At 62.9% G+C, this 57,671-nt stretch carries 53 protein-coding genes (1 of these 53 running past the window's edge); 27 read left to right on the top strand and 26 right to left on the bottom strand.

Annotated elements, in window-relative coordinates:
• Positions 1 to 721: the 3' portion of a TIGR04222 domain-containing membrane protein gene (locus ASU23_RS06555; RefSeq protein ID WP_058037577.1), read on the top strand. 185 nt of this gene lie to the left of the window's left edge; 721 of the gene's 906 nt are visible here — the last part of the coding sequence; its start codon lies off the left edge, out of view; it ends in the stop codon at positions 719 to 721.
• Here ASU23_RS06555 and ASU23_RS06550 read toward each other — a convergent pair.
• Genes ASU23_RS06550 through pdhA form a run of 5 tightly spaced genes read right to left on the bottom strand, consistent with a single transcriptional unit; the run spans position 653 to position 6,529 of the window.
• Positions 653 to 1,756, bottom strand: a complete 1,104-nt coding sequence (locus tag ASU23_RS06550; RefSeq protein ID WP_058037576.1) for a Glu/Leu/Phe/Val dehydrogenase dimerization domain-containing protein — start codon at positions 1,754 to 1,756, stop codon at positions 653 to 655. The two genes, ASU23_RS06555 and ASU23_RS06550, sit on opposite strands and share 69 nt — an antisense overlap.
• 24 nt (positions 1,757 to 1,780) lie before the next feature.
• Positions 1,781 to 3,175 carry a dihydrolipoyl dehydrogenase gene (gene lpdA / locus ASU23_RS06545; RefSeq protein WP_230793349.1) on the bottom strand — a complete coding sequence of 465 codons (1,395 nt, stop codon included), beginning with the start codon at positions 3,173 to 3,175 and terminating at the stop codon, positions 1,781 to 1,783.
• Positions 3,175 to 4,398 (bottom strand): dihydrolipoamide acetyltransferase family protein, encoded by a 1,224-nt coding sequence (locus tag ASU23_RS06540; RefSeq protein WP_058037575.1) that lies wholly within the window; start codon positions 4,396 to 4,398, stop codon positions 3,175 to 3,177. Before ASU23_RS06540 ends, lpdA begins: the two co-directional genes overlap by 1 nt.
• Positions 4,395 to 5,399, bottom strand: coding sequence for an alpha-ketoacid dehydrogenase subunit beta (locus tag ASU23_RS06535; protein ID WP_058037574.1), 1,005 nt, complete (start codon positions 5,397 to 5,399; stop codon positions 4,395 to 4,397). The genes ASU23_RS06540 and ASU23_RS06535 overlap by 4 nt, the downstream gene beginning before the upstream one ends.
• A gap of 2 nt (positions 5,400 to 5,401) precedes the next feature.
• A complete protein-coding gene (pdhA, locus tag ASU23_RS06530) occupies positions 5,402 to 6,529 on the bottom strand; it encodes a pyruvate dehydrogenase (acetyl-transferring) E1 component subunit alpha (RefSeq protein ID WP_058037573.1) in 1,128 nt (375 codons plus the stop codon).
• A gap of 154 nt (positions 6,530 to 6,683) precedes the next feature.
• On the opposite strand from pdhA, the gene ASU23_RS06525 reads away from it, so the two are divergent.
• The 3 genes from ASU23_RS06525 to ASU23_RS06515 are packed head-to-tail and all read left to right on the top strand — an operon-like array spanning position 6,684 to position 8,348.
• Positions 6,684 to 7,154: an Lrp/AsnC family transcriptional regulator gene (locus ASU23_RS06525; protein WP_058037572.1), complete on the top strand. Its 471-nt coding sequence runs from the start codon at positions 6,684 to 6,686 to the stop codon at positions 7,152 to 7,154.
• Between the two features lie 46 nt (positions 7,155 to 7,200).
• A complete protein-coding gene (locus tag ASU23_RS06520) occupies positions 7,201 to 8,025 on the top strand; it encodes a DUF692 domain-containing protein (RefSeq protein WP_058037571.1) in 825 nt (274 codons plus the stop codon).
• Positions 8,022 to 8,348, top strand: a complete 327-nt coding sequence (locus ASU23_RS06515) for a hypothetical protein (RefSeq protein WP_030537467.1) — start codon at positions 8,022 to 8,024, stop codon at positions 8,346 to 8,348. Before ASU23_RS06520 ends, ASU23_RS06515 begins: the two co-directional genes overlap by 4 nt.
• Here ASU23_RS06515 and ASU23_RS06510 read toward each other — a convergent pair.
• The 8 genes from ASU23_RS06510 to ASU23_RS06475 all read right to left on the bottom strand — a co-directional run bounded on the left by ASU23_RS06510 (position 8,337) and on the right by ASU23_RS06475 (position 15,629).
• Positions 8,337 to 9,131, bottom strand: coding sequence for a family 1 encapsulin nanocompartment shell protein (locus tag ASU23_RS06510; protein WP_003942478.1), 795 nt, complete (start codon positions 9,129 to 9,131; stop codon positions 8,337 to 8,339). The two genes, ASU23_RS06515 and ASU23_RS06510, sit on opposite strands and share 12 nt — an antisense overlap.
• Positions 9,128 to 10,186 (bottom strand): Dyp-type peroxidase, encoded by a 1,059-nt coding sequence (locus ASU23_RS06505; RefSeq protein ID WP_042447536.1) that lies wholly within the window; start codon positions 10,184 to 10,186, stop codon positions 9,128 to 9,130. The genes ASU23_RS06510 and ASU23_RS06505 overlap by 4 nt, the downstream gene beginning before the upstream one ends.
• A gap of 68 nt (positions 10,187 to 10,254) precedes the next feature.
• Positions 10,255 to 11,211, bottom strand: a complete 957-nt coding sequence (locus ASU23_RS06500; RefSeq protein ID WP_054827735.1) for an SMP-30/gluconolactonase/LRE family protein — start codon at positions 11,209 to 11,211, stop codon at positions 10,255 to 10,257.
• Positions 11,212 to 11,244: 33 nt separating this feature from the next.
• Complete coding sequence (locus ASU23_RS06495) at positions 11,245 to 12,201, bottom strand: alpha/beta fold hydrolase (RefSeq protein WP_058037570.1); 957 nt, start codon at positions 12,199 to 12,201, stop codon at positions 11,245 to 11,247.
• A gap of 1 nt (position 12,202) precedes the next feature.
• Positions 12,203 to 12,577 carry a nuclear transport factor 2 family protein gene (locus ASU23_RS06490; RefSeq protein WP_058037569.1) on the bottom strand — a complete coding sequence of 125 codons (375 nt, stop codon included), beginning with the start codon at positions 12,575 to 12,577 and terminating at the stop codon, positions 12,203 to 12,205.
• A gap of 65 nt (positions 12,578 to 12,642) precedes the next feature.
• Complete coding sequence (locus tag ASU23_RS06485) at positions 12,643 to 13,323, bottom strand: hypothetical protein (protein ID WP_058037568.1); 681 nt, start codon at positions 13,321 to 13,323, stop codon at positions 12,643 to 12,645.
• 54 nt (positions 13,324 to 13,377) lie between these two features.
• Positions 13,378 to 14,808: an APC family permease gene (locus tag ASU23_RS06480; protein WP_051720950.1), complete on the bottom strand. Its 1,431-nt coding sequence runs from the start codon at positions 14,806 to 14,808 to the stop codon at positions 13,378 to 13,380.
• A 98-nt stretch (positions 14,809 to 14,906) separates the two neighbouring features.
• Positions 14,907 to 15,629, bottom strand: coding sequence for a FadR/GntR family transcriptional regulator (locus ASU23_RS06475; protein WP_021332595.1), 723 nt, complete (start codon positions 15,627 to 15,629; stop codon positions 14,907 to 14,909).
• Between the two features lie 186 nt (positions 15,630 to 15,815).
• Between ASU23_RS06475 and ASU23_RS06470 the strand changes: the two genes are divergently transcribed.
• Genes ASU23_RS06470 through ASU23_RS06450 form a run of 5 tightly spaced genes read left to right on the top strand, consistent with a single transcriptional unit; the run spans position 15,816 to position 20,784 of the window.
• On the top strand, positions 15,816 to 16,622 hold the full coding sequence (locus ASU23_RS06470; RefSeq protein ID WP_253741229.1) for a gamma-glutamyl-gamma-aminobutyrate hydrolase family protein: 807 nt from the start codon (positions 15,816 to 15,818) through the stop codon (positions 16,620 to 16,622).
• Positions 16,606 to 17,379: an SDR family NAD(P)-dependent oxidoreductase gene (locus tag ASU23_RS06465; protein WP_021332597.1), complete on the top strand. Its 774-nt coding sequence runs from the start codon at positions 16,606 to 16,608 to the stop codon at positions 17,377 to 17,379. The genes ASU23_RS06470 and ASU23_RS06465 overlap by 17 nt, the downstream gene beginning before the upstream one ends.
• Entirely contained in the window at positions 17,376 to 18,752 is a 1,377-nt protein-coding gene (locus ASU23_RS06460; protein ID WP_058037566.1) for a glutamine synthetase family protein, read from the top strand. Before ASU23_RS06465 ends, ASU23_RS06460 begins: the two co-directional genes overlap by 4 nt.
• 31 nt (positions 18,753 to 18,783) lie before the next feature.
• The gene (locus tag ASU23_RS06455; RefSeq protein ID WP_172827028.1) at positions 18,784 to 20,247 is read left to right on the top strand and encodes an aldehyde dehydrogenase; all 1,464 of its coding nucleotides are present in this window, start codon (positions 18,784 to 18,786) and stop codon (positions 20,245 to 20,247) included.
• 18 nt (positions 20,248 to 20,265) lie between these two features.
• Complete coding sequence (locus ASU23_RS06450) at positions 20,266 to 20,784, top strand: hypothetical protein (RefSeq protein ID WP_058037564.1); 519 nt, start codon at positions 20,266 to 20,268, stop codon at positions 20,782 to 20,784.
• 66 nt (positions 20,785 to 20,850) lie between these two features.
• Here the strand turns inward: ASU23_RS06450 and ASU23_RS06445 are convergent, their stop codons facing one another.
• The 3 genes from ASU23_RS06445 to leuS all read right to left on the bottom strand — a co-directional run bounded on the left by ASU23_RS06445 (position 20,851) and on the right by leuS (position 27,170).
• Positions 20,851 to 22,356 carry an MFS transporter gene (locus ASU23_RS06445; protein ID WP_058037563.1) on the bottom strand — a complete coding sequence of 502 codons (1,506 nt, stop codon included), beginning with the start codon at positions 22,354 to 22,356 and terminating at the stop codon, positions 20,851 to 20,853.
• A 151-nt stretch (positions 22,357 to 22,507) separates the two neighbouring features.
• Positions 22,508 to 23,215: a DedA family protein gene (locus ASU23_RS35285; RefSeq protein WP_367646117.1), complete on the bottom strand. Its 708-nt coding sequence runs from the start codon at positions 23,213 to 23,215 to the stop codon at positions 22,508 to 22,510.
• Positions 23,216 to 24,323: 1,108 nt separating this feature from the next.
• Positions 24,324 to 27,170 carry a leucine--tRNA ligase gene (gene leuS, locus ASU23_RS06435; protein WP_021332602.1) on the bottom strand — a complete coding sequence of 949 codons (2,847 nt, stop codon included), beginning with the start codon at positions 27,168 to 27,170 and terminating at the stop codon, positions 24,324 to 24,326.
• 101 nt (positions 27,171 to 27,271) lie between these two features.
• Here leuS and ASU23_RS06430 point away from each other — a divergent pair, with 101 nt between their 5' ends.
• Both ASU23_RS06430 and ASU23_RS06425 read left to right on the top strand, forming a co-directional pair.
• Positions 27,272 to 27,766 carry an SdpI family protein gene (locus tag ASU23_RS06430; protein WP_030537477.1) on the top strand — a complete coding sequence of 165 codons (495 nt, stop codon included), beginning with the start codon at positions 27,272 to 27,274 and terminating at the stop codon, positions 27,764 to 27,766.
• A 5-nt stretch (positions 27,767 to 27,771) separates the two neighbouring features.
• Complete coding sequence (locus tag ASU23_RS06425; RefSeq protein WP_223304392.1) at positions 27,772 to 28,731, top strand: DUF1648 domain-containing protein; 960 nt, start codon at positions 27,772 to 27,774, stop codon at positions 28,729 to 28,731.
• Here ASU23_RS06425 and ASU23_RS06420 read toward each other — a convergent pair.
• Positions 28,700 to 29,395 (bottom strand): FadR/GntR family transcriptional regulator, encoded by a 696-nt coding sequence (locus ASU23_RS06420; protein WP_058037561.1) that lies wholly within the window; start codon positions 29,393 to 29,395, stop codon positions 28,700 to 28,702. The genes ASU23_RS06425 and ASU23_RS06420 overlap by 32 nt on opposite strands.
• A 162-nt stretch (positions 29,396 to 29,557) precedes the next feature.
• On the opposite strand from ASU23_RS06420, the gene ASU23_RS06415 reads away from it, so the two are divergent.
• Entirely contained in the window at positions 29,558 to 30,727 is a 1,170-nt protein-coding gene (locus ASU23_RS06415) for an MFS transporter (RefSeq protein WP_058037560.1), read from the top strand.
• A 4-nt stretch (positions 30,728 to 30,731) separates the two neighbouring features.
• On the top strand, positions 30,732 to 31,712 hold the full coding sequence (locus ASU23_RS06410) for a bile acid:sodium symporter family protein (RefSeq protein WP_003942582.1): 981 nt from the start codon (positions 30,732 to 30,734) through the stop codon (positions 31,710 to 31,712).
• Here the strand turns inward: ASU23_RS06410 and ASU23_RS06405 are convergent.
• Genes ASU23_RS06405 through ASU23_RS06395 form a run of 3 tightly spaced genes read right to left on the bottom strand, consistent with a single transcriptional unit; the run spans position 31,705 to position 33,333 of the window.
• Positions 31,705 to 31,923, bottom strand: coding sequence for a hypothetical protein (locus ASU23_RS06405; RefSeq protein WP_007729106.1), 219 nt, complete (start codon positions 31,921 to 31,923; stop codon positions 31,705 to 31,707). The two genes, ASU23_RS06410 and ASU23_RS06405, sit on opposite strands and share 8 nt — an antisense overlap.
• Positions 31,924 to 31,978: 55 nt before the next feature.
• Positions 31,979 to 32,584, bottom strand: a complete 606-nt coding sequence (locus ASU23_RS06400) for a YqgE/AlgH family protein (RefSeq protein ID WP_003942572.1) — start codon at positions 32,582 to 32,584, stop codon at positions 31,979 to 31,981.
• A gap of 53 nt (positions 32,585 to 32,637) precedes the next feature.
• Positions 32,638 to 33,333 carry a TetR/AcrR family transcriptional regulator gene (locus ASU23_RS06395; RefSeq protein WP_003942494.1) on the bottom strand — a complete coding sequence of 232 codons (696 nt, stop codon included), beginning with the start codon at positions 33,331 to 33,333 and terminating at the stop codon, positions 32,638 to 32,640.
• Positions 33,334 to 33,466: 133 nt separating this feature from the next.
• Here ASU23_RS06395 and ASU23_RS06390 point away from each other — a divergent pair, with 133 nt between their 5' ends.
• The 4 genes from ASU23_RS06390 to ASU23_RS06375 are packed head-to-tail and all read left to right on the top strand — an operon-like array spanning position 33,467 to position 38,038.
• A complete protein-coding gene (locus ASU23_RS06390) occupies positions 33,467 to 34,408 on the top strand; it encodes an NAD-dependent epimerase/dehydratase family protein (RefSeq protein ID WP_058037559.1) in 942 nt (313 codons plus the stop codon).
• Between the two features lie 54 nt (positions 34,409 to 34,462).
• Complete coding sequence (locus tag ASU23_RS06385; RefSeq protein ID WP_007729115.1) at positions 34,463 to 35,086, top strand: TetR/AcrR family transcriptional regulator; 624 nt, start codon at positions 34,463 to 34,465, stop codon at positions 35,084 to 35,086.
• On the top strand, positions 35,070 to 36,707 hold the full coding sequence (locus ASU23_RS06380; RefSeq protein WP_058037558.1) for an acyl-CoA dehydrogenase family protein: 1,638 nt from the start codon (positions 35,070 to 35,072) through the stop codon (positions 36,705 to 36,707). The genes ASU23_RS06385 and ASU23_RS06380 overlap by 17 nt, the downstream gene beginning before the upstream one ends.
• Before the next feature lie 23 nt (positions 36,708 to 36,730).
• Positions 36,731 to 38,038: an MFS transporter gene (locus ASU23_RS06375; protein ID WP_058037557.1), complete on the top strand. Its 1,308-nt coding sequence runs from the start codon at positions 36,731 to 36,733 to the stop codon at positions 38,036 to 38,038.
• Here ASU23_RS06375 and ASU23_RS06370 read toward each other — a convergent pair.
• Complete coding sequence (locus ASU23_RS06370; protein ID WP_003942535.1) at positions 38,022 to 39,473, bottom strand: CCA tRNA nucleotidyltransferase; 1,452 nt, start codon at positions 39,471 to 39,473, stop codon at positions 38,022 to 38,024. The two genes, ASU23_RS06375 and ASU23_RS06370, sit on opposite strands and share 17 nt — an antisense overlap.
• Before the next feature lie 192 nt (positions 39,474 to 39,665).
• Here ASU23_RS06370 and ASU23_RS06365 point away from each other — a divergent pair, with 192 nt between their 5' ends.
• From ASU23_RS06365 to ASU23_RS06345, 5 genes are read left to right on the top strand one after another with little or no spacing between them, the layout of a single operon-like run.
• Entirely contained in the window at positions 39,666 to 40,157 is a 492-nt protein-coding gene (locus tag ASU23_RS06365; RefSeq protein WP_007729122.1) for an NUDIX hydrolase, read from the top strand.
• On the top strand, positions 40,154 to 42,508 hold the full coding sequence (locus ASU23_RS06360; protein ID WP_058037556.1) for a DUF6049 family protein: 2,355 nt from the start codon (positions 40,154 to 40,156) through the stop codon (positions 42,506 to 42,508). Before ASU23_RS06365 ends, ASU23_RS06360 begins: the two co-directional genes overlap by 4 nt.
• A complete protein-coding gene (locus ASU23_RS06355; protein ID WP_058037555.1) occupies positions 42,505 to 46,527 on the top strand; it encodes a lipid II flippase MurJ in 4,023 nt (1,340 codons plus the stop codon). Before ASU23_RS06360 ends, ASU23_RS06355 begins: the two co-directional genes overlap by 4 nt.
• A 47-nt stretch (positions 46,528 to 46,574) precedes the next feature.
• Positions 46,575 to 47,201, top strand: a complete 627-nt coding sequence (sigM, locus tag ASU23_RS06350) for an RNA polymerase sigma factor SigM (protein ID WP_007729129.1) — start codon at positions 46,575 to 46,577, stop codon at positions 47,199 to 47,201.
• A gap of 53 nt (positions 47,202 to 47,254) precedes the next feature.
• The gene (locus ASU23_RS06345) at positions 47,255 to 47,971 is read left to right on the top strand and encodes a hypothetical protein (RefSeq protein WP_042451788.1); all 717 of its coding nucleotides are present in this window, start codon (positions 47,255 to 47,257) and stop codon (positions 47,969 to 47,971) included.
• A gap of 9 nt (positions 47,972 to 47,980) precedes the next feature.
• Here ASU23_RS06345 and ASU23_RS06340 read toward each other — a convergent pair whose 3' ends face one another.
• Complete coding sequence (locus ASU23_RS06340) at positions 47,981 to 48,547, bottom strand: helix-turn-helix domain-containing protein (protein WP_003942539.1); 567 nt, start codon at positions 48,545 to 48,547, stop codon at positions 47,981 to 47,983.
• Between the two features lie 98 nt (positions 48,548 to 48,645).
• Here ASU23_RS06340 and nox point away from each other — a divergent pair, with 98 nt between their 5' ends.
• The 4 genes from nox to ASU23_RS06320 all read left to right on the top strand — a co-directional run bounded on the left by nox (position 48,646) and on the right by ASU23_RS06320 (position 52,677).
• Positions 48,646 to 49,857, top strand: coding sequence for a 4,4'-dithiodibutanoate disulfide reductase (gene nox / locus ASU23_RS06335; RefSeq protein WP_007729131.1), 1,212 nt, complete (start codon positions 48,646 to 48,648; stop codon positions 49,855 to 49,857).
• Between the two features lie 131 nt (positions 49,858 to 49,988).
• Positions 49,989 to 50,996 carry a thioredoxin-disulfide reductase gene (gene trxB, locus ASU23_RS06330; RefSeq protein ID WP_003942521.1) on the top strand — a complete coding sequence of 336 codons (1,008 nt, stop codon included), beginning with the start codon at positions 49,989 to 49,991 and terminating at the stop codon, positions 50,994 to 50,996.
• 38 nt (positions 50,997 to 51,034) lie between these two features.
• Entirely contained in the window at positions 51,035 to 51,358 is a 324-nt protein-coding gene (gene trxA, locus ASU23_RS06325) for a thioredoxin (protein ID WP_003942530.1), read from the top strand.
• Between the two features lie 128 nt (positions 51,359 to 51,486).
• Positions 51,487 to 52,677 (top strand): N-acetylmuramoyl-L-alanine amidase, encoded by a 1,191-nt coding sequence (locus ASU23_RS06320; protein WP_003942558.1) that lies wholly within the window; start codon positions 51,487 to 51,489, stop codon positions 52,675 to 52,677.
• Positions 52,678 to 52,697: 20 nt separating this feature from the next.
• Here the strand turns inward: ASU23_RS06320 and ASU23_RS06315 are convergent, their stop codons facing one another.
• From ASU23_RS06315 to rsmG, 4 genes are all read right to left on the bottom strand, one after another.
• Positions 52,698 to 53,381, bottom strand: coding sequence for a hypothetical protein (locus tag ASU23_RS06315; RefSeq protein ID WP_058037554.1), 684 nt, complete (start codon positions 53,379 to 53,381; stop codon positions 52,698 to 52,700).
• A gap of 255 nt (positions 53,382 to 53,636) precedes the next feature.
• Positions 53,637 to 54,677 carry a ParB/RepB/Spo0J family partition protein gene (locus tag ASU23_RS06310; protein WP_054188731.1) on the bottom strand — a complete coding sequence of 347 codons (1,041 nt, stop codon included), beginning with the start codon at positions 54,675 to 54,677 and terminating at the stop codon, positions 53,637 to 53,639.
• A 1-nt stretch (position 54,678) separates the two neighbouring features.
• Positions 54,679 to 55,680: a ParA family protein gene (locus ASU23_RS06305; protein ID WP_003942510.1), complete on the bottom strand. Its 1,002-nt coding sequence runs from the start codon at positions 55,678 to 55,680 to the stop codon at positions 54,679 to 54,681.
• Between the two features lie 81 nt (positions 55,681 to 55,761).
• Complete coding sequence (gene rsmG / locus ASU23_RS06300; RefSeq protein ID WP_019746204.1) at positions 55,762 to 56,442, bottom strand: 16S rRNA (guanine(527)-N(7))-methyltransferase RsmG; 681 nt, start codon at positions 56,440 to 56,442, stop codon at positions 55,762 to 55,764.
• A gap of 717 nt (positions 56,443 to 57,159) precedes the next feature.
• Between rsmG and ASU23_RS06295 the strand changes: the two genes are divergently transcribed.
• Positions 57,160 to 57,528 (top strand): hypothetical protein, encoded by a 369-nt coding sequence (locus tag ASU23_RS06295; RefSeq protein WP_156423108.1) that lies wholly within the window; start codon positions 57,160 to 57,162, stop codon positions 57,526 to 57,528.
• Positions 57,529 to 57,671: the final 143 nt, after the last annotated feature.

Here is a 57,671-nt window from a genome sequence, read left to right as displayed (position 1 = left end):
AATGCTCACCGGCGAGTCACGCGCCATCGCAGCATCATTGGCAATCCTGCGTAGCGCTGACCTGATCACCACCGACGGCGCTGTCCTGCGCCCGTTGGGCCCTGGCGACGAGACCCTGGACTGGTACACCCTCACCGTGTACCAGCGCCTGGCCCAGCAGGCTCTACCCCATCGTCGGCGCCAACTCGCCGAGCGTATGACGGTGGAAACAGCTCGCCTACGAAACTCTTTGGCGGACCGGGGATACCTGACCTCCGACAGCACCAGGCGTTCAATCTTTCTCTCCACAGTTCCGCTGAAGATCCTGGTGGCCGTGGGTATCGTCCGCATTGCTTTCGGACTGCACAACGACAAGCCCGTCGAGTTTCTGATTCTCGCCGTACTCGTCACCGGGTTCAGCATCCCGCTGCTCGGGCTCAACTTCGATCGAACCACCTCTGGCAAGGCGGCACGTTCGGAACTGACCACGGCACACGCCTACCTGTCCCCGCGCAACAAGCCTGCCTTCTCCGCCTACGGACCGCGTTTGGCGGGAATGTCCGCCGCTCTCTTCGCCGGTTCGGCGATGCTGATGATCAATCCCGCCTTGGCCTCCGCCGCCGGAATCGGTGCCGACGGCAGCGGAAGTAGCGGGGGTTCGGACGGTGGCGGTTCAGACGGGGGAGGCGGCAGCTGCAGCGGGGGTGGCGGATGTGGCGGCGGCGGTGGATGCGGGGGATAGCCGCGCCCGGGCGAGCATAAGCGCTGCGGCCTCGGTAGTGATGCCACGTTCCTCGCTCAACGAGTACACCTCGTCCAAGGTTCGACCGATCCCGCGGGTTCGTTCGACGACGTCGTCTTCGTTCCACCCCAAGACTTCTTGCCCCACGAGGTGAAAGGCTCCGCCTGCGTTCGCGACGAAATCAGGGGCACAGAGAACCCCGCGGTCTCGCAGAACCTCACCGGCAGCGGCATCGGTCAAGATGTTGTTTGCTGCGCCCGCCACGGCCATAGTCGGAATCGACGCAGCCGCAGCGGAATCAATGATGCCTCCCATCGCGCAGGGGGCAAAGAGGTCACACGGTGTTCGGAGGACCTCGCCGGCAGGAACGACCGTGTGCCCCGCGAGAGAAGCCGCCTCGAGGCGCTGCGGGTCCGTATCGGCAACCAGCAGACGTGCGCCAGCCTGCGCTGCGAGACGGACGACGTCGCCGCCGACGGCGCCGAGCCCCTGTACCAGTACCGTTCGGCCGTCGAGTGTTCCGAGTCCTCGGCGACGCGCCGTGGCCTTCATCGCTTCGAACACACCCAGAGCGGTGGCGTGCGCGCTGGAACCGGCGCCACCGTTGCCGACCGAACGCCCGAAGACGTATTTGGTGGTGCGGCTGAGCTGATCCATGTCGGAAGAGTTGGTGTTGACGTCAGGACCAGTCCAGTAGTTTCCTTCGAGCTTGTCGATGTTCTCGGCGTGGATGTCGAGGATACGGGTCCAGGTTGCGGCGTCGATCTGATTGCGCGGTGCAGGTAGCGCTATTACCGACTTCCCGCCACCCATCGGCAGATCGGAGACCGCCATCTTCAAAGTCATTGCGCCGGACAGCTTCCCGGCGTCCGCCAATGCGTGACCGATGGAGGGATAGTGAGCGGCCCGCGTGCCACCCGACGCCGGTCCCAGACGGGTGGAGTCGATTCGAATCACGAAAGTCGTGCCGGTCTCCCGATCATGGCGTGTGACGGTCAGTTCACCGTCCCAGCGCAGTTCGTCGTCGATACTCATTGAATCTCCTTTTCTGTCTCCGGGTCAGTTGTGGGCGTGCAGTGGTGTTCCCGCGAGTGCGAGCATGGCCTCGCCCAACGCTTCGTTCTGACTGGGGTGTGCGTGGATGAAACGCCCCACTTCATCGGGAAGTGCTTCCCAGGCAACGGCCAACTGCGCCTCACCGATCAGTTCGCCGACGCGGTCTCCCACCAGGTGAACTCCGACAACAGGGCCTTTCGTTCCGCTTCGAATCACTTTGATTCCGCCGGTAGTTCGCAGGATCTGACTCTTGCCGTTACCTGCCAGGTCGTAGATGACGGTGGAGACGTCGGCGTACTGCGTGCGCGCCGCCTCTTCGTCGAGTCCGATCGATGCAACTTCGGGATGTGAGTACGTCACGCGAGGAATCAGGTGTTCGGCGACCGGTATCGGATCCTTGCCGGCAATCTGTTCGGCCACAAAGATTCCTTGTTGGAAACCTCGGTGCGCCAACGCAAGACCGGGCACGATGTCGCCGACCGCGTACACACCGTCCACGGACGTACGGAGGCGTTCGTCGGTGACGACAAATCCCTTGTCGAGGCTGATTCCGTTTTCTTCGAAACCGTCACCGTCCGTGCGAGGTCCGCGGCCGACGGCGACCAACAGTAGGTCGGTGTCGAGTTTCGTTCCGTCGCTTAGTTCGATGCGGACGGAATCGGCTGCTTCTTTCGCGGAATCGACCTTTGTGTCTGTCTTACAGACGATTCCACGTTTCCGGTATGCCCGCTCCAGCTGCTTCGACGACCACGGATCCTCGGCGGCGATCAGTCGGGGGAGTGCCTCGACGATCGTTACTTCGGCGCCGAACGAGCGCCAGAGGCTTGCGAACTCGACGCCGATGACACCGCCACCGAGTACCGTTGCGCTGGTGGGCACCCGGTCGAGTTCGAGTGCCTGGTCGCTGGTGACGATCCGTCGGCCGAGTTCGATGCCGGGGAGTTCCCGCGGATACGAGCCGGTGGCCAGAACGAGTGATGTTCCGGTGTAGCGGGTTCCGTCGACGTCGATGCTTCGCCCACCGACATACGTCCCGTATCCGTTGACGATGGTGATCTTGTGTTGCGCCAACAAGCCTTGCAGACCGCTGTACAGCCGCTCGACTGTCCCGTTCTTGTAGTCGTGCACCTGCGCGACGTCGATGCCGGCAAAAGATGCCCGGACACCGAATTGCTCACTGGTGCGTGCCGAATCGGCCACCTCGGCGGAATGCAGCAGTGCCTTGGTCGGGATGCATCCGCGGTGCAGGCACGTTCCGCCGACCTTGTCCGCTTCGATCAGCGTGACCGACAATCCGAGTTGGGCGGCGCGGATGGCGCAGGCATAGCCGCCCGATCCTCCACCGAGAATCACGACGTCGCTGTGGGGTTCTGCAGTTGTCATCGGAGCCTTGGTCATCAGAGCCTTCCCAGGACGCGGATCGGGTTCTCGATGTAGTCACCGAACAGCCTGAGGAATCCGCCGGCTTCGCCTCCGTCACAGACGCGGTGGTCGAAGCTCAACGAGATCTGAGTGACCTTACGAACGGTCAACTCACCGTTCACGACCCACGGCTTGTCGATGATGCGTCCGATCCCCAGAATTGCCGCCTCGGGGTGATTGATGATCGGAGTCGATCCGTCGACCCCGAATACCCCATAGTTGTTGAGCGTGAACGTGCCGCCGGTCAGGCGGGCGGGTTCGAGCTTGCCGTCGCGGGCAAGGCCGGTGGTCACCCGAAGTGCCTGTGCGAGTTCGACTGTGCTCAGTGAATCGGCATTACGAATGACCGGCACCGTCAATCCTTTCGGTGTCTGCGCGGCGATCCCCAGGTGGGTGCGGGCGTGTCGGACGATCTCGCCTCGAGCCGTGTCGACCGACGAGTTCAGTTCGGGGTACTGCGCCAACGCCGCGATCGTCAGCCGAGCCAGGAGCGCCATCAGGCTGATCTTGTCGGAATCGGGCAGTGACTTGTTGATCTCGGCTCGCGCCGCCAACAGTTCGGTGGCGTCGACGTCGACCCAGGTTGTCGCGTCAGGGATCTCGCGGCGGCTGGTGGACAGCTTGTCGGCAACTACCTTGCGTAGCCCCTTGATCGGAATTCTTTGGTCGGTCGCGTGTGACGTTTCCGTTTCCGGTCCGAAGTTTGCCCCGGCCTCGACGTCGGCGCGCGTGATGACTCCGCCAGCGCCCGATCCGGAAATCGTGGCTAGGTCGATACTGTTGTCAGAGGCCAATTTACGAACGATCGGCGAGATCACGCGTACCGACGGAGCCGCTCTGCGTCGGCGTCTCGGTGCATCCTCGCTGGTGCCGTAGCCGATCAGGACGTTGCCCGAACCGGCGCGTTCCTCTTCGCGGTAGCGCTCGTGGTTGGCCGAAACGACCGCGTCGACACTCTCGCCACCACTCACAGTGATCAGCGGTGTGCCCACCTTCAGGGTGTCCCCGTCTTTGCCGTGTAGTTCGATCACGGTCCCGGCGAACGGGATGGGCACATCCACAGCAGCTTTCGCGGTCTCGACCTCGACGACGATCTGATCGATGGTGACCACGTCGCCGACCTTGACGTGCCACTCCGCGATGTCGGCCTCGGCCAGACCTTCACCCAGATCGGGGAGCATGAAAACCTGATTGCTCATGCCGTCACCGCCCAACGGGTGTCCGGAGTGTCGTTCCACTGCAGACGGTCGAGGGCGTCCAGGACACGGTCGACGCTGGGCAGGTGGTGACGCTCGAGCTTGGGAGCGGGGTAGGGGATGTCGAAGCCGCTGACCCGGAGCACCGGGGCATGGAGATGGTGGAAACACCGTTCCTGCACTCGGGCAGCAATTTCTGCACCCACACCGGCAAAACCTTGCGCTTCCTGGATGACGATGCAGCGTCCGGTCTTTCGCACCGATGCGGTGACCGTCTCGTCGTCGAACGGCACTATCGAGCGGATGTCGATCACCTCGATATCCCGGCCCTCGGCTGCAGCGGCCTCGGCGGACCTCAGTGCAACATCCACGGACGGACCGTAGGCAATGAGCGTCGCGTCACGACCGCGGCGCCGGACGACGGCGCGACCGATCGGCTCACGTGCGGTCAGGTCGACATCTGCTCGCGCGAAGTACAGCTTCTTGGGCTCGAGGAAGATCACCGGGTCGGGGTCCTCGATCGCCGAACGTAGCAGCGAGTACGCGTCTTCCACCGTGGACGGCGCCACAACCTTCAGTCCGGGTGTGTGCGCGTAGTAGCCCTCACTGGAATCACAGTGATGCTCCACCCCGCCGATACCGCCGGCAAAAGGAACACGAATGACTATCGGAATCGACAGCGCGCCCTTGGTGCGGTTGCGGATCTTCGCGACATGGGAGGCGATCTGCTCGAATGCCGGATAGGCAAACGCGTCGAACTGCATTTCCACGACCGGACGAAAACCGGTCATGGCCATGCCGATTGCGAATCCGATGATGCCGGACTCGGCGAGGGGAGTGTCGAAGCATCGGTCGTCGCCGAAGTCGCGGGTGAGGCCGTCGGTGACGCGGAAAACGCCGCCCAGGGTGCCGACGTCCTCACCGAAGACGACAACGTTGTCGTCCGCAGCCAGAGAGTCGCGTAGCGCGGTGTTGAGGGCCTGAGCCATCGTGAGCATGGGCATGGTCAGTGTCCCCCTGTGTCAGCGGCTTCGGCGGCAAGTTCGGTTTCGAGTTGGGCTTGTTGCTCACGCAATTGCGGTGTCTGCTCGGCGAAGACATACCGGAACAGATCGAGCGGATCGTGCGGGCGGTCGACGTTCATGCCGGCGCGTAGTGTGGCGGCCTCTGCTTCTGCCTCTGCGGTCAGTGATTCCACGAACGCGTCGTCGATCAGATCGTGTGCGCGCAGATACTTTTCGAGACGCGGCAACGGATCTCGCCCGAGCCAGGCTTCCACCTCGGCGCTGTCGCGGTAGCGGGTGGCGTCGTCGGCATTGGTGTGTGCGTCGATGCGATAAGTGTGTGCCTCGACGATCACCGGTCCGTTTCCGCTGCTGACGAAGCGTGCCGCCTCGTCCATGACGGCCAGCATCGCAACGGGATCGTTGCCGTCGACCTGCTCGCTGCCGATCCCGTAGCCGACGCCCTTGTGCGCCAACGTCGGTGCTGCGCTTTGGCGCGACAGTGGCACGCTGATCGCAAATCCGTTGTTCTGCACCAGAAAGATCACCGGCGCCTTGAAGACGGCGGCGAAGTTCAGCGCCTCGTGGAAATCGCCCTCACTGGTGGCGCCGTCACCACAGAGCGCCAAGGCGACGGTGTTCAAGCCCCGTCGAGACTCCCCGTAGGCCACCCCCGCTGCATGCAGCAATTGCGTTGCCAGCGGGGTGCACTGCGGCGCACTGCGCAGTGCGACCGGGTCGTATCCGCAGTGCCAGTCGCCGGCGAGCATGCTCAGAATCTGCACCGGATCGACACCCCTGGCGGCCAACGCCATCGAATCCCGGTAGGTGGGGAAGAGCCAGTCACTCGGCTCCAGACTCATCGCTGCCGCGATCTGACATGCCTCCTGCCCTCGCGAGGACGGATACACGGCCAGGCGCCCCTGTTTGGTCAGTGCCGTCGCCTGCTGGTCGAAACGCCTGCCCAGGAACATCTTTCGATACATCGCGATCAGGCGATCGTCGCTCGGTTTCGCGTAGCGGGCCTCGCTGCGCGTCAGTTCTCCGGCAGGGTCGAGGTACTGCACCGCGGAATCGGCCGGCAGGAACTTCCGATACCGCAGTTCCCCCAAGGGTTCGACAAGTGTCACTTCTACCTCCAGAAGACGTTGTGTCCATCAGTATTCGCACTTCGGCGACGTAATGGCAGCAAGCGTCGAGGATTCAAGACAAACGGCCTATCATGAGGATTCGGGCAGCAATATGTCCATCAACCGACTCGACTACCGAAGCAGGAATGGACAGATGGCCACCGAACCGCACACTCTCGATGCGATCGACCGCCGCATCATCGCCGAACTGGTCGCAGACAGTCGCATCTCCATGCGTGCACTGGCTGAAAAGGCGCACATATCCCGCGCTCACGCCTACGTCCGCATCGAAAGGCTCGAGGACGCCGGAATCATCACCGGATTCACGACGCGGATCGCCCATGAGAAGGCCGGACTCGGCTCCTCGGCATACGTGGCACTCTCGATCAGGCAGCACTCGTGGCGAGGTCTGGCGGCGTCCTTGAAGGCCCTGCCGTTTGTCGAGCACTTCTCCCTCCTCGGCGGCGACTTCGACGTTCTGGTGCTGGTTCGAGCCCCGGACAACCAGGAACTACGCCACACCGTTCTCGAAGAACTCCAGGGACTCGACGGGGTTCTCTCGACCAAAACGTGGCTGATCTTCGAAGAAGGCAACGGTCCGGGACCCAACTGGTTGCCCGGCTGATCCGTCTATAGTCGCCGTTAGCAGTTGCACACGGGAGGTGACTCGAATGACCCTGCACGGCCTGGGAATCGGTTGGCGCCCCGAGGTCTCCGGAATCATCGCGCAACTCGACGGCCTGGCATTCTGCGAAGTCATTGCCGAATCCGTCGGAAACGAGATACCGCCGCACCTCGGCTCGCTGGGAGTTCCGGTGATCCCGCACGGAATCTCGCTCTCACTTGGCGGGGCCGAGGCGGTAGATCAGGCACGGATCGATCACCTTGCGCGTGCATCCCAGCTACTGGGCGCTCCCTTGGCGAGCGAGCACATCGCATTCGTGCGTGCAGGCGGCATCGAGGCCGGGCACCTGCTCCCACTTCCGCGCACCTACGAAGCCGTCGACGCCCTGGTACGCAACATCACCCGGACTCAGGACGGTCTACCGGTGCCGTTCGCCGTCGAAAACGTTGCCGCCCTGTTCGACTGGCCGGACGACGAGTTGACCGAAGGGGAGTTTCTCGCGGAGATCGTCGAGCGCACCGGAGCCCTGCTGGTTCTCGACATCGCGAACGTCTACGCCAACGCTCTCAATCGCGGGCGTGATCCCTGGACCGAGCTGAGCCGGCTGCCACTCGAACGAATCGCCTACTGCCACATCGCCGGTGGCAGTCTCAGCGACGGAAAATACCACGACACGCACACCGACCCGGTGCCCGAAGCCGTGCTGGAACTCCTTGCGCAGTTCACCGCCGCCGGTCACCATCCCGCGATCATGCTCGAGCGCGACGGAAACTATCCGCCGGCACTGGAATTGCTCGACGAGCTCGATGCCATCGCCGACGCAGCTGGTCTGGATCGCATCACCGCGGGCACCGACTGGTCACGCACATGAGCACGCTCGGTGAGCGTCAAGAGGCGCTGATTCGCGCACTGGTGGCGGGTGGCGAACTGCCCGAAGGCTTCGACAAAGACGAAGCCGCCGTTGTCTCGGCGGCACTGCTCCGAAAGCGCGCAGGAGAAGTGGCGCACCACCTTCCGGTCGTGCGCCACACCCTCGGCGATCGTTATCTTCAGTTGTTCACAGCGTGGGCGGGCGGACGGCCGAAGACGTCTTCGCGTTCGGATGCCCAGGCCTTTGTCGCCCATCTCCAGGACATCGGCGAACTGCCTCGCCCGCCCTGGTATCAGAGGTTTCGAAAGCTCTCACGCAAGTGAGACAACAGCTTCGCTGGTGTACATGAGGAACGTCATCGATTCCTGGAAGTACAGCTCGACGGAGTTCGCATCGTGCGAGAGATAGCCGATGGACAGGTCCTGGCCCAGATGCAGTTCGTAGTCACCGCCACGCGTCGACAGCAGGAAAGCGCCGTCGATGGCCGGGGCCCAGATGATCTCGCCGTCGAGGACGCGTCGCAGGTGCTCGCGGATGGGGTAGCCGTGATCGGAGGTCTCGTTGATCGCGGTGAACGCATCTGCATTCAAGAGCAGTGAGTACGGTCCGTTGACACCGGCCAAGCGCAGCGACGTGATCGCCTGGCTGATGGCTTCCGGGTAGTCCTTGGCGTCGATGGGTAGCTTCAGTTCCGGGTTGGAACCGCTGGCCCGCACGCCGGTGATGCTGGCTGCGGGGTATCCCTCGAAGATGGCGCGGTCCTCGGCGAACGCGATCTGCTTGGCCGCGTCCTTGACGGGCTGCCAGTCGGAGTCCTTGGCGCCGCGTTCGACGTCGTCGATGGCCTGGCGGCTGACGGTGAACGGGACCCGCAGTTCGATGATCGGCTGGGACTGACGAGCATGTGCGATGACGCCGTCGGCCAAGGGATTGATCGGCACCTGATGCCCGAGTGGGATGGCCGCGAGATCGTCACCCGACGGTCCCTCCACATCCACGACACGACGACCGGCGACGTGACGCTTGAAGGTACGGCTCGCCTCTTCCTCGATCTCGGCCCAGGCTGCTGCCGAAATGGGTGCTAGGTCGCGGTGCAGGTTTGTCATTGCTGGGCACTCCTTTTGAGGCTGCCGATTCCGAGAGAACCGTCAGAGATGGGCGCTGTGAACGTCGCTTCGGGAACGAGCCTGGTCGGCAAGTCCGGGGGATCGTCGAGAAAGTCCGCCGTCGGAACGAAGAAATTGATTCCGGTGACGGCGGTGGAGAAATCGAGAATGCGGTCGTAATTGCCGACGGGATTCCCGATGAACATGTTGGTGAGCATCTGCTCGGTGACCGTCGGCGACGCCGAGTAACCGATGAAATAGGTACCCATCTCAGCGGAGCCGACGTGGCCGAACGGCATGTTGTCCCGCAGAATCTGGATCTGCTCACCGGATTCGTCCTCGATGACGGTGAGTGCGGTGTGGGAGTTGGCCGGCTTGGTGTCGTCGTCCATCTCGAGATCTTCGAGCTTGGAGCGTCCGATGACGTTCTCCTGCTCCTCGACGGGCAGGGAGTTCCACTCCGACATGTCGTGGAGGTACTTCTGGACGATGACGTAACTGCTGCCTGCGAAATCCGGATCCTCGTCACCGACGGTGACCGCGACGTAAGCGGCCTGCCCGGACGGGTTCTCGGTACCGTCGACAAAACCCATGAGGTCGCGTTGCTCGAAATACTTGAACCCGTGGACCTCGTCGATCACCGACGCGGCCCCGGCCAACCTGTTGGTCACGACCGTGGCGAACTCGAAGCACAGGTCCATCTGACGGGCCCGGATGTGAAACAACAGATCGCCCGGCGTGCGCGGGGCGTGGTGTTTGTCACCGGTCAACTCGACGAACGGATGCAATTCCGCCGGCCGTGGACCGTCGAAAAGTCGATCCCACGCATCCGAACCGATGCCGACGACGGCAGCCAAGCCACCGGCGGGAACCCGGAATCCGATCGAGCGCTGCAGCCCGGAAATATCCGCCAGAACGTCGTGAACTGCCTGCTCACCACCCTCGTCGATGGTGAAAACCAGGAAGATCGCAGCTTCCGTGAGCGGGGTCAGCAACGGCTGCGGTATCGCGGGAAGGGCCACTTCGGCCTCGTCGATCTCACTCGTTTCCGCCATGCAGACCAGTATGGACGATTCCGGCAGTCCCGGCATCAGTAGTGGGTAAGTCGCGTCAGGGTGTCGCGTCAGGGTGTTGCGGCCTGGGCGCCCGCGTCGAAGCCGGCCGGAATCTCGAAGATCTTTCCGTCGAAGCCGGCGCGGTAGAGATGCCCGGCCGCGAAACCGGAATTGCCACGCCCGTAGGTCAACACACTCGACGCCTGCAGTCCGCTGGTGAGCGAGCAGTACTGGCCGGGTCCGTCGATCCGCCACACCTCACCACTGATGTCCGTGGGAATAATTGCGCGATCTCGCGAGTCCAAGGTCAAACCATCTGGGGCAGAAAAGGTTTCGAAACCACCGAGATCGACCAACGACTCCGAATATCCCGGATTGTCCACGGAGATGCGGCTGACACCCGGGTTTGCGAACGTGCGCGAAACGTAGAGCCAGCGATTATCGGCGCTCAGGGCAGCGCCGTTTGCACTCGGGAAGGTTGCCCACGCCGGGTCGACGGAACCATTCGGGCTGACCTTTCCGATCAGCGAACCGAAATCGTTGGTGGCGTAGATCGTCCCGTCGTGCGCGACAGCAAGGCCGTTTGCAGCGCTCAGACCACCGGCTATCGGCGTCACGGCGCCCGAGTTCACGTCCACCCGCGCGACCGACGCAGCACGCGTCAGATCGCCGATCAGCACGCCGGCGTTTGCTCCGGTACCCACCAGCAGTGAACCGTCCGGGCTCCACGCGAGTGCGCCCGCACCGCCGGGAACCGTCGCGATCGGAACTGCGGCCTGACCAGGCCCGTCGACGCGGAAGATCCGCCCACTCACCAGGTCGGTCGTATACAGGCGCCCTTGCCCGTCCACCGTGACACCCTCGAGGGCAGCACCCGGAATCTGGGCGCTGAGTATGGCGGGTGACGATCCAGGGCAAGGCGGAGCGGCGGCGGCACCGGACACGCCCAGAGCCAGAAGCGAACCGGCAACAAGAGCACCGGTGATACCAACACGAATACCGCGATCGAAGATCCTGGTGCGCATCTGCGCAACGCTAGACCCTCTGTCCGATTTCGCCTAGAGACTCCGAAGGAAAGAGATCAAAAGTTCATTGACCTCGACAGCGCGTTCTTGTTGTACGAAGTGCCCCGCACCGCCGAGGAGATGTACACCCCGCAGGTCGGGGACAGTGTCCTTCATTCGGTCCAGTGCCTTGGGACCGCTCATCGCGATGACCGGGTCTTCCGCGCCCGCAACGAAGAGCGTCGGGACCTCGACGTGCGCGCCGTCCAGATCCGCGCTGCGTTCCCAATTGGCGTCATACGCTCGGTACCAGTTCAAGCCACCGGTGAAACCTGTTGCAGTAAAGGCCTTTACATAGACATCCAAATCATCCTCGGTGAGCCACGACCACGGCAACGCCGGCGCCTCGGGAAGTACGTCGAGATAGCCGTTTCCTTCGGAGGGGTTCTTCCACACATCGAGGTACCGGTAAGCCCCGGACAAGGCATGGAAGAGCCGCTGAAGGAATTCACGTGGACGGGCGTCGAGTTCGCGCTCCGCGACACCCGGTTCCTGAAAATAGTGAATGTGCAGAAAGTGCTTGCGCGCCAAGGCGGCGTAGATGGCCGAGGGCTTGGCCGGGAATCTGTCCGGCGCATAGGGAACCGCCAAGGAGACCAGTCCCGCAACGCGATCGGGGTGACGAAGCGCTGTCGTCCACGCAACCGGAGCGCCGAAATCGTGTCCGACGAACACCGCTTTGTCGATTCCGAGAGCGTCGAGTAGGTCGATCAGCCGGTTCGCGACGGCGTCGTTGGTGTAGTCCTCGATCGCGTCGGGGCGGGTAGTGCCGCCGTAACCGGGCATGTCGAGTGCAATCGACCGAAAACCCGCTTCCGCCAACGCTGCCGACTGATGGCGATAGCTGTATCCGAGGCCGGGAAAGCCGTGGCACATGACCACAGCTGTCCCGGAACCGGAATCGTCGATCTGCCAACAGAATCCGTCGACGTCGATCGTCTTGACCGTCATGTCAGGCGGTGATCATGTCTTCCTGGTTCCAGAATGCACGCATCGACAGGATCTTTCCGTCGTCGTCGAAGGTCATGACGTCGATGGGTGCGATGGTCAGAGTCTGCTCGCCGAGCTTGGTGATCAGCGAGAAGTGGAATGCCGCTTCGTTTCCGGCGATGCGGAGGGTCTGAAGGTGAGCTTCCTGGTCGAAATTCTCGATCACGGAGTAGAACTCGAGAATGGACTCGCGGGTGGTGCGCGCGTCGGTACCAACCGGGTCTTCGACCGTTGCACCCTCTGCGTACAGGGCCACAACCTGGGCAGCAGTGCCCGTCGCAACGGTCTCGATGTAGGCGTCGACGGTCTTGCGGATTACCTCTGCGGACGGTGCCATGGTCTACCCCTCGTAGTTAGAACAGGTTCTAATTCTGAGGATAACCTACGACTCTGTTCCACGGGTCAGCTTTCGAGCACCTTGCGCAGGCGAGCCTTCTTCCGGTTCTCCCGCACGATCCAGACGACATCGGTGTCGTCCGACGCCCCCAGGGAGACGAATGCCGGCAGGGCATTCTCCGGATCCGCCGCAACCGCGACACTCCAGCAGTATCCGAGCGCCTGCCGGAGAGTCCGTGTGTCGGCGTCACGACGGGAATCAGCCGGTTGCGAGACGATCCACTCGGTAGCGTCTCGGCACACCTGGACGGCCAGCGCAGCGTTGGTCCTGTCCTTCAGCAACCGTGGCTCGCAGATCCCGGCAGCCGCTGCGCGCAGCGTCAATGGATGGGTGGAGCGCGCCCACTGCTCGATGATCGCCCGGAACAATTCCGGATCCGTGTCGCCTATCGCTTGAACGGCCATCGCGGCAGCTTCACGTGCACGCCACGAAGCACTGGTGGTTGCCTCCGTGAGACTGTTCAGAACAGCCTTGTCGCGTGAACGAACAAGGATGAATCCGAGCCCGACGATCCCACAGCAGCGGATGTATTCGTCCTCGGACTCCGCCGCCAGCAGGATGTCGTCGTCATCGGCGCCGCGCGCGAACTCGAGCATGAGCCCAAGGTTCGCGCGCGGGCCGGGCAATCCTGAACGCTCCGTCAGGTAACTCCACAGTTCGTCACCGTCCAGATCCGCGAACGTCATGGGAGTCCTGCTTTCTCGAGTGCGGGTGCACCCATCATTTCACCGAAAGCCCTCTCACGACGGGAGTTCGAAGCTCACTTGCTTCCGTCGTCGCGCATAGAGGAATCCACCGACAAACGCGAGCACCAGCACCCCGGTCATCACCACGGCCAGAATGTTGCCGCCTAGTAGGAGCGGAAGGTTTCCGGCAATGGCGATCGCGAATCCGATCAGCCCGACAAGGCCCAAGCTCGGGGCAAGTTTGGTGTGCCAGAATCGCTGATCGACCTTCGTACGATGAAAGAAGACGAGCACCGCAAGGCAGGTGAGCAACATGAGAGCCACGATCCCCACCGTTGCAACGCCGGCGAACCACGCGAAGATCTGTGTCACCGGATCCAGACCGATGACGATGCAAGCTCCGAGAAGTACCAAAGCACAGCAGGATTGCACCACTGACGCGATGTGCGGCGAACCATGCACGCGGTGCGTCCGCCCACCTGCGCCCGGCAGAACGCCGGTGTTCGACAGAACGAAGATGTATCTGGCCAAGACATTGTGGAGAGACAGAACTGCGGCAAAGAGACTGGACACCAACAGAATTTGAATCAGGTGGGCTGTCACCGTTCCGGCAAAGTCGGTGGCAGTGGTGATCAGCATGCCGTCGGGGTCAGTACCCGCAATGTCCACTGCACCCTTGTCGCCCCAGGCTGTCACAACCGCCCAACTGGAGAGAGCGTAGAAGCCGCCGATGAGGATCAAGGCGGCGTATGTCGCTCGCGGGATAGTCCGCGCGGGATCCTTCGCTTCGTCACGGAAGATCGCCGTCGACTCGAACCCGATGTAACCGGCAAGCGCGAATACCAATGCGACGCCGGGGGATCCGGAGAATATTTCCGACGGAGAGAACATTGCTGTCGACGGGCCTTCCGGACCACCGTCGGCGACGATGAAAGCGTCGAGTACGACTACGATCCCGACCTCTGCGATCAACAGGATGCCGAGCACCTTGCCCGACAATTCGATATGACGAAATCCGAGGACGGCTACCAGAGCCAACGAGGCGAGCGAGAAGATCCACCACGGCACCTCCGGACCACCGTAGGAGGTGATCAACGAACTCATTGCCGGGCCGAGGTAGCCGTATACGGCCAATTGCACTGTGCTGTAACTGACGAGGGCCAACATCGCACTGCCGACGCCGGCACCACGGCCGAGACCATGTCCGATGTAGAGATAGAACGCTCCGGTTCCCGGGATGTAACGCGACATCGCGGTGAACCCGACGGCGAAGAGCAGAAGTACACCGGTTGTCACGGCGAAGGTCATGGGGAAGCCCGCACCGTTGCCACCGGAAATACCCAGCGGCACAAGACCACTGATCACAGTCAGGGGAGCAGCTGCGGCAACGACCATGAGGACTATCGAGCCGGTACCCAGCGAGCCACGAAGAGTTCGGTCATCGCCGGATGCATCACGTGAAGCATTGACGGAAGTATGGGTCATACGGGCGATGTTAGAACCATTGAAGTCGATTCGGGACCCAATTCACAAAACTTTTACTTGCGAAAAACGGGACGAACCGTCCGTTCGTCGCGCTCCCGTCAGCCTTCTTCCTGCAGCGCCAAGCGTTTGAGCTCGTCTTTTGCGTGCAGAATGTGACGTTCCATTGCCTCCGCCGCGCGAGCGCTGTCGCCCCGCTTGATCGCCTCGAAGATTTCCTTGTGCTCCACCCTCGAAGCCTCGACCTGGTCTTCGAACACGAGATGATCGACGGGGACGAACATTTCGCCGCGAGCCTCGACCACAGCGGCCTCCAACCTGCTGTTTCCCGCCGCTCTGGCGATACCGCCGTGGAACCTGGCGTCACAAGCCCGGAACGATCCCCGACTTCCGGAAACCCCCAATTGCTCAATGGATTCGAGCAACTCGAGAAGATGACGATCGGTTCGCCGGACCGCCGCGAGGCTTGCCGTGCGCATTTCCAATCCGATACGGAGGTCGACGATCTCGTCGATGTCTGCTTCTCGCGCTTTCAACTGGCCAACCCAGTCTTCATAAGGCCTGGTCAACTCCGAAACGAACGATCCGCCCGTGGCTCCTCGCCGCACCTCGATGTATCCCATCGCCTGAAGGATTCGGACCGCTTCTCGCACACTGACTCGACCGACTTCGAGTTGCTGAGACAGTTCACGCTCGGATGGCAGGCGATCACCGGGGCTGAGCGCGCCGCTGTGAATGAGCAGTCGCAAGCGTCGAGCGATATCCTCCCCCAACGTCGGTGCACTGACCATGAATTCGATGGCCGGCAGCTTGTCGATCTGCACGTCTCGTACCCCCTACTCGGTGCCTGGACCGACACTTACGCTTCGTCTTGACCTACGAAATCGAACGCTCCCATTCGCAACTGTCCTTGAATAGATACAGCAGCGCGCGGCACTTCGAACCCGTTACCCCGACTTTACAAGCCAAACTCTAGCGAAAAGCCATTCAATGGTTCTATGCTCGCTCCTATGACCCAATTCACGATGACGGCGGAGGCACTCCCCGCCATGCCCCTGATCGGAGTCACCGGCCGCGTCGACCGCGGCGGGCCGTCACTACCCAACGTCGTCGGCGACGCGTTGATGGAAATGTTCTTCACCGATTTTCCCTCGAAAATCCGCGCTGCCGGTGGTCAACCGATCCTGCTGAGCATCCACAGTGATCCGCGCCGAATCGTCGAGCATCTCGATGCCCTCGTCCTCAGCGGTGGTTCCGACGTGGACCCCAGGCGATACGGCCGCACCCCCGGACCCAACTCGTCACCCATCGACCCCGCTCGGGACGAATTCGAGTTCGCCCTGGTCGATGCGGCCTGGGAGATCGGACTGCCAATCCTGGGAGTGTGCCGAGGACACCAAGTCGTCAATGTCGCCCGCGGCGGCACACTGGTTGCCGACCTTCCGACCGACGCCGGTGAGGCGCACAGCTTCTTCGGCTATCCGCGTTCCTACCGACCACAACAGGTCGCCCTTGAATCCGGCTCCATCCCATACAGTCTGTACGGCAACAGCATTCACGTGAACAGCCTTCACCACCAAGCCGTGGACACCCCGGGGAGCGGGCTTCGGATCGTCGGACGCGCGCTCGACGGCGTCGCCGAAGCCATCCAGGCCGACGATCGCCCCGTGGTGGGCGTGCAGTGGCACCCCGAATTCTTCGCCGACATCGATCCGCTCTTCGCGTGGCTCGTCGACGCTGCAACCTCCCGTCGGACCAATTCTTCTCACCAGATCGATCATCACAGAATGGAAGACAACAATGTCACGTACGCATGAGAACAAGGTTGCCCTGATCACCGGTGCAGGCTCCGGAATCGGCCGCGGCATCGCGCTGCGCCTCGCCTCCGACGGTGCCCGCGTCGCGGTCGTGGACCTTCACATCGAAAGTGCAAAGGAGACCGTCGCACTTATCGAATCGCAGTACGGCACACCCGCGCTCGCCCTTGAGGCCGATGTGCGCGACCGCGCCGCCGTGAGCGCCGCTTTCGAAGCCACCGTCGCCGAATGGGGACGCTTCGACTACCTCGTCAACAACGCCGGCCTGATCACGATGAGTTCTCTCGAGAACCTCACCGACGAAGAGTGGGACCTCGTCCTCGACGTCAATCTCAAGGGCATGTTCATCGTCACGCAGATCGCCACCCCGTACTTCCGCGACGGCAACAGCGGCGCTGTGGTGAACTTGTCGACGGTGGAAGCGGACGTGGTCGTGTCCTCCCAGGGCTTCGCACAGGTCCACTACAACGCGTCGAAGGGTGGAGTGAAGATGCTGACGAAGGCTCTGGCCGTCGAACTCTCGCGGTACAACGTACGAGTCAACGCGATCGCCCCCGGGCCGGTCCCCACCGCCTTCCTGCCTGGCATCGACGTCTCCTCCGGCGAAGTTCTCGACTTCATGAAGTCCAGGCTCCTGGTGCCGCGCGTCGGCCGCCCCGAGGACATGGGTGCTGCAGTCTCCTTCCTGCTCTCCGACGACGCCTCCTACATCAGTGGAGTCCAGCTGCCCGTCGACGGCGGATGGCTTGCCCGATGAAAGGCCGGCTCACCACGGCCGAGCTCGCCGAGTCCGATATCGACACCGTCCTCATCGCCGGTATCGACCTCTACGGACGGTTGATCGGCAAACGAGTCCCGACGCGAATTTTCCTCGCGAACATCGACGAGGGTCTGCATGTGTGCACCTGTGTGTATGCCTGGGATGCCAGCCAACGCATGGACAAACTCGTTGTCGACTACGCCGGCGGACACACCGGCTGGCATGACTTCCGCCTGCGACCCGATCTGGGGACACTTCGACGTGCGTCGTGGCTCGAGTCCACTGCCATCGTCATCGCTGACTCGGTCGACGAACATACCGGCGAGATGGTCCCGATCGCACCGCGCACGATCCTGCGCAAGCAGATCGACAAGCTCGAAGCTGACGGCCACACCGTCTACGCGGCAACGGAACTCGAGTTCCACCTCTACCGGGGTACCCCCGACGCGTTGAGGCGCAGCGGCTATCGGGATCTCGAACCCACCACCCTGGTGCCCTCGGATTACACCATCACCGCCGGCAACGCGATGGAACCTTTCTTCCGCAAGGTACGAACCGCGTTGGAGGAGAGCGCGATTCCCGTGGAGGTCTCTCAGGTCGAATACGGCCTGGGCCAGTGGGAGATCAACCTCGAATACGGAACCGCCCTCGAGATGGCCGACCGCCATGTGCTATTCAAGCAGGTCGTCCACGACGTCGCTGCGGCAGAAGGGCTCACTGCTACCTTCATGGCACGTCCGAGCACCGACGGCATGGGCTCGTCGTGTCATATTCACGCGTCCATGCGGAGCGACGACACCTTCCCGTTCCACGACGAAAGCGCAGAAAACACCGCGAGCGCCGAGCTGCTGCACGCCGTCGGCGGAGTTCTCGCGCACTGCCCGGAACTCATGCTGTTCTACACGCCGACCATCAACTCGATGCGCCGCACCAGAGCCAGCCACGATTTCTCGGGGAACGACTTGACCTGGGGTTTCGACAACAGGACTACCACCTGCCGACTCATCACCGGTGCACCGTCCGCCAACCGTCTCGAAATGAGACTGCCAGGGGCGGACGCAAATCCGTATCTCGCACTCGCCGCCGTTCTGGCGTCGATGAACGACGGTCTGACACGAAAGCTCGATCCCGGCGCACCGGTACGACGCGACGGGTACAGCGACACAGACACACTCGAGAAGGTGAAGCAACAACCGCTGCCCGGCACACTGGACGAAGCGGCGCGTGCGCTCGAGGCCAGTGAGTTCGCACTCGCGGCGTTCGGCGCCGAGGTCGTATCGCACTATGCGGCGGTCGCCAAGGACGAATGGGATTCCTTCATGTCCGCGGTCACCGACTGGGAACGCGAACGCTACCTCGACAACATCTGACCTACAAACGATTTCGCCACGAAGGACAGTCATGACCACTTCATGCTCACTCGTGCCCCAGAACAACACGATCGACGGAAACGCCGAAACACCGGCTATCGAACTCGGCGAATTTCTCACCGATCCCGACACCGGAGAGAAACTGCAAGCCCAACTCTCGTCCTCCACCGAACAGGTGGAGAGGGCGATCACCGCCGCGACAGAACTTCACCGATCGGGTGTCTGGACCCGTCGACCGGTCGCCGACCGGGTGCGCCTACTCGAGAGAACGGCTGAACTTGTCGAAGAACGGACTGCGGCGATCGCCCGTGAGGACTCCAAGAACAACGGCCTTCCGCTTTCGATCAGCACACTTTTCGCCGGCGGACTTCCCGATCTGTTCCGCAGTGCTGCAACGCATCTGAAGAACTCCTCCGGGTTCGAGCAGCTGGCGTCAGGTGCACAATTACATCGGCTGGCGTGGGGCCCGACCGCTGCGATCGCACCGTGGAACGCACCGAGCTTCATCACCGCCAAGAAGACCGCATTCGCTTTGGCCGCAGGTGCTCCGGTCATCGCCAAGCCCTCCAACTGGGCACCGTCGGGTCCCAACGTGCTTGCCGAGGCGATCTCACGTGCCATCGCCGAAGTCGACGCGCCGAAAGCTCTGTTTCAACTCGTTCACGGAGGCGGGGACGTCGGGCATCTACTGGCCTCCGATCGACGAATCCGAGCACTGGCGTTCACCGGCGGCCGAGCAGCCGGTAGTTCCATCGCCGCTGCAGCTTCTACCGATTTCAAGGCTCTTCAACTCGAGCTCGGCAGCAACAACCCCGTGATCATCCGCGCCGACGCCGACATCGATCTGACTGCCACCGCACTCGTCGACGGGTTCACCAAACTCAACGGGCAATGGTGTGAGAGTCCGGGAAGCGTCTTCGTGCCGCCGCACCTTCACGACCGGCTTGTCGACGCAATACTCGACCGCACGGCCGAAATCGCACTCGGCCGAACCGATGACGCCAACACCACGATGGGTCCGCAGGCGAACGAGCCTCAACTCCAACGGATGCGGGATACCGTCGAGTTCCTCCGTGGCGTGGGCGGCACGGCCGTCTCGAGCACCCCCGTGCCTGACGATGCCGGATGGTTCTTCCCACCGACAGTGGTGCACGGAATCTCGTCGAAGCAGACCAAATCGGAGACCTTCGGGCCGATCCTGACGGTGCACCGAGCATCAACCGACGAGGAAGCTCTGCTCGAGGCCAACGCTCTCGATACCGGCCTGGCCGGATACGTGTTCGGCGCCGACGTCGACGCCGCTCGTGAACTTGCGACCCGAATCGATTGCGGTGAGAACAAGATCAACAGCACCAGCCTCCTGGACCTAGACGACCACTCGACCCAGAGTTTCTGGGGCGGAAGCGGTATCGGCGCACACGGCGACGCAGAGCTTCTCGACTTCTTCCGGGGATCGAGAATCATCGGGGTCGATGCGCCCGGACTTCCTCTCTAGGCGGAGGAGGTCGAGGAAATGGGTGAAGCGGCTCGGGTGGGCACCGATACGAGTCGGGTGGGCACCATGGTGGTCGAATGCCACGATACCGCGGCGGTTCTCGCACGTATTTCGTCGCTGGGGTGGAAGCTCGGCGTCGAGGTCGTCAGCCTGTCTACATGGGTATCCGTGACATCGCCGGGAGTCACCGGAATGTCGATCGCGTACCGTTGCCCGGCAACGATCTCCGACGCCATGTTGATCAAGCGTCTCAACAAGATCGTCGGGATAGTTCGCATCAAGACGGACCACGGCCCGTTCGTTCCGGTGACACCACAGGTCGGCCTACACGTCACCGCGACTTTCCAACGCGTCGATCCCGTGGCGCTGGTGGCGTACCGGCACGGCGCAACTGTGTGCAGTCAAGCGAACAATGTTCTGTCGGTACAACTCACCACCACCCGATCGATCGCGGACACATTCGTATCTGATCTGGCACAGGTCGCAGAGCGTCCGCTGCGGGGTGAGATCTCGCTGCAGGAGATTCATCTTGCATGACGTCGAAGTGCACCACGGCGATGTGCGGCTACGGACGTTGGCCAGTAGCCGCACATCATCGTGTGATCAGTGAGCAGGGAGGAGGGACGTCTCCTGCTGCACACCGTCTTCTGCGCCGATCTGGACGATGTTTCGCGGCAGGAACACGGCTGCGATCGCGCCGAGAACTGCTGCAGCAGCACCGATCAGGAACGCGATACGCATGCCCTCGTCGGTGTAGAAGACAGCGCCCTCCATCGCCATCGCGATGTGCGAGTTCAAGACCGTGAAGGCGATGACGGGAAGCACTGCGGGGAAGATGCTCTGGAAGACCGCAACCATGCTCGCCGTGGTTGCCTGCAACTGCGGCGGCACTGCCTCGATGAGCAGGTTCGGGATGGAGGCGTAGCCCATACCCATACCGACACCGAAGATTCCGGCAAAGATGATGAGCAGAGGCTTGTTGTCGTGAATGGTTGCCGTCAACGTGAATCCGACTGCCATGAGGATCATTCCGATGATCATCAGCAGACGGGGCCGGATGTTGCGCCCCACGAGGAAGCCCACGATCAAACCACCGACCACCACCATGCCGCCAAGGGGCGCCTGGAAGATCGCGAATCCCTCTGCCGTCACGCCGAATCCGTATCCCAGGCCGAGAACTGCTGGGGTCATCACCATCATCGGCAGCAAGATCGTGAAGACTCCCGACGCGCCGTAGCAGAACCCGGCACCGACGGCGGTGAGCATCACCGAACGCTTGCCGAAGTAGCGCAGGTCGATCAAGGGCTCGCGGATGGCTCGGGCAGAGGCAACCCAAGCCACCAACAGTGCGACGCCGCCGATCAGGTAGGCCAGTGTCGAACCGTTCTTCCAGCCCCAGGTCGGTCCGAAGCTGACGCCGATCAGAATTCCGGCGATGCCCGACCCGAGCAGTACCGCACCGATCAGGTCCAGCGAAGAGCGAAGTCGGACAGTCGATTCCGCCGTCGAAGCGAAGATCATGCCGCCGAGGAGAACCAGCCCGACGACAAAGAACCAGAAGATGCTCCGGAACCCGTGGTTGTCGATCAACCAACCGGTGAGGAACGGCGCCGGGATCGCAATCAAACCCATACCGGAAGTCGCGATACTGACGGCCAAGGCAACAGTTTTCGGCGGAAAAACATCTCGAATGAGGGAGTAACTCAGGAACAGGCAGGGAACCAGCAGACCCGTCAGCGACCGGCCCAGAATCAGGATCGCGTAGCTCGGCGCTATCGCCGAAATGAAGGATCCGACCGCCGCGCCGGCGACAGCCAAGAGCAGGACTTTTCGTTTGCCGTACATGTCGGCGAGCTTGCCGAGCAGAGGAGACGCGACCGCCCCCAGCAGCAAGAACGACGTGAGCAGCCAAGCTCCCTGCGTCGTTTGATAGTGCACCGAGATCGCAGGGAGAGCAGTGGAGATCATCATGTAGCTCACTGCGAGCATCTCGAGAAGTAGAACAATCGACGCCAGGGAGAACACCAGTCGCGGAGTCCACCGCTCCGGTATCGATGTCGGTTCGGGCAAACTGGGAGACGAACCGTCGCTGTGGACATGAGACGCCATGGCTGGAAGATCCTTTCGGGAACACCTACGAATTCGATTGACCCTCTGTCGAATACCGTCGACGGGGGCCTAGCCGGGAAGTGCAATGGAACGACAGCTACCGATCTCGGTAACGTGTTACCTGCATCACAGCCCTCGCGTCGACCGCGCGCTACAGAATGTTCCGCGGAGCGGGACAATCAGGACAACGACTGATTGGCGACGGTGCACCAAAAGGACTGCGGCGGTTCGATTGTGAGCAAAGGCAACTACTCTGCGGAGGCGACGCGCGATTAACCCGGGCTGAAAAGCAGTGACTCACGCTTGCCCACACCACCACAGACAGAAATGTCAACGCCAGCGCCAGCAGTCCGACTACCCCCACTCCTGCAGCTACGCGCTCGTACGCCGCTCCAGCTACTGCCCCGACTGACATCCACGTGCACACCCAGGCCATCGCAGACGGCACTTGCGCAACGGCAAACCTCCGATAGCTCGTCCCGACGGATCCCACCAGACGCGGTGTTACGGTCCGGACTCCAGCCATCCACTGACACAGAACAATCGCTGCAGCGCCATGCCGTTCCACCAGGCTCAGAGCCCGTAACTCCATCGATTGAGAGAGTTCCATCAACCGCGACCATGCCCGCGACCGGTCGGCCCCACGGGCTCCCGTTCCCGCGAGTGGACTCACTCTCCTGAACCGGCGAGCACGTCGGCCTCGCACGTAGGCAATATGCCCTCCGGCAATTTCACCGGCGATCGCGACAAGACACGCTGCGACTGGGTGAACGGCACCCGTACTTCCGAGATACCCGAAAGCAAGGACCGCCGTCACACCAGGAAGAATGATCCCGACCAACGTGCCCACTTCCGCCATGATCAGCATCCCACCCGCCGCGAGCAACCAAACCGGGGGCAGCCCGGTCAAGAGGTCAGCAGAAATTCGCACGAGTCATCGGCTGCCCACATCGGTACACAACCGCCGGCGGTGCGTTACGCCAAATAACCGGTCCACACGAGACGTCGGTGAACTTTTCGTTCAGTGCAATTCGGAATCCCTGGGCTCTCGGTAGCCAGCGCGCGTGGGGGTAAGCGAGAAGGCTCGCCTGCCCGCCATCCGTGAGCAGGGTCGCAATTTGATCCAGAATCAGACACTGCTTTCCGAGATCGATGAGCGACCACGGGAGCGCACAGACGATTGCGTCAACGCGTTCTACTCCAGCGGATTTCAACAGGGCGATCAGATCACAGGCGTCGCCCCAAATCGCCTCGATGCTTGGCCTCGTCCGACACAGATGCCTCACCAGTTCACGATCAACCTCGACCGCGATATGACGGCCGCTCCTCGGTATTCGTGAGGAGATGGCGTCCGAGACAGAACCTGTCCCCGGACCCAACTCGACGATCACAGGCGCGCCGACCGCTGGTACGACCGCCGCCAGTTCCGCTGCGACGGAGGGAGAACTCGGCGCGACCGCGCCCATGGTAAACGGCTTCCGGAGAACAGCTTTAGTGAATTGCCAACTTATGTTCTGGTTCGATGTCATCGCGTCAACAATCCTCAGAACGAGCCGCGCCCACATCGTCCCCTGGGGTTGAAATTCACACGATTCGCTCGGGGCTTGCCCCTAAGGGCCGATACCTAAGGGATTGAAACACTCTCTCAGGGCATCGCCTAAGGGTCACAATATAATTCATCAATAGTGACTCCGTAATACCCGGCGCTCCCCTGCTTGAACAGATCGAAGTGAGGTGGTGTTCGCGTGCCGCGAAGCGATGACACTCGTTCTCCAAGTGGAGTATTCAGATTGTTCGAAGATCGCAGCTTGAATCGGAAACTGGATCGGAGATTCGATCCGGGCGATCACCCACGACGCCTGTGAAGACTGGCAGCACATCTGTGGCGCCCAGATACGCACCCAGATACGACTGTGCGCCGTTTCGGTAGCGGTAACTACCAAAACGGCGCACAGGGGCCGAAGGCCCTACAGAACTATGTTCACCATCTTGCCCGGCACAACGATCACCTTGCGGGGTGCGTTGCCCTCGAGCAGAGCGACGATCTTCTCGTCGGCCAGCGCAATCTCTTCGACAGCCTTGCGATCGGCGTCCGCCGGGACGCTGATGCGGCTACGAACCTTGCCGTTGACCTGGATCGGGTACTCGACGGTATCCTCGACGAGCCACTTCTCCTCGACTGCCGGGAAGGGTCCGTGCGCAAGGGATTCCGTGTGACCCAGACGCGACCACAGCTCTTCCGCGAGGTGCGGCGCCAGGGGAGCGAGCATCAGCACCAGCGGCTCGACAGCAGCACGCGGCGCACCGCCCGGGAACGCCTTGGTGAGGTGGTTGTTGTACTCGATCAGCTTCGCGGCGGCCGTGTTGTCGCGCAGCGCCGTGTAATCCTCGATGACACCGGAAATCGCCTTGTTGAGCGCACGCAGAGTCTCTTCACCAGGAGCTTCGTCGGTGACACGGGGCTTGCCGGTCTCCTCGTCGATGACGACGCGCCACACTCGCTGCAGGAATCGCGCAGCACCGACGACGTCCTTGGTTGCCCACGGACGCGAGGTGTCCAGCGGACCCATCGACATCTCGTACACACGCAGAGTGTCTGCACCGAACTCGGCGCAGATCTCGTCCGGCGCAACGGCATTCTTCAGGCTCTTGCCCATCTTGCCGTACTCGCGGTTGACCTCGGCGCCTTCGTAGAAGAACTTGCCGTCACGCTCGACGACCTCCTCTGCCGGCACGTAGACGCCGCGGGCGTCGGTGTACGCGAATGCCTGGATGTAGCCCTGGTTGTACAGGCGGCGGTACGGCTCGCTCGAGGACACGTAGCCCAGGTCGAACAGAACCTTGTGCCAGAAGCGCGAGTACAGCAGGTGCAGCACTGCGTGCTCGACGCCGCCGACGTACAGGTCGACTCCACCGGGATCGTTGGGGCCGTGCAGTTCCGGACGCGGGCCCGTCCAGTACGCCTCGTTCTGCGGGTCGCAGAAGGCGTCCTGGTTGGTGGGGTCGATGTAGCGCAGCTGGTACCACGAGCTACCTGCCCACTGCGGCATGACGTTGGTGTCGCGGTGGTAGGTCTGCAGACCGTCACCGAGATCGAGCTCGACGTTGACCCAGTCGGTCGCCTTGTTCAGCGGGGGAGAGGGCTCGGAGTTGGCGTCGTCCGGATCGAAGGACACGGGTGCGTAGTCCTCGACCTCCGGAAGCACCACGGGCAGAGCCGAATCCGGCAGAGCGTGTGCGTTGCCGTCCGCGTCGTAGACGATCGGGAAAGGCTCGCCCCAGTAACGCTGACGCGCGAAAAGCCAGTCGCGCAGCTTGTACTGGATGGTGCCCTTGCCCTGGCCGCTCTCCTCGAGGCGACTGATGACGGTCGCCTTGGCCTCGGCAACGTCCAGCCCGTCGAGGTAGTCGGAGTTCACCAGCGGGCCGTCACCGGAGTACGCAGCCTCCGAAACATTGCCACCGGCAATAACTTCGAGAATATCCAGACCGAACGCGTTCGCGAACTCCCAGTCACGGTGATCGTGTCCCGGAACTGCCATGATCGCACCGGTGCCGTAACCCGTCAGAACGTAGTCGGCGATGAAGATCGGAACCTTGTGTCCGTTGACCGGATTGACGGCGTAGGAACCGAGGAAGACGCCAGTCTTCTCCTTGTTTTCCTGGCGCTCCAGGTCGGTCTTGGCGGCAATCGACTTACGGTATGCAGCAACAGCTTCCGCCGGAGTCGTGGCACCGCCAGTCCAGCGCGCGTCGACACCTTCGGGCCACTCGTCCGCGACGAGCTTGTCCACCAAGTCGTGCTCAGGAGCCAGCGTCACGTAGGTGGCGCCGAACAGCGTGTCCGGACGGGTAGTGAACACATCGACGCCGTACTCGCCTGCAGCAAAGGTAACTTCGGCACCGTACGAGCGTCCGATCCAGTTGCGCTGCATGGCCTTGACCTTGTCCGGCCAATCCAGGTACTCGAGGTCGTCGACCAGGCGATCGGAGTACGCGGTGATGCGCATCATCCACTGCTGGAGATGCTTACGGAAGACTGGGAAGTTTCCGCGGTCACTACGACCGTCGGCGGTGACTTCCTCGTTGGCCAGGACGGTACCCAAACCGGGGCACCAGTTGACCATCGAATCCGACTGGTAGACAAGGCGGTACGAGTCCAGAACCTTGGCCTTCGCGGCCACGTCCAACGAAGCCCACTCGCGTCCGTCTTCCAGAGCGCGCTCACCGGAATCGAACTCGGCTTCCAACTCGGAGATACGACGCGCCTTGCCGGCTTCCTTGTCGTACCAGGCGCCATGGATCTGCAGGAAGATCCACTGCGTCCAGTGGTAGAAGTCGACATCCGTCGTCGCGAGACTACGACGCTCGTCGTGGCCCAGACCCAGGCGTCGCAGCTGGCGCTTCATGTTGGCGATGTTGGACTCGGTGGTGGTCCGTGGGTGGGTACCCGTCTGCACGGCGTACTGCTCGGCCGGGAGACCGAAGGCGTCGTAACCGAGGGTGTGCAGGACATTGCGGCCCTGCATGCGATGGAAGCGCGCGAAGACGTCCGTAGCGATGTATCCGAGCGGGTGACCGACATGCAGGCCCGAACCCGAGGGGTACGGGAACATGTCCTGCACGAAGAGCTTGTCGGCGGGAACACCGTCGGGCGAGGAGAGCGGACCGACCGGATTGGGCGCGTTGAACGTGCCTTCCTCACTCCAGCGGTCCTGCCAGTGCTGCTCGATCTGGCCGGCGAGCTCCGCGGTGTAGCGGTGCTGCGGAGTTGCGTCGGCTGGTGAATCGGGGGACTGCGGAGACTCGGTCACTGTGGTCGCTATCTACTTGGCTGACGGAAATACCGATAACCAGGGTAGAGCCTGCACGACCCGGGCATACCATCAACTCCACTCGCGCCTATCCTGTATGGGTGATCGTTGTCGCTGTGGTGCTATTCGTGCTCGCTGTCGCCGTCGGTGGAGTTGCTGTCGCCGGACTGATCGGCAAACTCCCGCGCAACCGCTGGGCCGGTGTCCGCACCGAGGATTCCCTGCGGAGCGAGGAGTCGTTCGCCCTCGCCAACAAGGTGGCCGGTCCGACCATGCTCGCGGCCGCCGGAATGTTGGTCATCGGCGGAGTCGCAGCACTGACCATCGGCGGAGTCTTCGGCGTCGCAGTCGCGATCATCGCCGTCGTCGTCGCCGTCCTCACCGCCGGTTTCGGTGGAGGCATCGGTGCCCGTGCTGCCGCCGCACTCCCGCAGCAGAGCGGATGCGGTAACGACTGCAACTGCGGCGGACACTCCGAGCCTGCCGCAGACGAGCCGGTGGCGGAGACCCCCGAGGCCAAGGCGAACGCTGCCGCTTGCGGTACCGCTTCCTGCGGTGCCTGCGCGCTCAAGGATGCTTGCCAGCCGGCTCATTGATTCACGTGAAACATCGCGTGGTCGACCCGGCCGGGGTCGTATTCGGGCTAGTCGTTCCGCTGTTGTGTGCGGTCTTCGGCTTCGTCCTGACAAAAATTTGGGAGCCCCGCCTCCCGGAACAGATCGCGACTCACTGGACCACCACCTCGCCGGACGGATTCTCCACCCCGTCGGCCAACGCCTGGACCATTGCACTTCTGACGCTGCTCTTCGGTGGCGGCCTGAGTGCGATTGCTGCTCTTGCTCCCGCGATGCTGATGATGCGCCGATTCATGTTGGTTGTCGGGCTGAGCGTGGTCGGGCTCATCACGACAGTGAACTTCGCTTTGCTCTACACCCAACTCGATGTCACTGATCCATCTACGACGTCACTCCCGCTGTGGTCTATCGGTGTCGGCTTTGTCATCGGCGGGGTGTTGGGGTGGATCGGCGCCTCGTTCCTGCGTGACTACCGCGTCCGCACTCTTGCCACGATCGAACCCTCGGCCGGGTTGCCGCGAAGCCGCTGCGCTCTCCCCATCTCCGACGACGTCGGATTCAGCACCAAGGGGTCGGTGATCCTCGCTGCGATCACTCTGTCGCCCGGAGTCGTCATGGCGTTGGCGACGCGGTCACTCTGGCCGCTGTTCATCTTCGGGGCACTCGGCCTGCTTGTCGTCAGCTTGGTTCGCTTCCGGGTGATCGTCGACGAACGGGAGATCCGGGTGATCAACATGGGGATGGCTGCGATGACCTACGACATCGACGAAGTTGTCGGAGCTGACATCGCGGAGATCAAACCGTTCGCGGACTTCGGCGGCTGGGGACTCAAGACCAAGGGTCGTCGCAACTACGGCGTCGTCACCCGCACCGGACCAGCGGTGGTCATCACGTTCGCTTGTGGCGACCGACTCACGATCACGACACCCGAAGCCGAAGACATCGCCGGGTCACTCAATCGATTGGCCGACGCCCGGACTCGCTAACCGCCGAGCCTGAACCGATCGCTTCCTGAGTCTTCTCGAGATACCCACACGCAGCAGCCCTGGCTTTGGTGACATCGCGTTCGGCGATGGCTTCGGCAACTCCCCGATGATGCGAAGACGTCAGCGACGGCGGATGCACCCCTTCGGTCACCTCGTAGGTGGCTCGAACTGTTTCGAGGATTCCGGCAAACAGATCTTTCAGCACGGGATTGTGGGCGGCATCGACAACGGCAATGTGAAACGCGAGATCGACGTCGACGAAGTTCTCCGCTGGGACATCACGCTTGGCGGCCAGTTCACGAAGTATCCGAACGTCGTCGTCGCTGCGACGCTCACACGCCAACCGGACCGCTTCCATCTCGAGCGCACGACGCACTTCGAAGACGTATTTCATCTCGTCGACGGACGCGTGTTTGCCGAGCAGTCCGCCGATGTCGGTCCGAGCGCGCACGAAGGTCCCTGATCCGCGACGGATCTCGAGAACTCCCGTCGAGGTCAATGTCTTGATCGCTTCGCGCACGGTGTTCCGGCCGACGCCGAGAACACTCATCAGCTCCGGCTCGGTCGGAACACGATTGCCCACTGTCCAGACGCCGTCGGAGATCTGCGTGCGCATCCAGTCGAGGGATTGCTCGTACGCGGACTCTTTGCGAACAACGGTCATCAGCTCATCCTCACAGCATTAGCGGCGATCATTCCACTCACCTACGATACGTAGGACGACCCATGTATTTTCGCACTTTGTCTTCAGGAGGGGCTTCCCACGTCCGCCACAGCTGTCGCCACCGAAGAACGCACACGCCGCACCAATCGACACTTCTACGGCGTGGGCTACGTCCTCACCGTGATCCTCTTGGGCGCGAACATGCCCACCTCCGTCTACGGGCTGTACCGGACCGAGTTCGGATTCACGCCCACCATCCAGACGCTGATCTACGGCGTCTACGTCGCCGGCCTCGTTCCGGCATTGCTGTTCTTCGGACCGCTGTCCGACGCCCTCGGCCGACGCACCGTGCTCCTTACTGCACTCGCTCTGAGCGTCGTCGGCACGCTCGTTCTGGCATTTGCCGACGCGACGGTGTGGTTGTTCGTCGGCCGGATTGCCCAGGGAATCGCGGTGGGCGCGGCCAGTGCGGCGGGCAGCGCCGCATTGGTGGAGCAGGAACCGAAGTTCGATCACCGACGAGCAGCGCTCGTATCGACGGTGACGGGCGCGTTGGGCGGTGCGCTCGGACCACTCGTGTCCGGTGCAATCGCCCAGTACCTTCCACAACCGCTGCGGTTGCCGTATCTGATCTTCCTCGTCGCGTTCATCCCGGCACTGATCGTGTTGCTGCTACTTCCGCGGATCGGGGACGTCACACGCCCGAAGCGGTTCTTCCAAATGCCACATGTTCCCGCCACTATTCGCGAGACTTTCTGGCTCAGCTCGCTCGCCGTCGCGCTGTCGTGGGGCGCGGTCGGGCTCTTCCAGTCGGTGGTCCCGTCGTGGATGACCAGCCTGCTGAACATCGACAACCTTCTACTCGGCGGCGGGGCGGCCGCACTGGTGATGATCTGCTCGGTGGTCGCGCAACTCGGCGGAAGCCGCATGGACCCGCGCACGTCCGTCACCGCCGGCCTGGGAATCCTCGCTCTGGGAATGATCGGCCTCCTCGTGGTCGACCTCGTCCCGAGCCTGGCGCTGCTTGGCGTCATCACCGTCGTGGTCGGCGCCGGGCACGGTCTGGCGTTTGCCGGCGGCATGAAGCGCGTCAACGCCGCCGCCCGGACCCACGCCCGCGAGAGCCACGGCGGAGTTCTGGCCGCGTTCTTCACCGTCAGCTACGCGGGACTGGCGATCCCGTCGATCATCGCGGGTATCGCCATCACCCTCCAGGGAATGCAGACGGCCATCATCGAGCTGTCGATCATCGGGACGCTGCTGTGCCTGGCGGTGATGGGCTTCAACCTTCGTGGGGCTCGAGAGCCCGCTGAAGCTCGCCGTTATCCTTAGCCAGGTGAAGTTTCTCAGTAGGTTCTACATCGACGGGTTCATCCTCGGCATCATCATCGCCGGCGTGCTCGGAAGTGTGTTCCCGGTATCGGGTACCGCGGAGAGCATTCTGAACTGGGCCACCAAGATCGCCATCGGCTTCTTGTTCCTGCTCTACGGCGCGCGACTCTCGCCGCAGGAAGCCTGGAAGGGCGTCAAGCACTGGCGACTGCACACCGTCGTCCTCGCCGCGACGTTCGTGCTGTTCCCACTGATCGGCCTAGCACTGCGATTCCTGTCGCCGACGCTGATCAGCGACGAGCTCTACACCGGCATCCTCTACATGTGCCTGGTTCCGTCGACGGTTCAGTCTTCGATCGCGTTCACCTCGATCGCCAAGGGGAATGTCGCGGGCGCGATCGTCAGTGCGTCGTTCTCCAACCTGATCGGCGTCTTCGTCACACCGCTGCTGGTGGTTCTGCTGATGAACACCACCGGCCAGGCGACGGTCGACTTCTCGTCGATCCTCGACATCGTCGTGCAGTTGCTGATCCCGTTCATCGTCGGTCAGCTGATCCGCCCGCTGGTGATCGGATGGCTGCAGAAGTACGCCGAACCCACCAAGTACGTCGATCGCGGATCGATCCTCCTCGTTGTCTTCGCCGCCTTCAGCGAAAGCATGAAAGAGGGGATCTGGAGCACCATCACGATCTGGCAGATCGTGATCCTCACAATCGTGTGCTGCCTGATTCTCGCGCTGGTTCTCGGCGTGACCACTCTCGCGGGGCGCAAGCTCGGGTTCGATCTTCCCGATCAGATCGTCATCATCTTCTGCGGGTCGAAGAAGTCCTTGGCAACGGGCCTACCGATGGCGGCTGTACTGTTCGCGGGCCAGCCCGTCGGCCTGATCGTGTTGCCGCTGATGATCTTCCATCAGATCCAACTGATCGTCTGTGCTGCGATGGCGCAACGCTTCGCGAATCGGGATCCGGTCAGCGTCAGCTAGCGAGCAACTCGCCTCGGGTCGCGTCGACGCAGCCGCAACCGCCCTGCAGTTCAGCACAATCGATGGACAGCGCATGGCGGACCGATGCCAAGTCGAGGCAGTTCGCGCCGGTGCATTCGAGTGATCCGTCGGCATGCCGCAGCAAAGAATCGTGGCAGTGATCGACATCCGAAACACAATCCGCGCACTGGATCTGACGCTCAGCGAGCATTACTGCCACCTCTCTCGAAAACGATGACACAGGAATATCATCGACCTCCGACAAGTCAGTTTCGTTCCACCTCGATGGGGTGGCTGGCCAGCATCGCCACGGGTAGCGGCTGGCGTCGTAGCACCCGTGCCCAGACATCGACTCGGGGCGGCGTCAGCACATCCGACGGCAGCGAGCTGATCACCATCCAGTCTTCACGCTCGAGCTCCGAATCCAGCTGGCCCAGAGTCCAACCCGAGTACCCGGCAAAAATTCGGATCCCTTCGACCAGAGGAGCAATGACCTCCGGGTCCGAGTCCAGATCCACCATGACTACCTTGCCGTCCACCCGCCGCAGACCGGCGACGCCGTCGATCCGCGCACCGTTGCGAGCGATGCCCAGGCAAAGCGCCGAGTCACGCTTGACTGGTCCACCGATGTACAGGGCCGAAGGATGCGCGGTCAGCGGTGACCACTGCGGCAACACGTTCTGCACGGCCGTCTCACTCGGCCGATTGACGACGACGCCCAGGCTCCCGGCGTCGTTGTGCTCGATCATGTAGATGACGGTGCGGCGAAATGCGGGTTCCGTGAGATCGGTCGACGACACCAACAAACTGCCCGGACGAACCTCCGGTTCTATCCAGGCCATTCGATCCTCGGGTTCTTCTGCGTGCGCCACAAGGACATCATCTCACCGACAACTGCGCGCGGAGGAACGAGACACAAGCGTGTTCAGGTCAGACCCGCCACATCGGCAAGTAGTGCCAAATGCCGCTCGAAAATCTCGCTCGCGTCGGTGAACGTATCGCTTCCGTACTGCCCGAACACCTCGAAGTTCACCGAACCGAACAGCGATACCCAGACGAGAGTTGCGCGCACCGCGGCATCCGGCGGCAGGTCGGTACCCAGTTCATTCCGCACTCCCTCGAGGTCCGCTGCCAACGTGTCACTCAGGCCCGGACCCTCTCGCACCGTCAGTGAACCCGCGCGATGGGCGGCGTCGATGATCCCGATCAGCCGGGTCACGACGAGGGTGCCGGGGCCGGTGGTCTGCTCGCCCGGAGCGTCGTAGCCGGGGACGGGGCTGCCGAACAACAGACCGTAGCGGGCCGGCTCCCGGATCGCCCAGCTGCGAACGGCGCGCCCGAGAGCAATGAACTGTCCGCGAAAATCCTCTGCTGCAACGGCATTCACGGCGGCGTCCACTTCCGCGCCCAGTTCCGTGTACCCGTCGACCACCAGCAAGGTCAGCAGTTCGTCCCGACTGGCGACATAGCGGTATACCGCTGAGGACACGACTCCCAGGTCACGCGCGACGGCCCGCAGAGACAAAGCGGCAGCGCCGACGGCAGCAAGATGCTCGCGTCCGATACGGGTGATGTCCTGCAGCGTCTGTTCGCGCGCCCGTTCGCGGGGAGTTCCAACCATGAGTCCATCTTGCCCCATGACCGAGAGCAGTATCAACAAAAGAGAGCACTGCTCTTGACAGCGCTCGGGTGCAGGTGCATTCTTGAAAACGAGAGCAGTGCTCTCAGTTCACTCGAAACAAGAAGGGCACACCATGTCGAACCTCGAAATCGTCACCGGAGCAGGACCCGTCGGATCCGCCGTCGCACTACAGCTCGCCGAGCAGGGAATCAACGTCCGGCTCCTGACCAGGTCCGGCAGCGGGCCCGAGCACCCGCTGATCGACCGGCGACGCGTCGATGTCTCGGATGCCGAGGCCCTTCGCTCGGTCAGCGAGGGCGCCACGGCCATCTACCACTGCATCCACGCTGCTTACAACGCAGCCGATTGGGAGCGGGAACTCCCGGCGGCCGAGGAGGTTGTGCTCGACGCGGCCGCATCCATCGGTGCCGTCGTGGTCTTCCCCGAAAGCCTCTACGCCTACAACTCCGACACCCTGATGACCGAATCCGATCCACGCAACGCCACCGGTGGCAAGCGCGGCGTGCGCACCGCGCTGCTGCGTGCTCGCGAGGCCTCTGCAACACCCACCGTCAGCGTCGTGGCCTCGGACTTCTTCGGTCCCCGCGTCCGCACCGCCCACGCCGGCGAGCGCATGGTTCCGAAAGTCATGGCAGGTAAGAAGATTCGTGTCATCGGTTCCGCAGATCAGCCGCACTCCTTCACCTACATCCCCGATCTCGCAGCAGCGATGATCGCGGCGGCACACAACCCCGAACTTTGGAACTCCGTCCTCCACGCACCCACCGGCCCCGCGCTCACTCAGCGCAAGATCGCCGAGGCCTTCGCCCGAGCCGCCGGGGCATCCCCCGCCAAGGTGGGTGTACTCCCCGCCTGGGTGCTCGACGCCGTCGGCAAGATCAACACCGACAGCCGCGAACTCGCTGAGATGAACTACCAGTTCACCAAGCCGTTCGTCATGGACTCGAGTGCCAGCGAAGTGCTGCTCGGACTCTCGCCGACGCCGCTCGATCAGGCCGCCGAAGAGACCGTCGCGTGGTGGCGCGCGGAACAGGCTCGCGCCGCTGCTGCCTGAACCTGCAGGTGGGGGCTCTTGACGCAAGAACGGAACGGGTGTTCACTTCTTCACATGGCCTATCGCCGCACTCCGGCAGTACAGGAAAGACTGGACGCCCAACGCGCCCGACTGCTCGAAGCCGCCACGACGGCAGTGGCCACCCACGGCTATGCGGGATGTTCCATCGCCGCGGTGGCCAAGAACGCCGGCGTCGGCACCGGGACGCTGTATCGACACTTCGACGGCAAGGGCGAATTGTTCGCCGAAGTGTTCCAATCAGTCTGCAGCCGTGAGGTATCCGCGGCTCGGGACGCCGGAGACAGCGCCCGACATCTGGAAGGCAATCACCGCTCCGCGGTATCGGCGTCGGTTCGCACCTTCGCCGAACGTGCCATGCGCGCACCGGTTCTCGCCTATGCCCTGCTGGTGGAACCGGTGGACCCACTCGTCGACGAACAGCGTCTCATGTTTCGCGAATCGTTCCGCGATTGCCTGGCCACCGCAATTCGTTCGGCAGTCGACACCGGTGAGATACCGCCACAGGACGCCACTCTGACGGCAGCGTGCATCGTCGGGGCAATCGGCGAGGCCCTGATCCTTCCACTGCGCGGAGGCACCACCGATCCCGCTGCGATCGACGCCATTCTCGCCTTCACCCTTCGATCGTTAGGGAGCTTCGATGACACCCACGCATGAAGTCACCAATCAGGTTCCGCCCCTGATCGATTACGACGCAGCCGAATACGCGCCGATCCTCGAGGCACTACACCGCGAAGGAGCATCGGACGCACTCGAGGGGGTTCATCAGGTTGGAATCCGCGCCGGAAGCGCGCAGGCCCAGGAGTGGGGCGATCTGGCCGAGGAGCACCCACCTGTCCTGAGAACCCACGACCGCTACGGCAACCGTATCGACGAGGTCCGCTACGACCCCGCCTATCACCAACTCATGAGCACCGCAGTGGAATTGGGACTGCACGGCGCTCCGTGGGTTGACCCGAATCCACACGCACACCTCGTCCGCGCCGCGAAGATGGCCGTGTGGGGTCAAACCGACGCCGGTCACGGCTGTCCCATCTCCATGACGTACGCCGTGATCCCCGCGCTGCGGCACAACGCGGATCTGGCCGCGCAGTACGAACCCCTCCTGACCACGCGGCACTACGAGCCGGCGCTGAAAGCTCCCCTCACCAAACCCGGATTGATCGCCGGTATGTCGATGACGGAAAAGCAGGGCGGTTCGGATGTTCGTGCCGGAACCACAAGGGCAGTGCCACAATCCGACGGCAGCTACCTGCTGACGGGCCACAAGTGGTTCACCTCCGCGCCGATGTCGGACGTGTTCCTCGTCCTCGCCCAGGCACCGGGTGGTCTGTCGTGCTTCTTCCTGCCTCGGGTCCTGCCGGACGGCTCGCTCAACAACATGTACCTGCAACGCTTGAAGGACAAGTTGGGCAATCATTCCAACGCGAGCAGTGAGGTCGAGTACCTCGACGCTCTCGCATGGATGGTCGGCGAGGAAGGCCGGGGCGTGCGCACCATTATCGAGATGGTCAACATGACCCGGTTGGACTGCACGATCGGCACGGCCACCGGCATGCGCGTCGGCACCATGCAGGCAGTTCACCACGCGACGCATCGAAGTGCTTTCGGCGCCAACCTGATCGACCAACCCTTGATGCGAAACGTTCTGGCAGATCTGGCGGTGGAATCGGAAGCGTCGACCACCGTCGCGATGTGGCTGGCCGCTCTGACCGACCGCGCAACCGCAGGCGATGCCCACGCCAGCGCACTACGACGCATTTCGTTGGCCGTGAGTAAGTATTTCGTCTGCAAGCGCGGACCGATCCACGCTGCCGAGGCACTCGAGTGTCTGGGCGGAAACGGATACGTGGAGGAATCCCGGATGCCGCGCCTCTATCGCGAGGCTCCGCTGCTTTCGGTGTGGGAGGGTTCCGGCAACGTCGCGGCGCTCGACACACTGCGGGCGATGGCCAAGCAACCCGAAACACTGCAGGTGTTCTTCGACGAGCTGAAACGAGCCAGTGGAGTGGACGGCCACTTCGATCAGGCCGTGCGAGATCTCCAGGCGGCTTTCGGCGATTTCGACGACATCGAATACCGGGCACGAAAGATCGTCGGCGACATGGCGCTCGCACTGCAGGCCTCGCTGTTGCTCCGCTACGGGCAGCCCGCGGTGGCCGACGCGTTCTGCGCGAGTCGGCTCGGAAACAGCTGGGGGAGTGTGTTCGGAACGCTGCCGAGGGGCGTCGACGTCGCGCCGATCCTCGAGCGGGCCACCGTCAAGATCGGCGCCTGACCCACCCACTACAGTTTCCGCTTATGAACCGAGCCTCGAACCGCCGCGAGGCCTGGCAGCGCGTACTGCACACCCTGCGTGAATCACCCGGCCTCGGAAGGCTGGCGCTCGTCCGCTTTTCCAGCCAGTTCGGCGACGGAATGTTCCAGGCCGCGCTCGGCGGCGCTATCCTCTTCAACCCGGAACGCGAAACCGATCCGGTGGCGATAGCGGCCGGCTTTGCCGTACTGCTCCTTCCTTATTCGGTGATCGGCCCCTTTGCCGGCGCTCTGCTGGATCGTTGGGACCGCCGCCTGGTGCTCCTGTGGGCGAGCGTGCTCCGCGGGCTCTTCATCCTGACCACTGCGGTGCTGCTGGTCGCCGGCGGCGGTGACACTCTGTTGTTGACCTGTGCGCTTGCTGCAATCGGAGTCAGTCGCTTCGTCGGGGCAGGCGTATCCGCAGCCCTGCCGAAGGTCGTCCGGCAATCGTGGCTGGTGGCAACCAATTCCGTTCTCACAACCGCTGGTTCGGTGATAGCAGCCTTGGGTGCTTCGGCGGCGGTGGCGATCATCGGTGTGATCGGCGCGGGCGATCGAGCGTCAGGCGCCGCCGTGGCCATCGCAGCACTGGGATCAGTGATCGCGGCCCTCGCCGCGGCCAGGTTCACGGCCCGCTCACTTGGTCCGGTCGCCGACGAAGTGGTCCGCGCCAGTGCCGTCCGTTCGGTGACGGCCGGACTGCGCACCGGGGCAACCGCTGTCTGGGAGGCGCCCGGCGTCACCACGGCGATGATCGGAATCGGAGCGCACCGCATCTGCTTCGGCATCAACACCCTCATCATGGTGCTGGTCCTACGCGACACCTCGAACGGCTCCCAATTACCCGGAGGGATGGCCGGATTCGGCGTCGCCGTCGGCGCCACGGCAATCGGAATGCTGATCGCGGCATTGATCACACCGTTCCTCATCCCGCGGATCGGTCGCTCACGGACGATCACCTACGCCCTGGTGTGCGCGGTTCTCGTCCAGCTCGTCTTCGTGACCACGCTGACTCAGGGGTCGCTGCTGATCGCCGCTTTCCTGCTCGGCATCGCCGGCCAGTCCGTGAAACTCAGCGGCGACGCGGCCATGCAGATCGACATCGACGACGACCGTCGAGGTCAGGTATTCGCCCTGCAGGACACCGTGTTCAACGTCGCGTTCATCGGTGCGATCGCGGCAGCGTCGACGGTGATCGCACCCGACGGCAAGAGCGTCGGCCTGGCCGTTGCCGGTGCGGGTGTCTATGCCGCCGGATTGTCAGCGGTGCTGATCAACCGCAAGAAACGAGAAACTAGCCCTGCTGGGTAGCCCACCACTTCAGCAGTTCGGCCTCGGCCTCGTCACGCTCGAGCGGGCCGCGATCCAGACGTAGTTCCTTGAGGAACGTCCATGCCTTGCCCACCTGCGGGCCGGCCGGGATGTTGAGCAGTTCCATGATGGCGTTGCCGTCGAGGTCCGGACGCACCCGAGCAAGGTCTTCCTGCTCGGCGATGCGCGCGATCCGCTCTTCGATGTCGTCGTACGTGGCCTGCAGCTGCGCGGCGCGACGCTTGTTGCGTGTGGTGCAGTCGGCCCGCACGAGCTTGTGCAAGCGGGGGAGCAGCTCGCCCGCGTCGGTGACGTACCGCCGCACCGCCGAGTCGGTCCACTGTCCCTTGCCGTAGCCGTGAAAACGCAAGTGCAGGAACACGAGCTGTGAGACGTCGTCGACCATCTGCTTCGAGAACTTCAGTGCCCGCATGCGCTTGCGCACCAGCTTGGCGCCGACCACCTCGTGGTGGTGGAAGCTGACCCCACCGCCAGGCTCGTTACGCTTGGTATCCGGCTTTCCGATGTCGTGAAGCAGTGCTGCCCAACGCAATACAAGGTCCGGATCGCCTTCTTCGAGATCGATCGCCTGCTGGAGCACCGTGAGGGAGTGCTGGTAGACGTCCTTGTGCTGGTGATGCTCGTCGATCTCGAGCTTCATCTGCGGAACCTCGGGCAGCACGTATGCAGCCAGTCCGGAGTCGACCATCATGTTGATGCCGTCCACCGGGTACATGCCCAGCATCAGTTTGTTCAGCTCCACCTGCACACGCTCGGCGGTGATTCGCTCGATCTGCGACGCCATCTCCTTGATGGCCTCGAAAACACGATTGTTCAACGTGAAACCAAGCTGCGAGACGAACCGGGCAGCACGCAGCATCCGCAGCGGATCGTCGTTGAACGAGTTTTCCGGCGCCGACGGCGTATCGAGCTCTCCGGCCAACAGCGCGTCCATGCCGTTCAACGGATCGACAAACGTGTAGGAACCGTCCGCGCCGATCTTCATCGCCATCGCGTTGACGGTGAAATCGCGGCGCACCAGATCGTCGGCCAACGTCGTGCCGTACTCGACTATCGGATTACGAGAGACGCGATCGTAAGCGTCGGCCCGGAAGGTCGTGATCTCGATCTCCTGGCCGTGCTTGATGGCGCTGATGGTCCCGAACTCGATGCCCGTGTCCCACTGCTTGTCCACCCAGCCCTTGAGCAGAGCCTGAACCTTCTCCGGCCTGGCGTCCGTCGTGAAGTCCAGATCGCCACTGAAGCGGCCGAGGATCGCGTCGCGAACACTGCCACCCACCAGGAACAGCTCGTGACCGGCCGCAGCAAAACGCTCACCGAGCGGGTTCAACACGTCGGACAACGTGCCGAGCGTTGCGGTGGCGTCGGCAAGCAGTCGTAGGCGGCGATCAGCGTCGGAGGTAGGGACAGTCACGTGAAAGGAGCTTACTTAAGGTGCGCAAATAGCAGAACGCGCATACGAACGCGATAGACCGCTTTGCGCGGGTTACCGGGCAACGCTGCAACGCCAACTAGTATCGATGAGGTGTCTGGTGCCGAACGAACAAACAGGAGTCGCCGCAACCCGCGGCGTCGACCTGCCGTCGGCAACCCCGATAAACCTTTGATGCGAACCGTCCGTGAAACTTCTGCGGGCGGCTTGGTCGTCGACGGCTGGGGAGGACCCCCGGAACGCCTCTGCGCTGCACTGATCGGCCGAACCGACCGCCGCGGACGCCTGCTCTGGTCGCTACCGAAGGGCCATATCGAACAAGGTGAGACCGCTGAGCAGACCGCGATGCGTGAGGTCGAAGAAGAAACCGGTATCCAGGGAACCGTCCTGGCACCGCTGGGCAGCATCGACTACTGGTTCGTGACCGAAGGTCGACGCGTCCACAAGACCGTGCACCACTATCTCCTCCGCTTTCTCGGCGGTGAACTCTCCGACGAGGACATCGAGGTCACCGAAGTCGCTTGGGTGCCGCTGACGGAATTGCACTCGCGCCTCGCATACGCCGACGAGCGCAAACTCGCAGAACTCGCGTCCCAGATGATCGCCGAGATGCCGCGAACGGAAATACGGCAAGAACAGCGCCCGAAGGAACCGGACGCCGGATGAGAATGGCACTGCGGCGGGCCGGTGTGGCCGCTCTGGTGATGGCCGCTGTCGGTTTCGGGCCTGCAACGACGGCCGTCGCATGGGCAGCGCCGTCCAGCCAGCCCAGTGAGCGCGCCCCGGCGCGAAACACCAACGATGCCAAATTTCTGCAGCTGACCATCGACTCCACCGCACCGACCACGGTGACGACCACCAGCGACCGCAACGTCGTGGTCAAGGGCACGGTGAAGAACGTCGGTGACCGTCCCGTCGAGGACGTCGGAGTGAGGCTGCAACGTGCTCCCGCGATCGACTCCAGTTCGGACGTGCGCGCAGCACTCGATTTCGACCAGGCTGTTTTCGACACGGTCGGCGAATTCGACACCGTCGCCACCACCCTCGACACCGGCCAGTCCAAGCAGTTCACGCTCACCCTGCCGCTCCGGAGCACAACCGGGTTGTCCCTCGACATCACCGAACCCGGCGTCTACCCGATGCTCGTCAACGTGAACGGGACCCCGGAGTACGGCGGTGCCGCCCGACTCGACGACGCACGCTTCTTGCTCCCCGTCCTCGGTGTGCCGGCCGCAGCCGAATCGAACGCCACAGCCGGAACCCCCAGTTCGTCCGCCACGGCCGTCGTTCCCCCCGACACGTCCGCCCCGATCGGCGTCACGCTCATGTGGCCGCTGGCCGACGCGCCACGACTCGTCGGCGGAATCCCCGGCGCGGTCAACGAGCCCGTACGCCTGATCGACGACGAACTTGCCACCGAACTTTCCGACGGCGGCCGTCTGGACGCGTTGGTCGATGCGGTGGAGAACGCCACCAAGCCCGAGAGCGATACCGATCGCCGCGTCACGGATGCGCTCTGCCTGGCAATCGACCCCGACCTTCTGATCACCGTCGAGAACATGACTCGCGGATACCTCGTGGCCGACAACTCGTCCGACCCCACCGGGCCGTCGCACGAAGGCCGCGGCAGCGACGCCGCCAACCAGTGGCTCGGCCGGGTGAAGACGCTCGCGTCCTCGATGTGCACGACGGCGGTTCCGTTCGCGCAGTCCGATCTCGCCGCGGTCACCTCGGTGGCCAATCCGGAGTTGACGGCTACCGCGCTCACACGGCCGGCGGACATCGTCGACAACATCCTCGGCGTGACCTCACTGCGAGATTTCGTCTGGCCGGATTCGGGTGTCCTCGACTCGGCCACCGCAGAGGTGCTGAGCGTGAATCCCACCACAGCGATGGTGGCTGACACTTCCGTCGACTCGGCAGCTCCGCAGCTGTCGTCGCGGATAACCGGCTCACTCGACGCGCTTGCCTTCGACACCTCGGCGGCAGCGGCGCTGGCCGCCACCGGCTCGGAGCCGCAGGTCCCGTCGTACATCCCCGACGACACCGCGCCGACCATCGACATCGAATCGCGCAGCGCCCGACGTCAGGACGCGCTGGGGGCGATGGCCTGGGCCGCGCTGACGCCGACGTCGCTGCCGCGCAATCAGATCTTCGCGCCGCCGCAACTGTGGACCGCCGACAGCAACGACGCCACGGCGGTGCTCTCGATGCTCGCGACCCTCATCCGGTCCGGGCTCGCCTCACCTCAGGCCCTGCCGGCACTGCTCGGCAGGCAACCGGGCGCGACGGACGCCGCCACGCTCGACTACCCGGACCGGGCTACCCAGGACGGTCCGCAAACGTCCGTCGTCGAGACCGCAACCACCCAACTTCCGCGTATCGACGGGCTCGAAGCTTCGCTCGTGGACGATCCGGCGGCTTCGCTCACCCCCCGGGGATTCACGGCGCCGCTCCGCGAAGATCTGCTCCGCTCGATGACCTTGGCCGATCGCCGCAACGTCGACTCCGCTTCGGTCAATCGGGCGGAGCGCGCTGCGACCATCCGCGCCGACAACGTCACCGAAGCCGTCGACGGGATGTACCGGGCCGTCAGTGTGGTGTCTCCGGGCGGCGTCTACACCCTCGCGTCGGGACAGAGTCCGCTCCTGCTGGTGGCGCGCAACGAGCTGCCCATCGCCATCAACGTCGACCTGCGTGTGGAAGCCCCACCCGAGATGCAGATCAGTGACATCGGTCCCAAACAGCTTCCGCCGCGAGGTAGCCGACAGTTGACTGTGCCCGCGGAAATGAACGATTCTCGCAAGCTGGAAGTCAACTTCTCGCTGACCACGACAGATGGCCGCCAATTGGGTACGCCGACCAGCGTGACCGTACGGTCGAATGCGTACGGTCGTCCCCTGGCCGCCGTGACGGCGACAGCGGGAGGGTTGCTGCTGTTCCTGGCAGGGCGACGGCTGTGGCATCGATTCAAGGGTCAGCCGGACCCAGCAGATGAAGGGTACGAACGCTCATGACCGGGAATCCACCCGAGGAGGGTCGCCGCTCGGCGATCACCCGCAAGAGTGCCACGACCCGCTCGCATCCTCGGATGCCACCGTGGGAGCGCGGTTACCCGATCCAGCCGGTCAACCCGGACGCACGTTTCGACGACGCACCCACCATGACCATCCCGGTGATCCGCGACTACCCCCGGTACCGCGAAGCCGAGATGGAATTCGCCGACCGGCAGACGACCACGTCGGACGAGTTCGACACCGACGCCCATGTCCAGGTCGGGGAACGCAAGGAGACGAACTCTCGACTCCTCGCGGCAACGGGTTCCATCGCGATCGCGACGCTGACGAGCCGCATCACGGGATTCGCCAAGCAGTTGATGATCCTGATGGTCCTCGGCCCCGCCATCGCCAGCTCGTTCACCGTCGCCAGCCAGATTCCGAACATGATCGCGGAACTGGTTCTGGGCGCCGTGCTGACCGCCATCGTCGTCCCCGTGCTGGTTCGCGCCGAGCGGGAGGACGCCGATCACGGCGAAGCGTTTGTCCGACGCCTCTTCACGGCGTCGCTCGTTCTACTCGGCATGGCCGCGCTGCTCGCGACCCTGGCAGCACCCGTACTCACCAAATACGTCTTCCTGTCCGAAGACGGCAAGGTCAGCACCGACCTGACCACGGCGCTGTCGTATCTACTTCTGCCGGCGATCCTGTTCTACGGGCTGTCGGCACTGTTCACAGCGTTTCTGAACACCAGGCAGATCTTCAAGCCCGGAGCCTGGGCTCCCGTACTCAACAACGTCGTCGTCCTCGTGGTGCTCGTGATCTACCGCCTGACTCCGGGCGAGATCTCGCTTGATCCGGTCTCGATGGGCGATGCAAAGCTGCTCACCCTCGGTATCGGCATCACCATCGGCGTCATCGTGCAGGCAGCCAGCCTGATCCCCGCGCTTCGCCGCGAGAAGATCTCGCTCAAGCCGCTGTGGGGTCTCGACGACCGCCTGCGCCAGTTCGGCGGCATGGCCGTCGCCATCGTCTTGTACGTCCTGATCAGCCAGATGGGCATGATCTTCGCGACCAAGATCTCCTCCCACGCCGACGAAGCCGGCCCTGCCATCTACAGCCAGGCCTGGTTGCTCCTGCAGCTCCCGTACGGCGTGCTCGGAGTGACGGTTCTGACGGCGATCATGCCGCGCCTGAGCCGCAACGCTGCTGCCGACGACACCCCGGCCGTCGTGGACGATCTGTCGGTCGCAACGCGTCTGACCATGATCACGCTGGTTCCGATCATCATGTTCCTGACCTTCATGGGTCCGCAGGTCGGTGAAGCGCTCTACGGTTACGGCCGCTTCGGACCCGAACAGGCCGAACGACTCGGCACCGCTGTGAGCTGGTCGGCATTCACGTTGATTCCGTACGCGCTGGTCCTGATCCAACTTCGAGTGTTCTACGCCCGCGAACAAGCCTGGACGCCGACGTGGATCGTTCTCGGCATCACTGCAGTGAAAATCGCTTTCTCGGCGCTCGCTCCGGTCTTCGCATCCAACAGCGATCAGGTCGTGATCCTGCTCGGTGCGGCCAACGGTCTCGGATACATCACCGGCGCCGTCATCGGCGGGTACCTCCTGCACCGCAGCCTCGGAAACCTGCAGATGGCCAACGTGGGCAAGACAGTCTGGTCCGTCGTACTCGCCTCGCTGGCTGGTTCGCTGACCATGCTCGCGGTCGACCGCGTCCTCGGATTCGATCAACTCACCGAGCGTTTCGGCGGACCCGGCTCGATGGTTCGCGTCGCCGTCGGCGGCATCCTGATGCTCGCGATCACCTTCACGATTCTCTACTTCAAGAAGGTTCCGGAAGTCCTGTCGGTAACGGTTGCGGTCTCCCGCAAGATTCGTTCACTGACAGGTCGCGCCGAACCGGACACACGTAACAACACCGACGACGACGTCACCGAGCTGATTCCTGCAATCAGAACGGAATCAAACGAGCAAGAACGACCGGGTGCGCTCCCGTACCCTGGTCGTGGGCGTACAGGATCGCAACCCGCGCGTATTCGGGGACGGGCTATCGATGGAGAAGGAGCGAGGGTGAGCGACGACAACGTTTCCGGCAACAAGAGTGCCGGGACTTCTGCCGTGAAAGCGTCCGAACAGAAGTCAACGGCATCGTCGGGCACACCTGCATCCACGAGTTCCTCCGCATCTTCCGGCCAGAAGCCACAGCAGGGTCAGAAGCCACAGCAGCCCGCACAGCGACCGCAGCAGGGCCAAAGCCCGCAGGGTCAGAAGCCGCAGCCGCCGGTGCAGAAGGCCGCTCCGCCGGTACCTCCGGTCAGTGTGTCCAAGACACCTTCGGCGCCCGTGTCGAAGACACCTTCAGCACCTGTCTCGAAGACACCCGCGCCGAAGACGCCTGCTCCGGACAAGAAGGCACCTGAATCTCAGAAGACGGCTGCCGCTCAGACACCACCGCCCGCTGCACCTCGCACACCTTCCGCCGGATCCGCATCACGACCGGCCCAGCGACCGATGCCACGTGGACCCAAGCTCATCCCCGGCGCATCTGTCGCCGGCGGACGCTACCGTCTGCTCGCGCCGCACGGCGGAACCCGCGGACTGCAGTTCTGGGAAGCTCTCGACGTCAAGCTCGACCGTGAAGTAGCCCTGACGTTCGTCGACGCCGATCAGCGCGGTGACGACGACAGCCAGTCCGGACCGCAGGCAGTTCTCTCACGCACTCTGCGCCTGGGACGAATCAACTCGCCCGGTCTGGCTCGCGTCCTCGACGTCGTCCGCGGAAGCTCGGGCGGCATCGTCGTCGCCGAATGGACTCCCGGCCGCTCGCTGCGTGAGATGGCCGAGACGACGCCGTCGCCGATCGGTGCAGCCCGCGCCATCCGCGCCCTCGCGGCGGCTGCCGAAGCTGCTCACCGCACCGGCGGTGCGCTGTCCATCGATCACCCGGACCGCGTTCGCATCAGCATCAACGGTGACGCCGTACTGGCGTTCCCGGCGACGCTTGCCGACGCCGATTCCACCAGCGACGTCCGCGGTCTCGGCGCCATGCTGTACTCGCTCATCACGGCTCGCTGGCCGCTCGCCGATCCGTCCGCCGGTCCCGTCGGTGGTTTGCTTCCCGCCGGTCGCGGCGCCGACGGGAACATCGTCGAGCCTCGGGTCGTCCGTCCGGAGGTTCCGTTCGACATCTCGGCCGTTGCGGTTCGAGCGTTGCAGTCGGAGAGTGGAATCCGCACTGCTGCCACCGTGCAGCACATCCTCGATCAGGCGTCCGTCGTCAACGACAAGACGGAAATGATTCCGGCACTTCGTCTCGGCCACCGCGAACAGGGTGCGTCGGGTCATGCACTGAACGACCCCGAAGCCATCGAGGCCGAGAAGAAGAAGTCGACGCGGATGCTCGCGGCACTGACGGCGCTCGGTGTCTTCACCGTGATCGTCCTGATTCTCCTTGTGGTGTGGGTAGCGAGCTTCCTCTCGGGTGGCAGTAACGACACCCCGCTCAGCGAGCAGAGTTTCGGACTGACCACCGAAGCCACTGCGCCCGAGAACAATTCACCGGCGCCCGCACCGGCGGCAGCAACCGTTCCGGTAGCTTCCTCGGCCGTAACGGTGTTCTCACCCCAGGGAACGCCGGATCAGCCGGCAACAGCGAAGAACGCCATCGACGGCAATCCGGCCACCGCATGGTCGTCGGACTCGTACTTCCAGCCCTTCCCGTCCCTGAAGAACGGCGTCGGCCTGATGGTGACGCTTGCCGATGCCGCCAACCTGAAGAACGTTGCGATCACGTCTGATTCGCCGGGAACCGTCGTTGAAATCCGTTCTGCCCCTTCTGCGAATACTTCGCTGGATCAGACCAAGGAAATCGGATCGGGTGTCCTGAAGAACGGCGTGACCGACATTCCAGTCACGTCGGACGGCTCGGGTCAGTATGTCCTGGTTTGGATTACGCAGCTCAGCACCGAATCCGGACAAAACCAGACATCCATCTCGGAGATTGCATTCACTGCTGCAAAGTGATCGCCCTTGGCCCTTCTGAAACCTACCGACTGGGCTAATATCCGCCCGTGCACAGTTATCGGGGGGGCACCGGGGGCGGAGCCGGAAAATTCGAATCCAGAAGTTTCGAGAACAAGAATCTCGAGGCGACGGATTTCGAATTGTTGACTGCTCATGTCGAGGGCGATCGGCATGCGTTCCGTGAACTACTGACCAGGCATCAGGATCATCTATGGCACGTTGCCCGGCGTACGAGCTACTCGGACGAGGACGCGGCCGACGCGCTCCAGGAGGGTCTGCTGTCCGCGCATCGCAAGGCGGCGAAGTTCCGCGGCGACGCGGCGGTGCGTAGTTGGCTCCACACCATCGTGGTCAATGCCTGCCTCGACCGGATCCGACGCAACAAATCACGGGCGGCGTTCTCTCTGTCTTCGGAGAACGCGGAGGAACCCCGCGATCACCGCGACTATGCGGCGACAGTGGACATGAGCCTGACCGTCGAACAGGCACTGGCATCGCTGCCGCCTGAGCAGCGTGCTGCCGTCGTCGCCGTCGATGTCGAGGGGTATCCGGTAGCCGAGGCCGCCGAGAGGTTGGGAGTGCCCGTAGGGACCGTGAAGAGTCGCTGCGCCCGCGCGCGCAAGCGTCTTGCCGCCCAGTTGGAGGACTTTCGCGAAGGCGGGAACCATTCGTGAACCGGCCGCGTCCTATCTTGTAAGGGTCCGCATCGACTGCCGAGGGAGGGTTCATGACAGATCCGTCTGTTCGCGTTCCGTCGCCTCCGTTTTCAGAAGACCTACTCGCAGATCTTCACGCCGGGGTTCTCGATTCCGAAACCAGTGCGGCTCTGTGGCCGGTGGTACGCGCAGATCCTGACGCCCATGCATTTGTCACCGCCCTTGACGGCGTCACGGCATCACTCGCGACACTGAACTCGAGCAAGGCCACTCACGAACGGATTCCGAATTCGCTTGCCGAGCGAATCAATTCGGCACTGGATCGACAGTCAGAACAGCTGGAGCCGCCAGCTGAGGCAGCTGTCGTGCCGTTCCGGCGGCGCCCACAAGCGTGGGTTCTCGGTGCCGCAGCAGCCGTGTTGGCGGCCTTCGTGATCGTTGTTATCGGAACCCGAGATTCCGAACCCGCCGAAAGTGTTGTCGCTCAACCGAGCACACCGGCGACGTCTGCTGTCGACGATCCGGATTCGGCGTCTCTGCTCTCACTCGTCGGATCCAAAAACCTTGGACCACTGGATGATCCATCCAAACTTGCCGGATGCCTACGCGCCAACGGCATCGACGAGGGCCGGCCTTTGCTCGGTTCCGGCGAGATTCGCATCGACGGGGCGCCGGCGATAGTCCTACTCTTCACGGGATCGCAGCCGCGTCAGATCACTGCACTGACTGTCGGCATCAACTGCAGCGACGGGAATCCGAATACGTTGTCGGTCAAGAACATCGGCTGACGTCGACGGTCAGCGCGGCGATGCCGCCGGGAGTAAGAGCTCGAGGATTCTTTCGCGTAGCGCATCTGTATCGTCCTCGACCGCTATCAGACTCGAAAACATCGCTGCCCCGGCCGCCAGAACCAGCACGGCCTTGGCATCGAGCAGTGCCGATTCAGGATCTTCGGCGTTCTGAAGGAACAGTTGCGTACTCGGTCCACTGAACCCGCGCCACAATTCGTTGCGCAGGTCGTCGTGGTCGCGCAGGGCCGCCAGCAATCCTGGCGACGCGGCGCGAACCTCGGGACGGGAGAAGAGCTGAGCACTTCCCTCCACCACCCAACGGATCCAGCCGTCGCGATCGGTGCCCTCGAACGGTGTCAGGTCCGGTGTCGCCCCCAGGATCGACCCGAGAACAAGATGTGCCTTCGACGGCCATCGCCGCGACATCGAGGCTCGGCTGACCCCTGCCCGTGCCGCGATCGCCCGGAGACTGAGTTGATCCCAACCGACCTCGAGGAGCATCGCTCGGGTGACCTCGAGGACTGTGTCGTCGATGCGTGGGTCTCGTGGGCGACCTGATCCTGTGGCATTCATCGTGTCGAATTGTCGGACAGATTGGGAGTAGGCGCTATATCGTCATAGTTACGAGTCCACTGGCATCGTAAAGATCAGGCCGCCGCAGGAAGTTGAAAATGACCACAGCGCCCACACCGTCGATATTCGAACCCGCACGTCTCGGCCCTCTGACCTTGCGCAACCGCATCGTCAAAGCTGCAACGTTCGAGGGCGTCATGCCCCGGGGAGCGGTCTCGGACGATCTGATCAACTTCCACGCCGAGGTGGCCCGCGGCGGGGCCGCGATGACCACTGTCGCCTACTGCGCCGTCTCACCAGGTGGACGAGTCCACCGCGACACCCTTGTCATGGACGAGCGCGCGCTGCCGGGACTACGCAGACTGACCGACGCCGTCCACGCCGAAGGCGCACTTGCTGCGGCGCAGATCGGCCACGCGGGACTGGTCGCCAACACGCTCTCCAACAAGACGAAGACTCTGGCGCCGTCGACCCGGCTGAGTCCGCCCGCGATGGGCCTCGTCAAGGGCGCGACACTCGCCGAACTCGACGGTGTCGTCTCCGACTTCGAACGGACCGCTCGCGTCGCCGTGGACGCAGGATTCGACGCCATCGAGGTCCATCTCGGCCACAACTACCTCCTCAGTTCGTTCATGAGCCCCAATCTGAACAAGCGCCACGATCGATACGGTGGCAGCGTCGCCAAGCGCGCCGAGTATCCGCGTCGAGTCGTCGAAGCGGTGCGACGCGCCGCTGGATCCAGCGTGGCGGTCACCGCGAAATTCAACATGTCCGATGGGGTGCCGAAAGGTCTGTGGCTCGACCAGAGCCTGCCGATCGCCCAGATCCTCGAAGCCGACGGCCATCTGGACGCGATGCAATTGACCGGTGGCAGTTCACTTCTCAACGGAATGTACTTCTTCCGCGGTGAGGTCCCACTGGCTGAGTTTGTCGCCTCCCAACCCAAACTCGTCGGGTACGGGCTGAAGTTCTACGGTCCCAAACTCTTTCCGACGTACCCGTTCGAGGAGGGCTTCTTCCTGCCCTTCGCCCGTCAGTTCCGACAGGCGCTGAGGATGCCACTGATCCTGCTCGGCGGCATCAACCGCGTCGACACCATCGAGCACGCACTGGATGAAGGATTCGAATTCGTCGCCATGGCGCGTGCGCTCCTCAGGGACCCACAACTGGTCAACAAATTCCAAGCCGAGAGCGTCGACGAGGGGTTGTGTATCCACTGCAACAAGTGCATGCCCACCATCTACACCGGCACGCGCTGTGTGGTTCGGGACGCGCTTGTGGTTCGGGAGGCACCGCGCCCCGCCCCGTGAGTCCCGCGCTGTGAGCTGCCGGCTGTGAGCCACTTTCCAGCGGAGTGCGGGAACAACACCCCTTATCCTGGTGTTGATCGGTACGGCTCTCCAAGAAGCGGAGGGTCTGCACTCACTATTGGAAGGCTCGCATGACCACCCAGCTGGAAAACACGCCCGCGGTCCATGACGTCATCATTGTCGGTTCCGGACCGGCCGGATACACCGCTGGTGTCTACACCGCGCGCGCTGAGCTCCAGCCCCTGCTGTTCGAGGGAACCCAGTTCGGTGGCGCCCTCATGACCACCACCGAGGTCGAGAACTTCCCCGGATTCCGCGAAGGAATCATGGGCCCCGACCTGATGGAACAGATGCGTGAGCAGGCACTTCGCTTCGATACCGACATCCGCACCGAGGACGTCGAAGAGATCGATCTCAGCGGCCCGATCAAGACGGTCGTCGCGAACGGCGAAACGTACGCCGCGCACGCGATCATCCTCGCCATGGGCGCGGCAGCCCGTTACCTCGGCATTCCCGGTGAAGAACGCCTCCTCGGCCGCGGTGTCAGCGCCTGCGCCACCTGCGACGGCTTCTTCTTCCGTGACCAGGACATCGTCGTGGTCGGCGGCGGCGACTCCGCGATGGAAGAGGCAACCTTCCTGACCCGCTTCGCTCGCTCGGTCACCCTGGTGCACCGCCGCGAGGAATTCCGCGCCTCACGGATCATGCTCGAGCGCGCCAAGGCCAACGAGAAGATCCGCTTCCTGACCAACGCGGAGCCCGTCGAGGTCCTCGGCGAGAACAGCGTCACCGGGCTCGTCGTTCGTGACACCGTCACGGGTGAGACCTCCACACTCGAGATCACCGGCATGTTCGTCGCCATCGGCCACGACCCGCGCAGTGAGCTCGTCAAGGGCCAGGTCGATCTCGACGACGCCGGATACGTGCGCGTCGCTCCCGGTTCCACCGCGACCTCCGTCGACGGCGTCTTCGCTGCCGGTGACCTGGTCGATCACACGTACCGTCAGGCGATCACCGCTGCCGGCACCGGATGCTCCGCAGCAATCGACGCCGAACGCTGGCTGGCCGACCGCGGCGACATCACCGCCAACACGCTCGACGCAGCCGGCCACACGGTCGACGTCGTCGGCGCTCCCTGATTCACCAAGCTGTCGAACCCAACCCTCGAGGAGTAACAGTGTCGAATACCGTCACCATCACCGACGATTCCTTCAAGCAGGACGTCCTGGGCAGCGACAAGCCCGTTCTGGTCGATTTCTGGGCAACCTGGTGCGGCCCGTGCAAGATGGTCGCCCCGGTACTCGAGGAGATCGCCGGCGAGAACAGCGAGAAGCTGACCGTCGCAAAGCTCGACATCGACGCCAACCCGGCGGCCGCCCGCGATTTCCAGGTCATGTCGATCCCGACGATGATCCTGTTCAAGGACGGCAAGCCGATCAAGACGATCGTCGGTGCCAAGGGCAAGGCCGCACTGCTCAAGGACCTCGCAGACGTTCTCTGACGGTTGGATGAGCATCGTGGATTCTCGCAATCCACAGAATTTCTGAGATAATCGATCGATGTGCCTGATCGGGTCTACGACCAGGCACATCGATCGAATTCGTTAACCGATCCGAGAGGCTTTCACGCATGCACAGACTCCGACACGGCGATCACGGCCCGGCCGTCGCCGAGATTCGGGGCACATTGACGAAGCTGGGATACCTCCATCACGGAACTTCCGGTATTCGACGTGAAAGCGCCGACGGTGCCCACTGGGTTGCACCCGACGCCATCTTCGATCATCAACTCGACAGCGCCGTTCGCGCCTTCCAGCAGCAGCGTGGGCTCCTTGTCGACGGCATCGTGGGCCCGGCCACCTATCGGTCACTTCGCGAGGCCTCGTACCGCCTGGGCGCCCGTACGTTGATTTACCAGCTTTCTGCGCCGCTGTACGGCGACGACGTCGCAGCTCTGCAGGCCAAATTGCAGGACCTCGGCTTCTACGCAGGTCGGGTCGACGGTTTCTTCGGCCCGCAGACCCACGAATCTCTCTCGTCTTTCCAGCGTGAAATCGGGATTGCCGCCGACGGTATCTGCGGACCGCAGACACTCCGTTCGCTGGAACTTCTGGGAACCCGCGTCACCGGTGGTTCCCCACATGCGATCAGCGAAGAGGAACTGGTGCGGCGCAAGGGCCCGCAACTGGGCGGCAAGCGCATCGTCATCGATCCAGGCCTCGGTGGTCCGTCCACCGGCACTATCGTCAACGGCATCTCCGAAGCCGACATCCTGTGGGATCTGGCTATGCGCCTCGAGGGGCGGATGGCAGCAACCGGGATGGAAACCTTCCTCTCCCGCCCGCACAACGCCGATCCGAGCGAGGCCGAGCGCGCGCTGACGTCCAACGCATTCGACGCCGATCTGATGATCTCCCTGCGCTGCGACAGCAACTCGAGCCCGTCGGCGAACGGCGTCGCGAGCTTCCACTTCGGAAATTCGCACGGTTCGGTCTCGATGATCGGGCAGGTGTTGACCGGTTTCGTTCAGCGCGAGATCGTTGCGCGAACTCCGTTGCGGGACTGCAGAACTCACGGTCGAACGTGGGAGTTGTTGCGCCTGACCAACATGCCGACGGTACAGATCGATCTCGGCTACCTGTCCAACGCGTCCGACGTTGCGGTACTGACGAATCCGCGGATGCGTGACACCATCGCCGAAGCCATCTTGATCTCGGTCAAGCGGCTGTACCTGCTGGGTCAAGACGATCAGCCGACCGGCACCTTCACCTTCGCCGAGCTTCTCGCAGAAGAACTTTCGGTAGCCGACCGCATTTCGTAGGTCCTGCGGTCGGCACCTGCTCACACTCTGGCGAGTTCGCTGATCTCCACCATCTCGAGAGCTGCGGCCTTCAGTAGACGGTCGAGGGCTTCTTCGACGTCGACTTTCCATTCGTGATCTCGATTGAGTTCGAGACGAAGGCGCGGATAACGATGGTGCGGTGCCACGACCTCGAAACCGTAGTCCTCGAGGAACTCGGCACTGATCATGCATTCTGCGGGTGAACATTCCAGAGTTGCCGTTGCACTGGCCACGTCGGAAGCTGGCCCCAAGTCGCCGCTACGGATACCGAATGCCTCGAGCGCACGAACTCCTCGTCGGACCAGATCTGTCACGACAGCGGCCAGCAGGCTCGGCCCTAGTTCTTCCTCTATGCCCGAGGGCTCGAGGCGAAGGCTTGTCAGAAGCACTGCGTCCGAGCTGACCGGGCTGGTGGGAAACAGTTGCGCGCGCGGGATCATGCGGGGAGGGGCGTACAACGCACTGCCGAGCGGCTTTCCGTCGCGGACGGCGACCTGTCCGCACGAACCCCACTCGAGCATGACCATCGACAGCCAGGCTTCCTTCTCGAATTCCTGATCACAGAATCCTCGGGCGTCGTGAAGCGCGCCCGGGTCCATCTCCCAGAACACGCATCGGCGCGCATGGGCGGAAAGCTGATCGAGGCTGTCGAGTGTGAGAGAGGTGATGACGTGAGTCGACACTGACTAACTCACTCTCCGTAGGTCCCCGAAGCGGTTTTGATGCTCGCCCGCTGCTTTTCTCTTCTCCAGGATAGGCCAGCTACGACAAGTCGGCAGTGGCACGAGAGTTGATCGGCCTAATATATTGCTGTTCAACATCTTTCGTCCCGGTTCAAGATTTCGAGAAGCTCGGACCACCTAGATTTGTCACAGTGACGAAAATAGGTGGTGTGCCCGGTCATCATGATTACGTCACCAAACGGGCATCCGAGTTCTCTACTTGGATTTCTGTGCTTCCATCATTCCGACGATGCGTTGTAGGTCGTCGACCGAGCCGAATTCGACCACAATCTTTCCCTTCCGCTTGCCCAGACTGACAGTCACCCGAGTGTCGAACGAGTCCGACAACCGCTCGGCCACATCCTGCAGACCCGGCATCACGATGGGCTTGCGCTTCTGTGGGGGAGCGATCTCATTATCCGCCCGGTTGGCCAGAGTGACTGCTTCCTCCGTCGCGCGAACAGACATTCCTTCCGCGACGATGCGCGCCGCCATGACCTCCTGAGCGTCGGCACCCGCCTCGAGGGACAGCAGTGCGCGAGCATGGCCGGCCGAAAGTACACCGGCCGCAACGCGACGCTGAACCGCCACCGGCAGCTTCAGCAGACGAATCATGTTGGTCACGACGGGACGCGAACGTCCGATCCGATTGGCCAATTCTTCGTGGGTGACTTCGAACTCCTCGAGCAGCTGCTGATACGCCGCTGCCTCCTCGAGGGGGTTCAACTGAACTCGATGGATGTTCTCGAGGAGCGCGTCGCGCAGCATCGAGTCGTCATCTGTTTCACGAATGATCGCCGGAATCTTCTCCAGCCCGGCTTCCTGGCTCGCGCGCCAGCGACGCTCACCCATGACAAGTTGGTACTTGTCACCGTGACGACGGACCACGATCGGCTGCATCAAGCCGAACTCGCGGATCGAGTGAACCAACTCCGCGAGTGCTTCCTCGTCGAAAACGCTGCGAGGCTGCTTCGGGTTCGTCTCGATCAGGCTCGGTTCGATCTCGAGATAGACCGCGCCGGTCGGCTCGAGTTCGGTCTCCGGCTCAGCTTCCACCGGAGCCTTCGCAGCCGACGCCTTGGTGGCTTTCGGCGTTTTCGGGGCCGCCTTGGTCGGTGGGGGAGGGGAGGGGTTGCGCTTGTCGACGCCGATTACGACGTCCGCTGCAGCCGATCCCAGACCCGGCGCCGTGGCCGGCCCAGTGGGGATGAGAGCAGCCAAGCCGCGGCCCAATCCACCTTTGCGTGCTTGACTCATCTCACTGCTCCTGGGTCGTCGTGGTGGCAGAGCGGGCGGCAAGTTCACGGCCGGCGTCGAGGTAACTCATGGCGCCACGTGAACCCGGGTCGTAGTCGAGAACTGTCATCCCGTATCCGGGAGCCTCGGACACCTTCACGCTGCGCGGAATCACAGCGCGCAGAACGGCCTCACCGAAGTGCTTGCGTACTTCTTCGGCGACCTGGTCGGCCAGCTTGGTGCGCCCGTCGTACATCGTCAGAAGGACGGTGGAGACATGCAGATCCGGGTTGAGATGAGCCTGGACGAGTTCGATGTTGCGGAGCAACTGACCGACCCCCTCGAGGGCGTAGTACTCGCACTGGATCGGGATCAGAACTTCCTTGGCAGCGACCATCGCGTTGACGGTCAGCAGTCCCAGCGAGGGCGGGCAGTCGATGAGGACGAAGTCGACGTCAAGCTCTGCTAGCACCTTGTCGTTGAGCGCGCCTTTGAGTCGATTCTCGCGGGCAACCATGGAGACCAATTCGATCTCGGCGCCCGCCAGATCGATCGTTGCCGGGATGCAGAGAAGGCGCTCACTGTGCGGGCTGGTCTGGATCGCCTCCGGGGCCTTCACTTCGCCTATGAGCAGCTCGTAGCTCGACGGGGTGCCCGAGGTATGGACGACGCCCAGAGCGGTGCTGGCGTTGCCCTGAGGGTCCAAATCGACCACAAGGACAGTGAGCCCTTGAAGAGCGAGCGCCGACGCAAGGTTCACCGTGGTCGTCGTCTTGCCGACGCCACCCTTCTGGTTCGCGATGGTGATCACGCGGCGGAACGCCGGCTTCGGCAGCGTCACCGAATGGGGATGAAGCACTTGGCTCGCTCGATGCGCGGCCGCCCCGATGGGGGTCTCCTCCGAGGAGATCGCCGCGTAGGGGGCGGTGAAATTGTCGTCGTCGTTGACGATCTGATCCGCACCCGCACTCGTGTGCTGCTTCGGTGTTTCACGTGAAACGGCGGATTCAGATCGACCCGACATTGACTGCTCCTTCGATTGGGAATCGATCACTAGGTGCTCTCATCATCTGTACATTGCTCTCGATTGCATGCGTGTAAATCATCAACGCTGGCGGCGCTTCGGGAGACGTTCGGCCTTCACCACAACAGTGGGGGTGCGGAGAATCTTGGCTCCGCATTCGAGTATTTCCAACTTACCTGCGCCCAACTTGGTGAGCGCCGTACGGTCTCGCTCGATCTCCTCGGCGGCGCTCGAACCCTTGAGTGCCAACATCCGGCCGTGCTCGTGAATGAGTGGGAGGGACCAACGTGCGAGCTTCTCGAGAGGCGCCACAGCTCGCGAGGTGACTACATCCGCGCCGCCCGCTTCCTTCACAACACCCGATTCCTCGGCTCGCCCTCGGACAACCAATACGTCCAATCCGTTGGACTCGATGAACTCCGCGAGGTACACCGAGCGTCGAAGCAACGGTTCGACGAGAGTCACCTTCAAGTCCGGGCGGGCGATCGCGAGAGGGATTCCGGGTAGGCCGGCACCGCTTCCTACGTCCACAACCGACTCACCTTCGGCGATCAGTTCACCGATCACTGCGCAATTGAGAAGGTGACGCTCCCATAGTCGGGGAACCTCACGGGGACCAATGAGCCCGCGCTCGACACCATCCGTTGCCAGGGATTGGTAGTACCGTTCCGCGATCTCATATCTGTCACCGAACACTGCGCGCGCAGTCTCTTGTTCGTCCCAGTCAACCGACGCCGCACCATTCTGTTCCACGTGAAACATCCTCCCGCGTAAACCGCGAAATCAACAATCAAGACTGAAATCATTATCCGCTCTGGAGACGACATGTGTTCGCTTCTGCACACCGACTCGCTGTGAGTCTGCCGACTCGTTCATTCTTTGGGAAGTATTCGGCCCAAAATTCAAGCGGGGGAGGGGAGGGGTTCACGTTCCACGTGAAACATTGCGCTGAAAATTCTTCCAATTCTGACGCGTTTCACGTGAAACATAGCCGGGCGATCGAATGCAGATAGGAGCGCAATTCTTAGTATCATCACAGTGACGAAACTGCCATGGGTAGTTACATGGATGGAATTCTGACCCAAAAAGACCAATTTTCGATGAAAAAGTCGTTGCAAAAGATCGCCGACGTCGGACTGCAGAACGGACTCGGTCGGTCTGACGCAATCTGTTGTGCGACGCGGATGAGCTTCGAGTCCAAGTCCCGGACAGCATCGTTATCTCATCGCCGGTTGTTGCGAGCCATACATCCGTCGGCTTGACACTCCTGTTGCGGGACGCCGGAGGCTTGGCATCACAAACCGCGAATCCAAGGAGCTTCGCATCACAGGATGCGCATGGCGAGTTCGCCTTCGATGTGGATACCGGTGTCGGCGGGAAGATCAAAGTCGAGCAGGGGACCTGCCCGATGCGCAGGATGAATTCCTGCGCCTGGACTCGAAAGCGCTGCAGGCTCTGCGCGATTAAGATCCGCGCTTGGTGCAGGAGTTGTTGGACGGCAAAGACTACGACTACCCGTTGGTGCATACCGAACCCGGAACCAACAAGATCATCGCTCACGAGTTCGATCCGGGCACCGCGAAGTCCTTCCACCTCGTACAGCCCGGATCCGCCCTCATGACGAGACCAGCAGCAGGTGTGGGCGCGACGCCGATCGCACACCCCGCGAGTCAACCGAACTCAAGGCGGTCCCATGATTACCCCGACGCGGTCCGCAGTGTATGGACCGGAGCCCGTGTAGGCGATGTCGATTCCGGTTTGCTTGGCAAAGTAGTCGCCGCCGATCTCACCCCGAAGCCCGCAACAACATCATCGACTTTGCGTGGCGACGAAGCCCCTTCGATGTGAGTGGTCCGATTCGTGTGAGGAGCGCGCAAACCTGTTCCCGCACCGGATGCGATCTCGCCGACCTCGATCGCTAGTCCTCGTCCTCGTACTCCGGTTCGGGCTCATCCACCCATGCCTGATACCCCGGACTCGTCAGACGCAAG

Source organism: Rhodococcus sp. KB6 (genome assembly GCF_001445685.1).
GTDB lineage: Bacteria > Actinomycetota > Actinomycetes > Mycobacteriales > Mycobacteriaceae > Rhodococcus_F > Rhodococcus_F qingshengii.
Note: the sequence above shows the minus strand (reverse complement) of the source record. Positions and strands in the feature narration are given on the sequence as shown.

Coding starts and splice junctions, on each gene's coding strand:
- ASU23_RS06485 (WP_058037568.1), bottom strand. CDS start 13,323: ATGACGTTCGCGGATCTGGACGGTGACGAACTGTGGAGTTACCTGACG.
- ASU23_RS06310 (WP_054188731.1), bottom strand. CDS start 54,677: ATGAGTCAAGCACGCAAAGGTGGATTGGGCCGCGGCTTGGCTGCTCTC.
- ASU23_RS06505 (WP_042447536.1), bottom strand. CDS start 10,186: ATGGCGGAAACGAGTGAGATCGACGAGGCCGAAGTGGCCCTTCCCGCG.
- ASU23_RS06380 (WP_058037558.1), top strand. CDS start 35,070: ATGACACCCACGCATGAAGTCACCAATCAGGTTCCGCCCCTGATCGAT.
- ASU23_RS35285 (WP_367646117.1), bottom strand. CDS start 23,215: ATGGCGGAAGTGGGCACGTTGGTCGGGATCATTCTTCCTGGTGTGACG.
- ASU23_RS06480 (WP_051720950.1), bottom strand. CDS start 14,808: ATGACCCATACTTCCGTCAATGCTTCACGTGATGCATCCGGCGATGAC.
- ASU23_RS06465 (WP_021332597.1), top strand. CDS start 16,606: ATGTCACGTACGCATGAGAACAAGGTTGCCCTGATCACCGGTGCAGGC.
- ASU23_RS06445 (WP_058037563.1), bottom strand. CDS start 22,356: ATGGCGTCTCATGTCCACAGCGACGGTTCGTCTCCCAGTTTGCCCGAA.
- lpdA (WP_230793349.1), bottom strand. CDS start 3,175: ATGACCAAGGCTCCGATGACAACTGCAGAACCCCACAGCGACGTCGTG.
- ASU23_RS06495 (WP_058037570.1), bottom strand. CDS start 12,201: ATGACGGTCAAGACGATCGACGTCGACGGATTCTGTTGGCAGATCGAC.
- ASU23_RS06515 (WP_030537467.1), top strand. CDS start 8,022: ATGAGCACGCTCGGTGAGCGTCAAGAGGCGCTGATTCGCGCACTGGTG.
- ASU23_RS06340 (WP_003942539.1), bottom strand. CDS start 48,547: ATGAATGCCACAGGATCAGGTCGCCCACGAGACCCACGCATCGACGAC.
- ASU23_RS06525 (WP_058037572.1), top strand. CDS start 6,684: ATGGCCACCGAACCGCACACTCTCGATGCGATCGACCGCCGCATCATC.
- ASU23_RS06450 (WP_058037564.1), top strand. CDS start 20,266: ATGGGTGAAGCGGCTCGGGTGGGCACCGATACGAGTCGGGTGGGCACC.
- ASU23_RS06460 (WP_058037566.1), top strand. CDS start 17,376: ATGAAAGGCCGGCTCACCACGGCCGAGCTCGCCGAGTCCGATATCGAC.
- ASU23_RS06405 (WP_007729106.1), bottom strand. CDS start 31,923: ATGCTCGCTGAGCGTCAGATCCAGTGCGCGGATTGTGTTTCGGATGTC.
- nox (WP_007729131.1), top strand. CDS start 48,646: ATGACCACAGCGCCCACACCGTCGATATTCGAACCCGCACGTCTCGGC.
- ASU23_RS06540 (WP_058037575.1), bottom strand. CDS start 4,398: ATGAGCAATCAGGTTTTCATGCTCCCCGATCTGGGTGAAGGTCTGGCC.
- trxB (WP_003942521.1), top strand. CDS start 49,989: ATGACCACCCAGCTGGAAAACACGCCCGCGGTCCATGACGTCATCATT.
- ASU23_RS06550 (WP_058037576.1), bottom strand. CDS start 1,756: ATGAGTATCGACGACGAACTGCGCTGGGACGGTGAACTGACCGTCACA.
- ASU23_RS06345 (WP_042451788.1), top strand. CDS start 47,255: ATGACAGATCCGTCTGTTCGCGTTCCGTCGCCTCCGTTTTCAGAAGAC.
- ASU23_RS06420 (WP_058037561.1), bottom strand. CDS start 29,395: ATGACCGTTGTTCGCAAAGAGTCCGCGTACGAGCAATCCCTCGACTGG.
- ASU23_RS06395 (WP_003942494.1), bottom strand. CDS start 33,333: ATGGTTGGAACTCCCCGCGAACGGGCGCGCGAACAGACGCTGCAGGAC.
- ASU23_RS06390 (WP_058037559.1), top strand. CDS start 33,467: ATGTCGAACCTCGAAATCGTCACCGGAGCAGGACCCGTCGGATCCGCC.
- rsmG (WP_019746204.1), bottom strand. CDS start 56,442: ATGTTTCACGTGGAACAGAATGGTGCGGCGTCGGTTGACTGGGACGAA.
- ASU23_RS06365 (WP_007729122.1), top strand. CDS start 39,666: ATGCGAACCGTCCGTGAAACTTCTGCGGGCGGCTTGGTCGTCGACGGC.
- ASU23_RS06355 (WP_058037555.1), top strand. CDS start 42,505: ATGACCGGGAATCCACCCGAGGAGGGTCGCCGCTCGGCGATCACCCGC.
- ASU23_RS06520 (WP_058037571.1), top strand. CDS start 7,201: ATGACCCTGCACGGCCTGGGAATCGGTTGGCGCCCCGAGGTCTCCGGA.
- ASU23_RS06470 (WP_253741229.1), top strand. CDS start 15,816: ATGACCCAATTCACGATGACGGCGGAGGCACTCCCCGCCATGCCCCTG.
- ASU23_RS06510 (WP_003942478.1), bottom strand. CDS start 9,131: ATGACAAACCTGCACCGCGACCTAGCACCCATTTCGGCAGCAGCCTGG.
- ASU23_RS06455 (WP_172827028.1), top strand. CDS start 18,784: ATGACCACTTCATGCTCACTCGTGCCCCAGAACAACACGATCGACGGA.
- ASU23_RS06385 (WP_007729115.1), top strand. CDS start 34,463: ATGGCCTATCGCCGCACTCCGGCAGTACAGGAAAGACTGGACGCCCAA.
- ASU23_RS06490 (WP_058037569.1), bottom strand. CDS start 12,577: ATGGCACCGTCCGCAGAGGTAATCCGCAAGACCGTCGACGCCTACATC.
- ASU23_RS06500 (WP_054827735.1), bottom strand. CDS start 11,211: ATGCGCACCAGGATCTTCGATCGCGGTATTCGTGTTGGTATCACCGGT.
- ASU23_RS06375 (WP_058037557.1), top strand. CDS start 36,731: ATGAACCGAGCCTCGAACCGCCGCGAGGCCTGGCAGCGCGTACTGCAC.
- ASU23_RS06305 (WP_003942510.1), bottom strand. CDS start 55,680: ATGTCGGGTCGATCTGAATCCGCCGTTTCACGTGAAACACCGAAGCAG.
- ASU23_RS06320 (WP_003942558.1), top strand. CDS start 51,487: ATGCACAGACTCCGACACGGCGATCACGGCCCGGCCGTCGCCGAGATT.
- ASU23_RS06535 (WP_058037574.1), bottom strand. CDS start 5,399: ATGCCCATGCTCACGATGGCTCAGGCCCTCAACACCGCGCTACGCGAC.
- ASU23_RS06360 (WP_058037556.1), top strand. CDS start 40,154: ATGAGAATGGCACTGCGGCGGGCCGGTGTGGCCGCTCTGGTGATGGCC.